The sequence below is a fragment of the Phenylobacterium sp. genome (assembly GCF_035569475.1).
In the GTDB taxonomy this organism is placed as follows: Bacteria; Pseudomonadota; Alphaproteobacteria; order Caulobacterales; family Caulobacteraceae; genus Phenylobacterium.
The window spans coordinates 55643-109843 of record NZ_DATMNA010000107.1 but is presented as its reverse complement, the minus strand read 5'-3'; the positions used below and the strand labels follow the sequence as shown (position 1 = coordinate 109843).

Sequence of the window (54201 nt, the reverse complement as noted above, 5' to 3'; positions counted from 1 at the left end):
CCTGGACGCGCTGTCCAAGCTCTACGTCTCCGTCGATCCCGACCGGCCCCTGCAGCGCGGCTTCGCCCGGGTGACCCGCGCCGACGGCTCCATCGTCCACGCCGGCGCGATCCTGGCGGGCGGCGAGGAGGTGGCGATCAAGTTCGGCGACCTGGTCACCCGCCAGGCGGTGATCGAGGGCGCGGCGGCCGAACCAGCGGCGGCCAAGCCCCTCCGGCCAAGGCCGAAGGCGGCGGGCGCCGCGCAGGGCGAGCTGTTCTGAGCGCCCTCTGTTCCGGAGAGGGGCGGCGCGCTAAATAGACGCTCATGAACGCCTTCGATCCGGATTTCTCGGCCGCCGACCTGGCCAAGCTGCACTACGGCGACGGAGACTTCGCCGTTCTGAAGCCCGGCCGCTATGTGGTCTGCGCGGTCAGCGGCAAGAAGGTGCCGCTGGAGCAGTTGCGCTATTGGTCGGCCCCCCTGCAGGAGGCCTACGCCGGCCCAGCCGAGGCCCTGCAACGCTGGCGCGAGACCAACAGCCCAGGCTGATCCCACCAGAGTGGAGGCTCTAGACCCCCGCCTTCGCCTTTGCCTTGTAGGTCTCGTTCGGCCAGCGCTTGTGCACCCAGAACCACTCGGCGGGGCGGGCGAGAACGCGTTCCTCCATGAAGGCGTTGATCCGGCCCACGGCCGCCATGATGTCGGCGTTGCGGTCGCCGGTGTCCTCCAGCCGGAACGGCTCGTGAACGATCACCTTGAAGCGCGCGCCGCGCAGGCGCTGCACGCTCATCGGCTGGATCGGAACCCCGTAGCGCAGGGCGAAGGTGGAGGGTCCCGGCGCCGTGCGGGCCATCCGGCCGAAGAAGGGGGCGGCCACTCCGCCGTTGAACTTCTGGTCGTTGAGCAGGGCCACGGATTCGCCGCGGGCCAGCGCCCGGAACAGCTCGCGCGCACCGTCCGCGCCCTTCGGCGCGAAGAGCTTCACCCCATAGCGGCGTCGGTTGGCGACGATGCGGGCGTCCACGTAGGGGTTGTTGGTGGCCCGGTAGGTGATCTGGCACTGGACCCCGGCGCGCACGATGGCCAGCGCCATGACGTCGAAGTTGGAGAAGTGGCCGCTGATCAGCACGGCCGGCCCTCCGCCGTTCGCCAGGGCGGTCAGGCGCTCCAGGCCTTCGACCTGGATCCGGTCCGGCTCCTCGGCGATCCGGTCGAGGATCGGGAACTCGGCCATCCATCGGCCGGTCTCTTCCCACTGGGCGCGCAGCATCCTCCGGATGTCGGGCTCGGTGGCGGTTGGGAAGACGATCCGCAGGTTGGTTTCCGCGACGTGGTGGGCGCTGGTTAACGGACCCAGGGTGCGAAATAAACAGGCGCCGAAGTCGGAAACTGCGTCGACCGGGAACAAACGTGCTAAAAAGCGTGCAATATCATACAGCCAAGCTTCGATATGCCACAGCAGGGACTGGCGCCTGGGAGACCGAGATTCTGTCATGCATCTTTACTAAGGCTGGCTTCGTAACCTTAGCAACGCGCGCGTTTGGCGCGGGGCTTGCGGCGGACCCCGCGTGCCGTCCCGGACTGGGACATTGGGGTTTGAGGAGGATGGGCGTCGCGTCATGATGGACTTGATCGATATTCATCTGGGTCGCCGGCTTCGCCGTCGCCGCCGGATCCTGGGTTTGACCCAACAGCAGCTCGCCGGCGCGTGCGGCGTGCGCTTCCAGCAAATCCAGAAGTATGAGTGCGCAGCCAACCGTATGTCTGCGGCCAGACTGTGGCAGCTCGCCGAGGTGCTCGAGGTCCCGGTCAGCTACTTCTACGAGGGGCTCGGCCAGGAAACCCACGTCGACAAGGATCCGGAGCCGCCGGAGCCGCATCAGGGCAAGGAGACCAAGGATCTGATCCAGGCCTTCTACAGCCTTAGCGAGCGGCCGCGCCAGCGCCTGCTGGACCTGGCCAAATCCCTGAACGAGACCGATCCCGAAGTCAGCGTAGGGCATGCGTTTCCCTGAGCCGCATCAGGGGGTAAAGCGGTCGGATGACCTCTCCGTCCCGCCGCTCGCCCGCCTCCGAAAAGATCGCCCCTGAGAAGATCGTTGAGCTCGACGCGTTCCTGGTCGAGCTCAACCGCGCCGCCGGCGCCGCCATCCTGCCCCTGTTCCGCGCCGACCACGGCCTGGTCGACAAGGGCGGGGCCAAGGGCTTCGACCCCGTCACAGAGGCCGACAAGGGCGCCGAGCGCGCCATCCGCGCCCTGATCTCCGAACGCTATCCGGACCACGGCGTCATCGGCGAGGAATATGGCGAGGATCGCCCCGACGCCGAGTTCGTCTGGGTGCTGGATCCGGTGGACGGCACCCGGGCCTTCATCGCGGGCCTGCCGGTGTGGACCATCCTGATCGGCCTGCGCCACAACGGGGCGCCGGTCCTGGGCTCGATCTGCCAGCCCTACATCGGCGAGCTCTTCATCGGCCACGCAGGCGGATCGCGGCTACAAACCCGCGGCGGCAATCGGCCGCTGAAGGTCCGCCCCTGCCCCGGCCTGTCGGGCGCCCTGATCGCCACCACCGACCCGATCATCTTCCAGGGCGCCGAGCGCGAGGCCTGGCGCAGCGTCCGCGCGGCGGCGCGCCTGGCGCGGCTGGGGTGCGACGCCTATGCCTACGCCATGGTCGCGGCCGGCACGATGGACCTGGTGATCGAGACCGGCCTCAAGGCCTGGGACATCGACGCGGCGATCCCGGTGATCGCCGGCGCGGGCGGCGTCACCACCGACTGGAACGGCCAGCCGGTGGGCGCCCATGGCGGGCGCATCGCCATCGCCGGCGACCGCGCCTGCCTGGACGAGGCGCTGGCCGTCCTTGGGGCCGTCGGGCCTTAGGCCTTCGTCGGCGCAGGCTTCGGGGCCGCCGGCTTCCTGGCGGCCGGCTTCCTCGCCGCGGCGGGCTTCTTTGCGGCCGCGGGTTTCCCGGCGGCCGCAGGCTTGGCCGTCTTCGGCGCCTTGGCGGCGGCCGGCTTGGCGGCCGGTTTCTTGGCCGCAGCGGGCTTCTTGGCGGCGGCGGGCTTCTTCGCGGCCGCGGGTTTCCTGGCCGCGGCAGGCTTGGCCCCGGCCTTCGTCGCGGGCTTCTTCACCGCCGGAGCCTTGGCGGCCGCCGGCTTGGCTGCGGCCTTGCCCGGAGCCTTCTTCGCGGGGGCCTTCTTGGCCGTGGCCGGTCTGGCGGCCGCAGTCTTGGCGGTCGCGGACGCCTTGGCGCCGGCCTTGGCCGGAGCCGCAGCCTTGGCGGTCGCCGACTTGGCCGCGGGCTTCTTCGCCGCCGGCTTCCGGGCCGCGGGCTTCTTGGCCGCAACCGGCTTGACGGCGGCGGGCGCGGCGGGCTTGGGCGCAGGCGCGGCGGCGGCCGTCGGGGCCGGAGCCGGCGCAGGCGCGGGGGCCGGAGCCGCGGCGGGCTTCGGCGGCGCGGCGGGCGTCGGGGCGACACGGCCGGTGAGCGCGTCAAGCGCCCTCAGGAAGATGTTACGCATCGGGTCGGTCTCCATCAGGATTTCGTGAAAAGCGCCGGGGACGTTGATGAACTTTCCCTGCGGCAGGTGACGGGCGGCGGCGGCCTGGGCGGCCGTATCGACGAGCTGGTCGTCCTCGGCAGAGACAATGACCACCGGTACGGTGACGTTCCGCAAGGTGTCGGCCCGGGCGAGGTAGGCGGTGGCCCGCAGGCCGAAGTCGATCCACCCCCAGGTCGGCCCGCCCAGCGCCAGTTTCGGCTCGGCGGCGACCAGGCCCCAGGCGCGCGCATAGCGCACCGGGTCATGGGTGAGCGCGTTGCCCTCGAACGGCGCGTCGAAGGGCGCGCCGGGGCCGGCCACGGTGTAGCGCCCGCCGCCGCCGATCATCAGGTTGAAACCGGTCAGCAGCTTCGACACCAGCAACGGGAACGGGGTGCGCAGGCCCAGCATGGGGGCCGACAGGATGGCGCCGGCGAATCGCGTCTCGCCCTGCGCCATCGCCAGGAGCGTCAGGCAGCCGCCCATGGAATGGGCCACCGCCACCCAGGGCTTCGGGAGCTGGTCGTGATAGGCGCCCAGGAGGGCGCGGAAGTCGTCGAGATAGGCCTTGTAGCCGCGTGCGTGGCCCTTCAGCGGATCGGCCAGGTCGCGCTGCGACAGCCCCTGGCCGCGCCAGTCGTGGGCCAGCACCACGAAGCCGCGGTCCAGGCATTCGCCGATGAACTCGTAGTACTTCTCGATGGCCTCGGTGCGCCCGCCCGACAGCACGATGGAGCCGCGCGCCCGACCGCCGCTCCTCACGCTCGGCGGGGTGAACAGCGCCGCCCGCAGCTTCGCCCCGCCCGCGCCGGTGAACCACGAGGCTTCGCCGCCAGGCGGAGCCTTGGCGTCGGCGGTCTCGATCAAGGGCGCCGGGTCGAGCATCTGGACTGGTCTTACGCGGCCTTGGAAAACAGGGATTGAATCTTCGGCTGCAAACGCATGGCGAGCCCCATGTCGGAGAGCCGCAGGCGTCCGGTCATCATCGCCCGCGTCGGGTCGAGTTCGCCCTTGCCGAGGGCGGTCAGGTCCTTGAGGGCGACGGTCACCACCAGGTCGGCCGGCAGGTCGTCATTGGTCACCGCCGCGCCGTCGATGTGGATGACGCCCTCGCCCTTCAGATCGAGCTTGATCGACGAGCCCAGGCCCGCGGCGCCGGCCTCGGACGCCGCGGCGCGGCGGATCCGATCGGTCAGCTCCTCAAGCGTCGCCATTCGCGAACCCCAGCTTCCGCCTATTGCACCCCAGACACTGAGCTTCGCTTCTGACGTGTGCGAAGTAAACCGTCACGCGCGCGCCGAGACCCTTATCGAGAGCCCTTCTCATCCGTTCACGTCGATCCGACGCGAGGGGGAAGGGCCGCAGCCGGCTTGACGAATTTCAGCGTCATCCGGTCGCTCTCGCCGATGGCGTCGTATGGCGCGTGGTCGAAGGCGGGATCCGGCGGCCGGCCGATCGGCGAGGAACGGCGCACCGGCGGAAGCGTCCAGACGCCGAACGGGTGGTCGTGGTGGTCCTTGGGATTGGCGTTGATCTCGCTGGCGGCGGCCAGCTCGAAGCCCGCCTCCGTGGCCAGTTGCACGGCGTAGGCCTGGGGCACGTAGCCGGAGCTCGCCATGACGTCGGGCGTGGCGGCGGGGTCGGCGCGGTGCTCCTCGATCCCCAGCGCGCCCCCGGGCTTGAGCGCGGCGAAGGCGTCGCGGAACGCCTTCTCCGCCAGGCCCGCCGACATCCAGTTGTGCAGGTTGCGCAGGAAGAGGACGAGGTCCGCGGAGCCGGCCGGGGCGACCGGGCCGCTGGCGGCGCCGAAAGCGGTGAAGGTCACCTTGCCGTAGAGGCCGGGGCTCGCCTCCAGGCGTCGACGATAGGCCTGCGCCATGGCCCGGCCGTCCGGCTCGGTCGGAGCCAGGTCGGCGGCGATGAACCGCCCGCCGGTGGCGGCCACGTAGGGCGCGATGATGTCGCTGTACCAGCCGGCGCCCGGCCAGAACTCCACCACCGTCATGTGCGGCTTCAGGCCCCAGAACCGGAGCGACTCCAGCGGATGGCGTGAGGGATCGCGCGCCCGGTCGGCAGGCCCGCGCCAGGCGCCGGCGATCGCGGCCTCCAGGGTTGCGGGCGGCGTGACGCCCTTGGGGCGCGCGGGGGAACAGGCGCCGAGGGCCATCGCGCCCAGCACGACGCCGCGCCTCGAAACGGAAATGCCGAGATAAGCCATCGGACCTCGCCACGCCCCCCAGCGTCAGCTTGGGCTAGGCCTAGCGCGCAGGCGCACCCGGGTCAAAGACGCACAGCCGCGCACGGCCGGTATGCGGGTGACGCGCGCAAGGCCTTGAACCCGAAAATCCGCCGCCTACCTCATGTCCCGGAGGCGCTGGATGTCCGGGCCTTCCGGGTGTCGCGCGAGGCCTGATGGCTCGCAAAGACGCTCTGCTGAAACCGCAACCTTGCTTTGAAAGAAGGATGTGACCGCATGCGTACGATCGATTTTTCCCCCTTGTACCGCTCCGTCGTCGGCTTCGACCGCCTGGCCGACCTGCTGGACAACGCCGCCGCTGACGGCGCCACGGGCTATCCGCCCTACAACATCGAGCGCACCGACGAGAACGCTTACCGCGTCGAGATCGCGGTGGCCGGCTTCCGTCCGGAAGAACTCTCCATCGAGGTGAAGGAGAACCTGCTCACCGTCACCGGCCGCAAGACGGCCAACGACGAGCCGCGCCGCTTCCTGCACCGCGGCCTGGCGGAGCGGAACTTCGAGCGCCGGTTCCAGCTCGCCGACTATGTGGTGGTGACGGACGCGAACCTCGCCGACGGCCTGCTCGCCATCTCGCTCAAGCGCGAACTGCCGGAGGCGCTGAAGCCCCGCCGCGTGGAGATCAGCGTCGGCCAGCCCGGCCTGATCGAAGGCGAAAAGGCGGCGTAAGGGACGATCCTCTCCCGCCGTCGGCGGGAGAGGACTTTCTTCTCCGAGTGGAGTTGGCGATTGGCCGCTCCTTCGCCGCAGGAAAATCTCGCTCGCGCCTGAGGCTGGACAACAATTCGTCAAGCTCTACCTTGACGGTCATGAAATGCGAGTTCTGCAGGGAAGAGATCGCCGACGACGCTCTGGCTTGTCCGCATTGTCAGCGAGACACTTTGGCTGGTCGTTCGGCGAAGGGCACCAAGCTTGGCAAGGTCATCGTGGTGCTGATAGCGGCACCAATCGTGATATTCCTTTTGCTCGCGGCCTTCGGAAGCCAATTGCCGGACAAGTCGCCCAGCGATCGAATTCAGGAATCGTGCGAGCGCGAATATCCGGGCAACTCTGAAGCCGTGACCAGATGCCGACTGGCGCTAACCGCGAAGGCATTGAACGACACACAGACCAATCGGATAAACCAAGCCGCTAAGGACGCTGGCGTTAAGCCGTAGCGACAGCCCTGCCCTCAGGCCTCTCGCCTTCTTCAGCTAGATCGCGTCGTCGAGGCCGCGGGCGCCATGGCGGGCGACGCCGCTGAAGTTGGCCTGCCGCAACAGCGCGCCGGTGAAGTTGGCCCTGGAGACGTCGGCCTCGATGAACATCGCCTGGCGGACGTCGGCGCCGGAAAGGTCCGCGCCCTTCAGCTCGGCCTTGCGCAGGTCGCAGGCCAGCACGCGGTCGGCGCCCAGCAGCAGCGGGCCCATCTGCGCCTCCCGCAAGTCGGAGCCGGAGAGCTTGGCGTTGGCGAGCTTGGCGCCGCGAAGGTCCGCCCGGCGCAGGTTGCAGTTCCTGAGGTCCGCGCCCTCCAGATGGGCGCCCTGAAGTTGCACGCCTTCCATGTCGAGGCCGTAGAACACCGCCCCCTTGGCGGAGAGCGCGGTGAGGTTGTAGCCGCGGATGGTCTCGAGCGCGCGCAGGTCGGCGCCGTCGAACACCGAGGGCGCCCCGTGCAGGCCGCCGGTCTCGCACCAGCGGGCATGGTCCTGGATCATGGTCTTGTAGGGCAGGCTGGAGGCGGCGATGCCCGCCGGCTTGTCGGTGAGGGCCCCGACCATGTTGGCGTTGGAGACGTTCCACTGCACGGTCTTGGCGCCCACCAGCACCGCGTCGCGCAGGTCCGCCCCGCCGAGGTCCGCGCCGGAAAGGTCGGCGCCGGAGAGGTTGCAGCCTTTCATCGTCGCCTGCTTCAGGTTCGCGCGCACCAGGCGGGCGTCCTTGAGGATCGCGTCGGTGAAGTCGGCCTTCACGGCGATCACGCCGGAAAGCTTGGAGCGTTCGAGGTTGGCGCCGATCAGCTTGGCGCCCTGGGCGTCGCCGACGCGGCTCTGCCCGCCGGCCTCGATGCGCCGGAAGCCGTACTTCGGGTCGGCCGCGGCCAGGATGCCTTCGCGCAGGTCGGCCTCGAACATGTCGGCCCCGGTGAGGTCGGCGTTGCGCAGGCACGCGCCGCGCAGGTCGGCGCGGCGCAGCGAGGCGCCGGTCAGATCGGCGTCCTGCAGGTCGGCGCCGAACAGGCTCGCATGGTCGAGCCGCGCGCCTGCCATCCGGCATCCGGCCAACACCGCGCCCGAGAAGTCGGCGTCGCACAAATTCTTGCCCGACAGGTCGATGCCCGACAGGTCCATCCAGGCGAACACGGCGCGCGCGCCGCCGGGCTTGGAACTCCACAGCCGATCGTGCCGGGCGCAGATCTGGTCGGCTTCCGCCTGGGTGATGCGGCGCGCGACGTTGGGGGATTCGGACATGCGGCTCGCGGGGAATGCGGAATGGTTACCCGATCCTAGACACCGAGGATTAACGCCCCATTTCCCGACGCTTAGGCTGAAGGGCGCGGGCGATAGGCCGCATAGAGCGCCGCCGCTTCGTCCGCCGCGACACCCAGGTCGACGGGGATTCCCGCCGCCGCCAGCCGCTGGAGGCCCCGCCCCGCGGCCAGGGCGGAAGGGTCGTCGCAGGCCACGACCACCCGCGCCACGCCGGCGCGCGCCAGCCGCTCGCCGCAAGAGGCGGCGCCGGACGAGCGTTCGCCGCAGGGTTCGAGGGTGACGTAGGTCGCGGCCCCGGCTGCGGCGGGGCCTGCGGCGTCGAGGGCGATCTCCTCGGCGTGCGGCCGGCCGCCGGCTGCGGTGGCGCCCTCGCCGACCACGACGCCGTCCTTGACGAGGACGCAGCCGACGGAAGGGTTGTCGCCCGTCTTGCCGAGGTTCGCCTGCGCGAGGCCGATCGCGCGGCGCATCCAGGCCCGGTCGTCGGCGGCGGCCATGTTCAGTCCTCCGCGCTAGACCTGCGGCAGCGGCTGGGCGCGGGCCGCGTCCAGGTAGCGCGCGGCGGCCGGCTTCAAGGCCCCGTCCAGCTCGATGAGCAGCGGATTGCCCGTCGGGATCTCCACGCCGACGATCTCCTCGCCGCTCAGGCCGAAGAGCAGCTTGACGATGGCGCGCAGGGAATTGCCGTGCGCGGCCACCAGCAGGGTCTCGCCGGCGGCGAGCCTGGGGACGATCTCGGCCTCCCAGTAGGGCTGCACCCGAAAGAGCGTGGTCTCCAGGCTCTCGGTGTCGGGCAGGATGGCGCCGGCGTAGCGGCGGTCCTTGGAGAAGTCGAACTCGCCGCCCGGCGGCAACGGCGGCGGCGGCACGTCATAGGAGCGCCGCCAGACCTTGACCTGGTCCGCGCCATGCCGGGCCGCGGTCTCGGTCTTGTTGAGCCCGGTCAGGCCGCCGTAGTGGCGCTCGTTCAGCCGCCAGTCCTTGATCTCCGGCACGAAGGCCTGCCCGGCGGCGGCGAGCGCCAGCCAGGAGGTGCGGATCGCGCGCGTCAGCACCGAGGTGTAGCAGCGGTCGATGGCGACGCCGGCGGCGGCGATCAGCTCGCCGCCCTTCGTCGCCTGCGCCTCGCCCTCGGCGGTCAGGTCCACATCCACCCAGCCGGTGAAGCGGTCCTCCAGGTTCCACTGGCTCTGGCCGTGTCGCAGCAGGATCAGGGTGGGCAAGGGCTTGGGCTCCGCAATCTACCGGTAGATGGGCTTTCTATCGTTTGGGCGAGGCGACGCAACGATTGGTCCGGCGCGGGCGAAGCGGCTATAGAGCCTGGCATGCTCGACCGTCTCTACCTGCCCGTCCTGGCGCTCGCCGCCATCGCCGCGGTGGCCTTCGCCAGCATCTGGCCGCAGGGCCTCGGCGACCGGTCGCCCGCGCCCTTCGGCTCCACGCCCGTGCAGCGCACGCCTGCGATGCAGGCGGCCATGCAGCGCGAGGCCCTGGCGGCGCAGCGGCGCACCAACCAACAGCGGGCCGCGCTCCACGAGACGCAGTCCCAGGCGCTTGCGCCCTCTCAATGACGGATCAGGCGCAATGACCGGGTTCGACGCCGTCGCCGTCGGCCGCCGCGTGCTGGCGGCCGAGGCCCTCGCCCTGGGCCAGATGGGCGCGGAGCTCGGCGAGGCCTTCGCCAAGGCGGTCGAGACGCTGTTCGACGTCCAGACCGGCGAGACGGGCGGGCGCATCGTGCTCACCGGCATCGGCAAGTCGGGCCACGTGGCGCGCAAGATCGCCGCCACCCTGGCCTCGACCGGCTCGGTGGCCATGTTCGTGCACGCCACCGAGGCCAGCCACGGCGACCTGGGGATGATCGGCGCGGGCGACGTGATCCTGGCCCTGTCGAAGACCGGCGAGACCCGCGAACTGGCCGATGTGATCGCCTATGCGGTACGCTTCCAGATCCCGCTGATCGCCATCACCGCCGTGGCCGACAGCGCCCTCGGCCGCGCCGCCGACATCGTGCTGCGCATCCCCGACGCGCCGGAGGCTGCCGATGAGCTGAACGCGCCGACCACCTCGACCACCCTGCAGATCGCGCTGGGCGACGCCTTGGCGGTGGCCCTGCTGGAGCGGCGCGGGTTCAAGCCGCAGGACTTCCGGGTCTTCCATCCCGGCGGCAAGCTCGGCGCTATGCTGCGCACGGTCGGCGATCTGATGCATGGCGTCGGCGAATTGCCGTTGGTAGGCGCCGAAACGCCGATGCAGGACACCCTGCTGGTGATGACTGAAAAGCGCTGGGGGATCGTCGGCGTGACCGGTCCGGACGGCAAGCTCGCGGGCGCGATCACCGACGGCGACCTGCGCCGCCACATCGACGGCCTGATGGGCCACACCGCGGGCCAGGTGATGACGCCCGGGCCCAAGAAGACCGTGCCGCCGTCCATGCTGGCCTCGGAGGCGCTGGCCCTTATGAGCGACCCGCCGCCCGCCGTCACCGTGCTGTTCGTGGTCGAGGACGGCAAGCCGGTGGGCATACTGCACATCCACGACCTGCTGCGCGCCGGGGTGATGTAGAACCAAGGCTGCGTTGTACACATTCCTGAAGGACCCGCGCGGTATCCCATCCGCCCCGTCCGACGACACAGAGCCATTCCGGAGTCCCGATGCTGCCCGCTCCCCGCGCCGACCTCGTCTCCAACACCTACGATTTCGAGAACCTGCCGCTGGTGAAGGCGACGGGCTTTCGCGAGTACGACGCGCGCTGGCTGTTCGGGCCGGAGATCAACCTCCTGGGCGTCCAGGCGCTGGGCCTCGGCCTCGGGACCTACATCCACGAGCTCGGCCAGAAGCGGATCGTGGTGGGCCACGACTACCGCTCCTATTCGCTCTCCATCAAGCAGGCGCTCACCATCGGCCTGGTGGCCGCCGGCTGCGAGGTGATCGACATCGGCCTGGCCACCTCGCCCATGGCCTATTTCGCCCAGTTCGACCTGGACGCCCCTTGCGTGGCCATGGTCACCGCCAGCCACAACGAGAACGGCTGGACCGGGGTGAAGATGGGCGCCCAGCGGCCCCTGACCTTCGGCCCCGACGAGATGGGCCGGTTGAAGGAGATCGTGCTCTCCGGGACGTGGAAGCAGCGGCCGGAGGGCTCCCTGGCCCACGTGGGCGGCGTGGCCGAGCGCTATATCGCCGACGCCGCCGGCCGCGCCAGCCTGAAGCGTCCGTTGAAGGTGGTCTGCGCCTGCGGCAACGGCACCGCCGGCGCCTTCGCGCCGGAGGCCCTGCGGCGCATGGGCGTGGCCGTGGTGGTCGAGATGGACTGCAAGCTCGACTGGACGTTCCCGAAATACAATCCGAACCCCGAAGACAGCGTCATGCTGCACGCCATGGCCGACGCCGTGCGGCAGTACGACGCCGATCTGGCGCTGGGCTTCGACGGCGACGGCGACCGCTGCGGCGTCGTGGACGACGAGGGCGAGGAGATCTTCGCCGACAAGATCGGCCTGATGCTCGCCCGGGACCTTTCTTCACTGCACCGCGACGCCACCTTCGTCGTCGACGTGAAGTCCACCGGCCTGTTCGCCACCGACGAGGTGCTGAAGGCCAACGGCGCCAGGACCGTCTACTGGAAGACCGGCCACTCCTACATCAAGCGCAAGACCGCCGAGCTGGGCGCGCTGGCCGGCTTCGAGAAGTCCGGCCACTTCTTCTTCAACCCGCCGATCGGCCGGGGCTACGACGACGGCATCGTGGCCGCCGCCGCCATCCTTTCGATGCTGGACCGCAACCCGGACAAGAAGCTCTCGGACCTGAAGCGGGCCCTGCCGGTGGCCTATACGTCCCTGACCATGAGCCCGCACGTGGCCGACGAGGTGAAGTATGGCCTGGTGGACGAGGTGGTCGCCGAATACACCGCCCTGCGCGACGCCGGGGCCAAGATCCTGGGCCGCAAGATCGCCGAGCTGATCACCGTCAACGGGGTGCGCGTGGCGCTGGAGGACGGCTCGTGGGTGCTGGTCCGCGCCTCGTCCAACAAGCCGGAGATCGTCGTGGTGGTGGAGTCGACCCAGAGCGAGGACGACATGCGCCGCCTGTTCCGCGAAGAGGTGAAGCCGCGCCTGGCCAAGCGCCCGCAGGTGGGCGCCTACAACCAGGAAATCTGAACGCTCAGGACAGGGCGGAGGTCACGCCGGCCTTCGGAAAATCAGCGAGGCTCGCCAATTCGCGGAGGTCGCGAGAAGCGGCCGGGTAGCGCACGCCACCCGGCCGCTGGCCGCCCTTAGCCCTGCCCGATCTCGACAGGCACGAAGGTGTGCACGCCGCCACGGGCCACGAACAACAGCACCGACTTCTTGCCGGCCTTCTTGGCGTCGGCGACGGCGGACCTGAGTTCGACGGGCGAGTTGATCGCCCGCTCGCCGGCGCGCAGGATCAGGTCGCCGCGCCGCAGGCCCTTCTGGGCGGCGTCGGACCCGTCATCGACGCCCGCGACGCGGACGCCCTTGCCCTGCGAGTCCGGCGCGACCTGCAGACCGAGCGCGCCCAGCATGCGGCTGTCGTCGGCTCCGCCGCCGCCCGGCCCGGTGCGGTCGTTGGACGCCAGGGATTCCTCCGAGGGCCGCAGGCCGGAGCGCACGGTGATCTCGCGGACCTGGCCGTCGCGGCGCACCTGCAGGCGGATCGGCTCGCCGGCGCGGGCCAGACCCACCGCGCGGGTGAGGTCCGAGGCGCTGGCGACCGGCGTTCCGTTGACTTGCAGCACCACGTCACCGGGCTGCACGCCCGCCGCCGCGGCCGGCCCGCCCTCGGTGATCTCCGCCACCAGCGCACCCTTGCCCTTCAGGCCCAGGCTGTCGGCGATCTCCGGCGTCACGTCCTGCACCGTCGCGCCGATGAAGCCGCGGGTCACCTTGCCGGTGGAGATCAGTTGCTTGGAGACCGACGCCACCACGTCGGCGGGAATGTCGAAGCCGATGCCCACCGAGCCGCCCGTGGGCGAATAGATGGCGGTGTTCACGCCCACCACCCGGCCGGCCAGGTCGAAGGTCGGGCCGCCGGAGTTGCCGCGGTTGATCGGGGCGTCGATCTGCATGAAGTCGACGTAGTTGGAGCCCGAGACGTTCTTGCGGCCCAGCGCCGAGACGATCCCGGCCGTGGCCGTGCCGCCCAGGTTGAACGGATTGCCGACCGCGACCACCCAGTCGCCGACCCGCGGCTTGCCGCGGTCCTCGAAGCTGACGAAGGGCAGGTCCTTCGCATCGACCTTGACCACCGCCAGGTCGGTGGCCGCGTCACGGCCGATGAGGTGGGCCGTGAAGGTGCGGTCGTCGGTGGTGTGGACGGTGATCTTGTCGGCGCCTTCGACCACATGGTTGTTGGTCACCAGATAGCCGTCCGAGGAGATGAAGAAGCCCGAGCCGGCGCCGTGCATCGGCTGTGCGCGCTGCTGCTGCTGAGGCATCTGCTGGAAGAAGCGTCGCAGTTCGGGAGGCAGGCCCTGAGGGGCGGCCCCGCCGTCCTGGCCGTCCTGGCCATCGCCGTCGTCCAGGCCAATGCGCCGCGGGCCGGCCTTGCCCTCCACCTCGATGGAGACCACCGCAGGGGCGACGCGGTCGACGATGTCGGCGAACGACGCCGGGGCGGACCCCGAGGCGTTGGGGATCGGACGCGCATTGACCGCGCCGTCCGGGCCGACGCCGGCGTGCACCGCATAGCCGGCCGTGGCCGCGGCGCACAGAGCCGCAGCGGCGACCCCATAGGCCGTGAGAGATTTGCGAGTAGTCATGCCTTTGATTGAACCTTTCGTGCCCACACCTGCCTTCAGGCCGCGAGCTTGGCCGAACGATGGTTCGGATCGATGTCCGACTCGGGTCAGGTCCAAGGCCTCTTCCGGGCAGGTTTGCGGCGAAGGTTGAGCTCGGCGCGCCGGCGGTGTGGGCCGCGCCGAACAGCGACATAATTTACCTCTGTGACGTAGCTCGGCTGGCGCAAGTTGCGCGGGCGTGCTGAAAGCACCGCCGCACCCCCGGGTTCGAGGAGTCTTGAATGCACGTGGCGATGATCGGGACGGGCTACGTCGGCCTCGTCAGCGGCGCCTGTTTCGCCGACTTCGGGCACACGGTGACCTGCATCGACAAGGACGCGGGCAAGATCGAGCGCCTGCAGGCCGGGGGAATCCCGATCTATGAGCCGGGGCTGGACCTCTTGGTGGCCCAGAACGTCAAGGCCGGACGCCTGTTCTTTTCCACCGATGCGACCGAGGCCGTGCGCAAGGCCGACGCGGTGTTCATCGGCGTGGGGACCCCGTCGCGGCGCGGCGACGGCTACGCGGACCTCTCCTACGTCTACGCCGCGGCCGAGGAGATCGCGGCGCTCGTGCAGGGATTCACCGTGGTGGTCACCAAGTCCACCGTGCCGGTGGGCACCGGCGACGAGATCGAGGCGATCTTCAAGCGCAAGAACCCCACGGCGGACGTGGCCGTGGTTTCCAACCCGGAGTTCCTGCGCGAGGGCGCGGCGATCGAGGACTTCAAACACCCTGACCGGGTGGTGGTCGGCACCCTGGACGAGCGCGCCCAGGCGGTGATGCGCGAACTCTATCGGCCGCTCTATCTGAACGAGACGCCGATCCTGTTCACCAACCGGCGCACCAGCGAGTTGATCAAGTACGCGGCCAACGCCTTCCTGGCCTTGAAGATCACCTACATCAACGAGATGGCCGACCTCTGCGAGGCGGTGGGCGCCGACGTTCAGCAGGTGGCCCGCGGCATCGGCCTGGACGGGCGGATCGGCGGCAAGTTCCTGAACGCCGGCCCCGGCTACGGCGGTTCCTGCTTCCCGAAGGACACGCTGGCCCTGGTGCGCACCGCCCGCGACGCCGGCGCGCCCGTGGAGCTGGTCGAGACCACGGTGAAGGTCAACGACGAGCGTAAGCGGGCCATGGCGCGCAAGGTGATCAAGGCGCTGAACGGCGACCTGAAGGGCAAGACGGTCGGCGTGCTGGGCCTCACCTTCAAGCCCAACACCGACGACATGCGCGACGCGCCCTCGCTGGCCATCATCCCGGCCCTGCAGGACAAGGGCGCCAAGGTGCAGGCCTTCGACCCCGAGGGGCACGAGGCGCGCCAGATGCTCACCGGCGTGGATTTCAAGGACGACCCCTACGGCGTCGCCGAAGGCGCCGACGTCCTGGTGATCATCACCGAGTGGGATCAGTTCAGGGCCCTCGACCTGGACCGCATCAAGCTCCTGATGCGGGCGCCGGTGATGGTCGACCTGCGCAATATCTACAAGCCCGCCGATATGCGCGCGCGGGGCTTCGCCTACAGCAGCGTGGGGCGGCCCGGCGCCTGATCGCGCCGGGGCGGTTCGCTTCGGGCCCTGGGCCTCAGAAGCCTAAGGCGGTCAGCCGCAGCAGGGCCTGGCCGATCCAGACGGCGCCCGCCCAGAAAGCCATCCCGAGAAGGGCGACGAAGGCGAGGCAGGCCAGGGAGCTCAATCCCTTCGCCCGACGCCTTAGCGCACCTCCATAGCTGAGGTGGTAGGCCATGTTCGCTCCCAACAGACTTCTTCACGCCGAACCGGTCGAGCGGCTCGGACATTACGAGAGTGTCACAATCGTTAGGGCTTGGGTAGGGTTGCCGCGCGCCGAGGATAACGCAGTCGATATCTCCTCTCCCCCTCCGGGGGGTGAGGAGTCTGGAGCCGACGCCCCTGTTTGATCCCGGCCGACTTGATTCGAGGCAGCCGGGACAGGGCCTAGGCGGTGACGGCGGCCTTTTTCACCGCCCCGGCGATCTCCTTGACCACCTGGGAAACGAGCTTCTCGTCGTCGCCCTCGGCCATGATGCGGATCAGGGGCTCGGTGCCCGAAGCGCGCACCAGCAGGCGGCCGCAGCCGTTCAGCCGCTGCTCGGCCGCGGCGATGGCCCCCACGACGTCGGCGTGCTCCAGCGGCTTGCCGCCGCCGAACCGCACGTTCTCCAGCTTCTGGGGCACCGGCTCGAACTGGCGGGCGAGCGCGCTCATCGGCTTGTCGCTCTCCTTCAGCACGGACAGAACCTGCAGCGCGGCCAGCAGGCCGTCGCCGGTGGTGGAGAAGTCCGATAGGATGATATGGCCGGACTGTTCGCCGCCCAGGTTGAAGCCGCCCTCGCGCATGCGCGCCATCACCGCCCGGTCGCCCACCGGGGTGCGCTCCAGTGTCAGCTTGCGGGCCTTCAGGAACCGCTCAAGGCCGAGGTTGGACATCACCGTGGCCACCACCCCGCCGCCGCGCAGCTTGTCGCGCTGCGCCCAGTCGGCCGCCATCAGGGCCATGATCTGGTCGCCGTCGACGATCAGGCCCTTCTCGTCGCAGATCACCAGCCGGTCGGCGTCGCCGTCCAGGGCGATGCCGATGTCGGCGCGATACTCCTTGACCAGCTTCTGCATGGCCGCCGGCGAGGTGGAGCCCACCTCGTCGTTGATGTTGAAGCCGTTGGGCGAGATTCCCACCGGGATCACCTCGGCGCCCAGCTCGTAGAGGGCCTCGGGCGCGACCTTGTAGGCTGCGCCGTTGGCGCAATCGATGACGATGCGCATGCCGGACAGGTTCAGCCGCCGCGGGAAGGTCGCCTTGGCGATCTCCACATAGCGCGCCTGGCAATCGTCGATCCGCTGCACGCGGCCGAGCGACGTGGGCGGGGCGAGGTTCTCCTGCAGGCCCTGGTCCATCAGGGACTCGATCTCCAGCTCCTGGCTGTCGGAGAGCTTGTAGCCGTCAGGACCGAACAGCTTGATGCCGTTGTCGGAGAAGGCGTTGTGCGAGGCCGAGATCATCACACCCAGGTCGGCGCGCAGCGAGCGGGTCATCATCGCCACGCCCGGCGTCGGCAGCGGCCCGAACAGGCGCACGTCCATCCCCACCGAGGTGAAGCCCGCCACCAGGGCCGGCTCGATCATGTAGCCGGACAGGCGCGTGTCCTTGCCGATCACCACCAGGTGGCGGCGGTCGTCCTTGGACATGAACAGCTTGCCCGCCGCCATCCCGACGCGCAGAGCCACCTCCGCGGTCATGGGAAAGCGGTTGGCCTCGCCGCGGATGCCGTCGGTGCCGAAGTAGGCGCGTTTGCTCATTGGGTGCTCACGAAACGATCCGAAACCCAGATTTAGTCGACGTGTCGGCGACGGATGATAAAGCCGCATCGGTGCGGCTCAACCTGTGACGCAGTACCACATAAGGACGCCTTACCCCATGTGCGGCATCATCGGCATCGTCGGGCGAAGCTCCGTACAGGAACGTCTGCTCGACAGCCTGAAGCGCCTCGAATACCGCGGCTATGATTCGGCGGGCGTCGCCGGCGTCGTCGACGGCCATGTCCAGCGCCGCCGCGCGGCCGGCAAGATCAAGGCGCTCGAAGACGTCCTGGCCGCCGAACCGCTGAACGCCACGGTCGGCATCGGCCATACCCGCTGGGCGACCCACGGCGGCCCCTCGACCCGCAACGCCCACCCGCACACCCAGGGCCGCGTCACCCTGGTGCACAACGGCATCATCGAGAACTACGCCGAGCTGCGCGAAATGCTGAAGGCCGACGGCCGAACCTTCGACAGCGAGACCGACACCGAGGTGATCGCCGCCCTGATCGACTCGGAGCTCGCGTCGGGCAAGGACCCGGTCGCAGCCCTCAAAGCAGCCCTGGACCAGCTCAGCGGCGCCTACGCCATCGGCGTCCTGATCGACGGCGAGGACGAGCTGGTGATGGGCGCGCGCAAGGGCAGCCCCCTGGTCGTAGGCTACGGCGACGGCGAGATGTTCATCGGCTCCGACGCGCTCGCGGTCGGCCCCTTCACCAACCGGATCGCCTACCTCGAGGAAGGCGACTACGTAGCCATCGACCACCACAAGGCCCGCATCTTCGACGCCGACGGCAAGGCCGTGGAACGCGAGGTGCGCACGGTCGCCGCCTCCGCCGCCCTGGTGGAGAAGGGCAACTACCGCCACTTCATGGAAAAGGAGATCCACGACCAGCCGGAAGGGTGCCAGCACACCATCGCGGCCTATGTGGACACCCTGGCCGACCGCGCGGCCATGCCGGGCGGGATCGACTTCGCCACGCTCGAGCGCATCCAGATCGTCGCCTGCGGCACCTCCTATATCGCCGGCCTGCTGGGCAAGTACCTGATCGAGCAGTTGGCCGACCTGCCGGTGGACGTCGAGATCGCCTCGGAATTCCGCTATCGCGAGCCGGCGCTGAAGGCGGGCACCCTGGCCATCGGCATGTCGCAGTCGGGCGAGACCGCCGATACGCTGGCGGCGCTGCGGCTGTGCCAGGCCAAGGGCATGCAGACCGCCGCCGTGGTCAACGCCCAGGAGTCGACCATGGCGCGCGAGGTCGATGTGGTCTGGCCGATCCACTGCGGGCCGGAGATCGGGGTCGCCTCCACCAAGGCCTTCACCGCCCAGATCAGCGTGCTGACGGCGCTGGCCGTCGCCGCCGCGCGGGCGCGGGGCCGGATCGACGAGACAGAGGAGCAGCGCCTGGTGCGGGTGCTGCTGGGCGCGCCGCGGCTGATCGCGGAATCCATCAACCTGGAAGACGCCGTGAAGGCGGTGGCGGTGGAGATCGCCAAGGCCCGCGACGTGCTCTTCCTGGGCAGAGGGCCGATGTACCCGCTGGCGCTGGAAGGCGCGCTGAAGCTGAAGGAGATCAGCTACATCCACGCCGAGGGCTATGCCGCCGGCGAGCTGAAGCACGGGCCGATCGCCCTGGTCGACGAGAAGACGCCGATCGTCATCCTGGCGCCCTTCGACAGCTATTTCGAGAAGTCGGCCTCGAACATGAGCGAGGTCATGGCCCGCGGCGGCCAGGTCGTGTTCATCACCGATCCGGAGGGCCAGCGTCACGCCCCGGCCGGCGCGCGGGTGGTGGTCACCGCGCCCAAGAGCGACCCGTTGATCGCGCCCATGGTGATGGCCGCGCCGATCCAACTGCTCGCCTACTACGTCGCCGTCCAGAAGGGCGCCGACGTCGATCAGCCCCGGAACCTGGCGAAGTCCGTGACGGTGGAATAGGCCCTCCTCTCCCCCCGCGAAACGGAGAGGGAGAGGGTAGGGAGAGGGCGGCGCGGACCTATCGGCTTCTGCGAGGCTGGAGCAAGGCTCCGCCCTGCATCTGGGCAGGATCGGGAGCGGCGGCGGCCAGCTCGGAGCCGCCCTCTCCCTACCCTCTCCCTCTCTCGCTGCGCTCGGGGGAGAGGAGCCCAAACGACAACGGCCGCCCCCGGTAAGGGGCGGCCGCGCCTAGTCCAGACCCAGAGGGTCGTAAACTTACTTCTTGGTCGTGGTCGTGGTCGACGACATCGAGCCGGTGGCCGGAGCGGCCGGAGGCGTCGTGGTGGTCGTGGTGGTCGCGGCCGGAGCCGAAGCGTCGGCCGGAGCGGCCGGAGCGGTCGCGGAGGCGTCAGCGGCCGGCGGGGTCGCCGCGGCCGGAGCGGCCGCCGAATCCGTGGCGGTCGTGGTGGTGGTGGTCGCGGTGTCGTCGGCCTTCTTCTGGCAAGCAGACAGGCTGAGGGCCAGACCGGCGGCGACGGCGACGGAGGTGATGATACGCAGGTTCATAGGAAAGGCTCCCCTGGAGGACTATGGAGGACGATCCCCCGACAATGGCGCGACTCTTACACGGCTTCGTGAGTTCCCGAAATCGTGATCATGCGTCCGACGCGATTTTTCGTCGCACGAGCGGTGGATTTCAAGCCTTTCCTCCTCTAGCACCACGGGCGTCGGCGGCAGGATCAGCACGCCGGCGCCGCCGCGCGTCGCGGCCTCGAGAGGTCCCGGATGAACAAGCGTGTGCGCAAGGCGGTGCTGCCGGTGGCGGGGCTGGGCACCCGCGTCCTGCCGGGCGCCAAGACCACGCCGAAGAACCTCCTGAATGTCGTCGACCGGCCGATCCTGTCCTATGTGGTCGAGGAGGCCCGCGCGGCGGGCATCGAGCATTTCGTGTTCATCGTCGGCCGCGGCCAGGGCGCCATCGAGGACTATTTCGACTCGATGCCGGAGGTCGAAAATGCGCTCGAGGCCAAGGGCAAGACCGACATCCTGGCCGAGGTGCGCCGCGACCTGGGCAAGCCCGGCGAGATGAGCTTCATCCGCCAGATGGCCCCGCTGGGCCTGGGACATGCCGTCTGGTGCGCCCGCGAGGTGATCGGCGACGAGCCCTTCGCGGTGATGCTGCCCGACATGCTGATGGCCGCCGAGCGCGCCGCCCTCGCCCAGGCGGTCGAGGCCTACGAGCAGGTGGGCGGCAACATCGTCGTCGTCGAACCGGCGCCGGAGGGCGAGACCCACAAGTACGGCATCGTGGCCCTGGACGGTCAGGACGGCCGGCTGAACCGCATGACCGGCATGGTCGAAAAGCCGCCGCTCGGGACCGAGCCCTCGAACCTGTTCATCTCGGGCCGCTACATCCTGCAGCCGCAGATCTTCCAGATCCTGGAGACCCAGCCGCGCGGGGCCGGCGGCGAGATCCAGCTCACCGACGGCATGGCGGGCCTCATGAAGACGCAGGACTTCCACGCCCTGGAGTACGAGGGGACCACCTACGACTGCGGCGACAAGATCGGCCTCCTGCGCGCCAACGTCGCTTTCGCCCTGCGCCGCCCCGACCTGGCCGACGAGGCCCGGGCGGCGATCAAGGCCTTGCTCTAGCGCCGCCGTCACCGGATTGTCGCCTTGGCCGCCTAGCCCAGGGGAACCGGCCTCCACGGAAGATTCGGGTTGGCGAACGCCGCTCTCGCGCGTTAGCGCTGTCGCGGGGGACATCGAACGGAGCGGGGAATGCGCGTTCTGATCCTCGGCGGCGACGGGTTCTGCGGCTGGCCCACCTCGCTGCATCTGTCGGCCCGCGGCCACGAGGTGGCCATCGTCGACAACGGCGCGCGCCGGCGCATCGACCGGGAGCTGGGCGCCGGCTCGCTCACCCCGATCGAGCCCCTGGAGACCCGGCTGGCGGCCTGGCTGGAGGTCTCCGGACGGACCATCGCCGCCCACGGCCTGACCGTCGGCCGTGACTTCGAGGCTCTGGTGGGCCTGCTGAGGAGCTTCCGCCCCGACGCGGTCGTCCATTTCGCCGAGCAGCGCGCGGCTCCCTATTCCATGAAGTCGGCCGCCCACAAGCGCTACACCGTCGCCGGCAACGTCGGCGCAACCCACGACATCCTCGCCGCGATCGTCGAGAGCGGGCTCGACATCCACCTGGCGCATCTGGGCACCATGGGCGTCTACGGCTACGGCACGGCCGGGGTGGCGATTCCCGAGGGCTATCTGACCGTCAAGGTCGAGACCGGCGACGGCTGGGCCGAACGCGAGATCCTCTATCCGGCCAATCCCGGCTCGATCTACCACCTGACCAAGACCCAGGACGCGCTCGCCTTCCAGTTCTACGCCCGCAACGACGCCTTGAGGATCACCGACCTGCACCAGGGCATCGTCTGGGGCGCGCAGACCGAAGAGACGCGGCTCGACCCGCGGCTGATCAACCGTTTCGACTACGACGGCGACTTCGGCACGGTGCTCAACCGGTTCCTGATGCAGGCGGCGGTGGGCTATCCCCTGACCGTGCACGGCTCCGGCGGCCAGACGCGGGCCTTCATCAACATCCAGGACACGGTGCGCTGTGTCGAGCTGGCGCTGAGCGATCCGCCGGCGCGCGGCGAGCGGGTGAAGGTGATGAACCAGATGACCGAATGCTGGCGCATCCGCGACCTGGCCCGGATGGTGGCCGCGCTGACCGGCGCCCAGGTCGCCCACCTGCCCAATCCGCGCCAGGAGGCCGAGGAGAACGACCTGGCTGTCGAAAACGGGCGACTGCTGGGGCTGGGCCTGGAGCCGATCACCCTCGAGGATGGGCTGATGCTGGACATCGCCGAGACCGCCCGCCGCTACGCCCACCGCGCGGACCTGTCGAAGATCCCGTGCGTGTCCTGCTGGAACGCGGCGCGCGCCGAGGCTGCACAGGGCGCGCTGCAGGCGGCGGAATAGCGATTGCGGCTGTTCGTCTTCGGCTACGGCTATTCGGCCCGCGCCCTGGCCCGCCGGCTGAGCGCCGAGGGCTGGGCGGTCGCCGCCAGCGTCCGTGACGCCGCCGACGCCGGGGTGCTGGAAGCGCAGGGCGTCGCCGCCATTCCCCTGACCGAGGCCGCGCGGCTGGCCGAGGTTCTGGCCACGGCCCAGGCCGTCCTGGTGACGGCCCCGCCGGACGCGGAGGGTTGCCCCGGCCTGCGCGCCCTGGTCCCGGCGATGGCGCGCGCGGGCGCCTTTCCCGACTGGATCGGCTACCTCTCCACCACTGGGGTGTATGGCGACCGCCGGGGCGGCTGGGTCACCGAGCAGAGCCGGCTGGCGGCCCAGTCGACGGAGGGCGCGCGCCGGGTGGGCGCCGAGCGCGACTGGCTGGAAGTGGGCCGCGGCATGGGCCTGACGGTGACGGTGTTCCGCCTGCCGGGCATCTACGGCCCCGGCCGCTCGGCGCTTGAGCGGCTGCGCGCCGGCCAGGCGCGCAGGATCGTGAGCGCCGGACAGGTCTTCTCGCGCATCCACGTGGAGGATCTCGCTGCGGGCCTGGCGGCCTCGATCGCCCGGCCGCGGGCCGGCGGGATCTACAACCTCTGCGACGACGAGCCCTGCCCCAACGCCGAGGTCATCGCCTATGCGGCGGGGCTGCTGGCCATGCCGCCGCCGCCCGAGGTCCCGCTCGCCGAAGCCGGCCTGTCGCCGCAGGCGATGCGGTTCTACGCCGAGAGCAAACGGGTCTCCAACGCGCGCGCCAAGGCCGAGCTCGGCTGGCGGCCGGCCTATCCGACCTATCGCGAGGGGCTGAGCGCGATCCTGACGGCGGAGCGCGCGGACTAACTTGGTTTGCGGAAGAGCCCCTGGCCGGTCGGGAGGGTGAGGACGTGAAGGCCGCGCCGGGCGAACCACTCGCTCTCGATCTCGTTCTGCAGGCGCGAGGCGGCCCATCCGAAGTCGTCGAGGATGATGATCCCGCCGGGCGAAATACGGTCGATAAGGGCGTCGAGAGCGGCGATCTCGGCGGTCGAATTGTTGAGGTCCAGGTGGAGGAAGGCGATCTGTTCCGGGCATCCTTCCGCCAGCGCCTCGGGGACCCGACCCTGGTGGACGGTGATGTTCGGAATGTGCTCGAACCGCGCCCTCACCTCCTCATAGGAATAGGTGCCTGCGTACATCACGCTGTTCATGTGGGTCCAGCCTGGATCGAGCTGGTCCGCCGGAATGCCGTCGAAGGTGTCGCACAGCCACCAGCGCTTCGGCCAGGTCTGGAAGTCGACGTACTCCGCCGTGAAAAGGGTCGTGTGGCCGCGGAAGACCCCGAGTTCGACAAAGTCGCCGGGTATCGATTTCGCCTCCTGAACCGCCCAGACGACGGTGTTGAGCGACCAGTGCCAATTGGGCTGCCCCAGCAGGGCGGCGTGCTTGTGGGCCAGACCGATGAATCGCGCGTCGTTGAAGAACGGCAGCGGCTTGTGCCAGGTCGCGAGGCCCGTGCCGACGAAACAGTTGGAGTCCAGCTTCTCCACCTCGAGCAGGATCCGGAAGTTCTTCTCCGTGCTGGGGGTCGGCGAGGCGGCTAACCCATGGCGAGTCAACATCGCGTAGGTCCCGGGGCCTTTTTTCAAGGCCAGCGTGTAGAACTCGAGGGCCCGCGGGTGATCGCCCTGCATCATGAAGGCGTCGCCGATCGTCTGGAGTGACGTGGCCGTGACATCTTCCAGAGTGATACTGGACAAGAGGATTCCTCAGCGGCTCTGCGCCCGATTTGGGTCGGCCGCTGATGCCACGAATTCCTGAACCGCGGCCAGAAGTCTTTCGATATCCCGTGGGCGCGACAGCCGGTGGTCGCCGTCCTTGATCAGGGTGAAGGTCACGTCCTCGCCGTTGAGCGCATTGGCCAGTTCGAGCGCGTGGCGCCAGGGCACGTCGGGATCGGCGCCGCCCTGCAGGATGCGCACGGGCGCCTCGATCGGCACGGGCTCGGAGCCCAGGATCGACCAGCGCGCGCCGTCTTCCAGCAGGATCCGGGTGATCGGATAGGGATCGCCATAGGCCGACGGCCGCAGCCACACCCCGTCCGCCGCCAGAGCCGCCTGGCCCTCCGGCGGGATCTCGGGCGCCATCAGTTTCTCCGTGAAGTCCGGCGCAGGCGCGATCAGCACCAGGGCCGCGACACGCTGCGGCCGCGCCATCGCCGCCAGGCAGGAAATCCAGCCGCCCATGGACGAACCGACCAGGATCGCGGGCCCGTCCACCAGTTCGTCGAGCACCGCGAGCGCGTCCTCGCGCCAGCGGGTGATGGTCCCCTTGGCCTGGAAGTCGCCGCTGGACTGCCCATGGCCCAGGTAGTCGAACCGCACATAGGCCCTGCCGCGCGCCTCGGCCCAGTCGGCCAGGGCCTGCGCCTTGGTCCCCGTCATGTCGGAGCGAAACCCGCCCAGCCAGACCACCGTCGGCCCCTCGCCGTCCACCGCGCGCCAGGCGATGGTTTCGCCATCGGGGCGGGCGAGGAGTCCGGCGCGCTCTGTCATGATCCGACAGATAGCGCGAGGCGGCCTTTACGCCACCCCGTTTCGGGGTATGGGAAGGTGTGGCGCTCCCCTCTGACTTCACGCTCCTGCAGGTCGTCCCCGAACTGGAAACCGGCGGCGCCGAGCAGACCACCATCGATGTCGCCCGCGCGGTGATCGCTGCGGGCGGCCGCGCCTTCGTCGCCACCAGGGGCGGCCGGATGACCGCGCGGCTGGAGGCGGACGGCGGTCGCCTGGCGCAGATGCCGGTGCAATCGAAGAACCCGCTGGTGATGCTGGGCAACGCCGCGCGCCTGGTGGACCTGATCCGGATGGAAAACGTGAGCCTGGTCCACGCCCGCTCGCGTGCGCCGGCCTTCGCAGCGCTGTGGGCCGCGCGCACCACCCGCACGCCGTTCGTGGCCACCTACCACGGGGTCTACAAGGCCCAGAGCAGCCTGAAGCGCTGGTACAACGCCGTCATGACCCGCGGCGACCTGGTGATCGCCAACTCCGAATACACGCGCGACCACATCCTCGGCGAGCACGCGGTCGATCCAGACAAGGTGATCGCCATTCCCCGCGGCGTGGACCTGGACCGCTTCAACCCCGCCTGGGTGACCCCCGACCGCGTCGCGGCGCTTCGCCAGGCCTGGGGAATCGACCCGGACGACGGGCGCACGCGGTTCCTGCTGGCCGGGCGCCTCACCCGCCTGAAGGGTCACTTGACGATCGTCGAGGCGGCGGCCCGGATGAAGGCGCAGGGCCGCGAGGATTTCCTGATCCTCTTCGCCGGCGACGACCAGGGCCGCGTCGACTACCGCCAGGAGCTGGTCGCGGCCATCGCCCAGGCCGGGCTGGAAGACCAGATTCGGTTGGTCGGCCACTGTGATGACATGCCGGCGGCCTTCCTGCTGGCCGATGTCGCCATCCTGCCCACCACCGTGCCGGAAAGCTTCGGCCGCACCGCTGTCGAGCCGCAGGCCATGGGCCGGCCGGTGATCGCCTCCAACCACGGCGGCACGACCGAGACCGTCGTCGACGGGGTCACCGGCTGGCTGGTCCCACCGGAGAGCGCCGCGGCCTGGGCGACCGCCATGACCCGGGCCATCGACCTGGGCCCCGGCCGGCGGGGCGAGATGGGCGAGACGGGCATGAATCGCACCCGCCAGCTCTACCGGGTGGACGTCATGTGCGAGGCGACCCTCGCCGCCTACGAGCGGGTGCTGGCCGCCGCGCGTCCGCCCCACGAGGCCGCCTGATGGCCAGGCGCGAGGTTGAGAAGGTCCTGGTGATCAAGCTCTCGGCGCTGGGCGACTTCGTCCTGGCGCTGGCGGCGATGAAGAAGATTCGCCAGGCGCACCCCAAGGCGCACATCACCTTGCTCACCACCCCGCCCTTCGAGTCCCTGGCCAAGGCCTCGCCCTACTTCAACGCGATCTGGACCGACGGCCGGCCGGAGGGGTTCGCCCAGTGGATGGCCCTGCGCAAGCGCCTGCGCGCGGCCCATTTCAACCGCGTCTACGACCTGCAGACCTCGGGCCACTCCAACCGCATCTTCCAGATCATGCGGCCCAATCCGCCCGCCTGGTCGGGGGTCGCTTTCGGCGCCTCGCTGCCGCACAACAATTCCCTGCGCAACGGCATGCACACCCTGGAGCGTCAGGCCGACCAGTTGATGTACGCGGGCATCTGGCCCGACGCCCCGACCGAGGCCGGGACGGCGCCGCCGCCGGACCTGTCCTGGGTGCTGGGGGGCGCTGCGGGCGCGCGGCCGCCGAGCGCCGGCGTCAAGCCCAAGCCCTACGCCATGTTCGTGCCCGGCGGCTCCGCCCATCGCCCGGAGAAGCGCTGGCCGGTGCAGAAGTACGGCGAGCTGGCGCGCATTCTCTACGCCCGCGGCCTCGACGTGGTGATCATCGGCGGGCCGCAGGAATCCGCCCTGGCACAGGCGATCCAGCGCCAGGTCCCCGGGGCGCGGGACCTGACCGGGCGCACCGACTTCGCCTCCATCGCCGTCCTCGGCGCCAAGGCGGCGCTGGCGGTCGGCAACGACACCGGGCCGCTGCATCTGGCCGCCGCGGCCGGGGCGCCGACGGTGGTGCTGTTCTCCAGCGCCTCGGATCCCGCCCTCTCGGCGCCGCGCGGCAAGGTGGCGGTGCTGCAGGCCGCGCAGTTGGCGGAACTTCCTGTGGCGAAAGTGGCGCAGGCGGCCGCCTCTCTGCTGCCGTCCGGCCGGGGCGCGGCTTGATAGCGCCGGGGCGCTAAATCATATAGGTTGTGTCAGCCGGAGCCCGTCCTCGAGCCCCGGCGTTTGTGTTGAAACAACCCTAGGAGCCTCGCCTATTCGCCGCCCCATGCAGGCGCCCCCCGTCAAGGACGGGCCGCGCATCAATGATGAAATCCGCGTCCCCAAGGTTCTGCTGATCGACCAGCACGGCGAGAAGCAGGGTGTGATGCCCACCTCCTCCGCGCTCGAAGCCGCCGAAGAGGCGGGCCTCGATCTGGTCGAGATCGTCCCCAACGCGGATCCGCCCGTTTGCAAGATCCTGGACTACGGCAAGTTCAAGTTCCAGGAGCAGAAGAAGAAGAACGAGGCGCGAAAGCGGCAGAAGGTCCAGGAAATCAAGGAGATCAAACTCCGCCCCAATATCGATATCCACGACTATGAAGTGAAGCAGCGCTCGATGAACCGCTTCTTCGAGGAGGGCGACAAGGTGAAGGTCACCCTGCGCTTCCGCGGTCGTGAACTGGCCCACCCCGAGCTCGGCATGAAGCTGCTGCAGCGGGTGCGGGCCGACTTCGAGCCCATCGCCAAGTGCGAGTACGAACCGCGCATGGAGGGCCGCCAGATGATCATGATCCTGGCCCCCCGTTGAGCCGGACGCACGGCAAGATCCTGGGAGCGGTCGCCGTCACGGCGGCCGCTTTCGCATTTCCGGCCCTCGGCCAATCCGTCGAGACCGGCCACGAACCTTATCCGCCCTTCAAGATCGGCGAGGGCCTCTATTACGTGGGCGCCTCGGACTATGCGTCCTTCCTGATCGTCACCAAGGCCGGCCTGATCGTCATCGACGGCGGCGACGCCCTGGTGGGCCGCCAGGTGGTGCAGAACATCCGCGCCCTGGGCTTCGATCCCGGGCAGGTGAAGATCCTGTTGAACACCCATGAGCATTTCGACCACGCCGGGGGCCTGGCCGAGATCAGGCGGGCCGCTGCGCCGGACGTGAAGTTCTACGCCAGCGCCGCTGACGGGGCGATCGTCGCCGCCGGCGGCCGTGGCGACCCCTTCCTGAAGGCGGATCGGTTCTACTACGAGCCGGTGAAGCCGGATGCGATCCTGAAGGACGGCCAGAAGGTGAGCCTCGGCGGCTGGACGCTGACGGCCCACATCACGCCCGGACACACGCCGGGCTGCACCACCTGGACCTTCCCGGTGACCGTGGCCGGCAAGGCGCGCCAGGCGCTGGACAATTGCTCGTCCAGCGTCCTGCCCGGCTACCGGCTGGGCAAGGTCGAGACCTATCCCGGCCAGACCGCCGACTACGAGAAGAGCTTCGCGACCTGGAAGTCCCTTCCCTGCGAGGTGTTCCTCGGCTCCCACGGCCAGTTCTTCGCCATGAAGGCCAAGAAGGCGGCGCTCGACGCCGGCAAGGCCGACGCCTTCGTCGACCCGGAGGGATGCCGCAGCTTCGTCGAACGCTCCGACGCCCACTTCCGCGAAGAACTGAAGAAGCAGAACCCTTAGGTTCCATTCCAGGCTCGTCATGGCCCGGCTTGTCCGGGCCACCCATGATCTCCGCATCGGCAGGAGGTCCGCGGCGGCGGCGCCGTCTATGCTCAGGCAACGCGGAGATCATGGGTCGCCCGGACAAGCCGGGCGATGACGGATATTTGGGGGCGGGATTGAACGCGGTCTACATCATGGCCAGCCGCAAACACGGGACGCTCTACGTTGGCGTGACCAGCGATCTGTTGAATCGCGCCGTCCAACACCGCGAGGGCGTGATGGACGGCTTCACCAAGCAATACGGCGTCAAGCGGCTCGTCTGGTACGAATGGCACGACGATATCGAGGCGGCGATCCATCGCGAAAAGAGGCTGAAAAAGTACAAGCGTGAGTGGAAGATCAACCTGATCGAACGCGACAATCCCGATTGGGACGATCTTTTCCCGCAGTTCTTCATCGAAGAAGGTCCTCTCGCGCACCTTCAACCCGGCGAAGCGCCGATGTGAGTGTGGCGCGGCGCCAACGCCGGGCCGCGATCGGGCGAACCGCTGTCGGCCAGCCTTGCCGTCGCGGGACGCCGGGCTTACCAACCCGCCCATGTCCGACACTGCGCCGCGGGAGGCGTCGACGCCGTCCCAGTGGGCCGCGCCGTCGCTGATCGCCGTCATCTTCATCAACATGCTGGGCTTCGGGATTATCGTCCCGTTGCTGCCCTTCTATGCCAAGTCGATGCACGCGGCGCCGTGGCAGATCGCACTGATCTTCTCGGCCTACGCCATGGGCGGTTTCTTCGGCGAGCCGTTCTGGGGGCGGCTGTCGGACCGCTATGGGCGAAAGCCGCTGCTGATCTCGACCATCAGCGGCAACTGCCTCTGCTACCTGGCGCTGGCGTTTGCGCCCAATGTGCTGGCCGCCTTCGTGATCCGCTTCCTGGGCGGGCTGATGAGCGGCAACGGGGCGGTGATCCAGGGCTATATCGCCGACGTCACCCCGCCGGAGCGCCGGGCGCGGATGCTGTCGCGGCAAGGGGCGGCGTGGAACGTCGGCATGATCGTGGGGCCCGCGGTGGGCGGCGCCTTCGCCCACACCGACATGGGCCCGATCGGCTTCCGCATCCCGCTGTTCATCGCCTCGGCGCTATCGGCCGTTGCGGTGACCGGCATCATCCTCTTCATCCGCGAGAGCAAGATCCGCGACCAGTCGATCAGCCATAGGCCCAGCCGCTGGGCGGCGATCGGCGAGGCCGTGCGCAGCCCGGTGATCGGGCGGCTGATGCTGCTGACCTTCCTGGTAGGCTTCGCCTTCACCGGCATCGAGTCCACGTTCGGCCTGTGGGGCCAGGCGCGGTTCGGCTGGGGCCCCCGGCAGATCAGCATCTGCTTCGCCGCCGTCGGCCTGGTGGCCGCGCTCACCCAGTTCTTCGTCACGGGGCCGCTGTCGGAGCGGTTCGGCGAGGGCCGGATGCTGGCCATCGGCATGGGGGTGAACGCCCTGGGCTCGCTGCTGCAGCCGTTCTCCACGGGCCTGGTCATGACCACGGCGTTGATGTGCGTGACCGCCATCGGCCAGTCGGTGGCCTGGCCCAACGTGGGCGCGCTGATCTCGCGCACCGCCGACCCGCATCGGCAGGGGCAGATCCTGGGCCTCAACAACGCCGCCGGCGCCTTCGCGCGGTTCGTGGGACCCCTGTCGGCCGGCCTGACCTTCGCCAACGTCAGCATCCATGCGCCCTTCATCCAGGGGGCGCTGATCGTGGCGCCGGCGATCCTCTTGGCGCTCAGCGCCGCGCGCCGGGCGCCGCCGCGCACCGTCCAGGGCCACGTGGGCGCGGAGGCGGCGTCGTGAGCCGTCTCGCCACGCCGGAAGCGGCCGCCGAGCGCAGGGCGCTGATCGTCCTGCTGGCGGTGATCTATCTGATGATCGCGGGGTTCGGCCTGGTGATCCCGCTGCTGCCGTTCTTCGCCAAGGCCTTCAACGCGCCGGCCTGGCAGGTCACGATGATGTTCTCGGCCTTCTCCTTCGGCCAGTTCCTGGGCGAGCCGTTCTGGGGCCGGCTGTCGGACCGGATCGGCCGCAAGCCGGTGCTGATCGTCACCATCGCCGCGGTGGCGGTCAGCTATGCGGCGCTGGCCTTCGCGCCCAACATCTGGGCCGCCTTCGCCATCCGTTTCGCCACAGGCATTTTCGCCGGCAACATCTCGACCCTGCAGGGCGCGATGGCCGACATCACGCCGCCCGACAAGCGCGCGGCGCGGATGGGGATCATGGGCGCGGCCTTCAGCGCCGGCTTCACCACCGGGCCGGCGATCGGCGGCCTGCTGGCCCAGCCCAGCCGCGGCGCCCTGGGGTTCCAGCTTCCGCTGCTCGTCGCCGCGGGGTTCGCCGTCGCCTCGGCCCTGGCGGTGGTGGTCTTCGTGCGCGAGAGCCGGCCCGAGCCGTCCGCCCTGCGCCCGCACCGCCCGCGCATCGAAGGGCTGAAGGAGGCCTGGGCGCACACCGTCATCGGCCGCATCCTGGCGATCAGCTTCATCGTCGTGGTGGGCTTCGCCGGCATCGAGGCCACCTATGGCCTCTGGACCCAGGCGCGGTTCGGCTGGGGGCCAAGGCAGATCGGCCTGGCCTTCATGGGCATCGGCCTGCTGGGCGCCTTCTGCCAGGGCTACCTGTCCGGCCGCCTGGTCCGCCGCTACGGCGAGCCACGCACGCTGACCGGAGGGCTGGTGCTGATGGGCCTGGGCCTGGTGGTGCAGTGGCTGTCGCCGGTCTGGCCGATTGCGATGGCCGGGTTCGCCCTGGTCTGCATCGGCCAGTCGATCTGCTTCCCGAACCTGACCGCGCTGATCTCCCAGGCCGCCCCGCCCGACCGGCAGGGCGAGATGCTGGGCCTCAACATGAGCGGCATGGCGCTGGCCCGCATCGGCGGCCCGGTGCTGGCGGGCGAGCTGTTCTCAGTGGCGGTGGGCGCGCCGTTTGCGGTGGCGGCGCTGCTGATCCTGCCGGGGCTCTGGTTCGCGGGGCAGGTGCGGCGGCGCGCTCCGCGATTGGCGGCCTAGGCTTTGATGTCGACCAGGTTGCCGACGCCCGGCGGCTTGGCGGCCGACGGCGAGCTGGTGCTTCCGTCCTTGTCGCCATCGCTGTCGGTGGCGGACGTCACGGGGGGCTTGGAATTGCTGACCGGCGCGGCCGGGGTCACCGGGATGGAGGGCGGGGTCTGGCTGAGGGGAGAGATGCTCGACATTCTGTAGGGCTCCAAAGGCCGCGGTCCACGACCTAAGCTGGACCATAGGAGAACGCGCTTAATCGGCCGTTCAGGCGGGCAAAAATTTTCGGAATGGGCCGGAACGCCGGACCCGCGGGTCATCCGCAAGTGCGCGAAGCGGCGTACCGTCGCCAGACAGGCGACCGAGTAAGTTCTTGGGTCCGGTCTTCGCGCGCCGCGAAACCGGGACAACGCGCGGGTTCAGGACAGGAGCATCGTCCGATGCTTCCGGGGCTTAAATCTCACGGTTGATGCGAGCCTTGGCCTCTCGGCAAGTCAAGGAGCGGCCCTTGGCCGCCCGCATGGCGGCGGCGCTCCGCGCCGTCCTTGAGTTGCCGGGAGGCCAAGGCAGACTGGCCGCCATGAGATTTATGGCTAGATGTGGCCGATGGCCTCAATCAGCGCCCACCTAACCGTTTGGACGAGTGCGTTGACGGTCCACGACTTGGCCTCAACGCTCGGTCCCGAAGGCCGCGTGAGCTTCCAGGGAGATTTGCGCACGCCTCCGCGCCCCGTGCCCAAGGCAAACGGCTGGTCCATTCAGGTCTGGGATGACGACAGCACTGACCCCTCAGCCGTGCTTGAGCAGCTTCTGCAACAAATCGCGCCTCTGAAGGCTGTGATCGAAAGGTTGAGAATGGAGGCGCCGGACCTTGACGTTTGGGTCGGCGTGACCATTCGGCCACCCATGCCGATCCTGCCGCTCCATTTCGTCGCAGAGCAAATGGACGCCGTTGCGGCTCTGGGCGCATCGTTCGATATCGACTACTTCGACGAGTAGGCGATTGCGCCTCGGCCCCGCCTTGCATTTCCCGCCTGTTTCCCCTACTAACCCGCCCCTTCGGAGCCGCCTGGCCCATGGCATGCCAGGGCGGCTCATCAATACGCCAGAGGACGGGGCTTCATCGCTCCGCAGTGAAATGCCGAAACTGAAGACGAAGTCGGGCGCTAAAAAGCGCTTCAAACTTACTGCGACCGGGAAGATCAAGGCCGGTGTGGCCGGCAAGCGCCACCGCCTGCTCTCCCACAACGCCAAGTACATCCGTCAGAACCGTGGCACGAAGGTGATGAGCGCCTCCGACGCGAAGATCATCAAGATCTTCCTGCCCTACGGCCTGTCTTAAGGAGCTCTGACAGATGGCTCGCGTCAAAAGGGGCGTCACCGCCCACGCCAAGCACAAGAAGGTTCTCGAGCAGGCCAAGGGCTTCTACGGGCGCCGCAAGAACACCATCCGCACCGCCAAGGCGGCCGTGGACAAGGCCGGCCAGTACGCCTACCGCGACCGCAAGGTCCGCAAGCGTCAGTTCCGCTCCCTGTGGATCCAGCGGATCAACGCCGCGGCCCGCGAAGAGGGCATGACCTACGCCCGATTTATCCACGGCCTTGACCTGGCCGGGATCGAAATGGACCGCAAGGTCCTCGCGGATATCGCGGGCGCCGACCCAGCCGCTTTCAAGGCCATCGCAGAGAAGGTTCGCGCCGCGCTGGCTTGATCGCCCGGAGCATTGGCTCCTGAAGCAATCTCAAAGCCCTTCGGCCTGAACCGCCGGAGGGCTTTTTGCTATGCGCCCTCCTTCCCTTTCGATCGTCATGGCCGGGCTTGTCCCGGCCATCCATAAACCTGTCGTCTGTGATTTAGCCTGGATCGTCAGCGCGTATGGATCCCCGGGACAAGCCCGGGGATGACGGAATGGATGAAAGTGCTCTAGGACACCGCCGACATGACTGACCTTTCGAAACTCGAATCCGCCAACACTGCGATCATCGGCTCAGCGACGACGGTCGCTGATCTTGAGACCGCCCGCATCGAAATCCTCGGCAAATCGGGGAACGTCACACTTCAACTCAAGACGCTCGGCTCGATGAGCGATCAGGAACGCAGAGAACGGGGTCCGCTCGTCAATCAGCTGCGCGATCGAATGATTGAGTACATCGCTCGCAGGAAAGCCGAACTTGAGGCGGCCGAACTCGACACCAAGCTCGCCGCCGAACGGGTGGACCTGACCCTGCCGCCGCCGCCGGAACGCCGCGGCCGCGTGCATCCGACCATGCAGGTGCTGGACGAGATGATCGCCATCTTCGCCGAGATGGGCTTCGGCCTGGCGGAAGGCCCCGACATCGAGGACGACTTCCACAACTTCACCGCGCTCAACTTCCCGCCGAAGCATCCGGCGCGGGAGATGCACGACACCTTCTGGCTGCCGCAGGACGCGCACGGCGAGCGCAAGGTCCTGCGCACCCACACCAGCCCGGTGCAGATCCGCACGATGCAGCGGACCAACGAGAAGCTGCCCGGCTGGATCGCCAACGGTCAGGAGCCGCCGATCCGCGTCATCGTGCCGGGCCGCACCTACCGCTCGGACAGCGACGCGACCCACACGCCCATGTTCCACCAGATGGAGGGCCTGGTGATCGACAAGGCCATCCACATGGGCCACCTGAAGTGGACGCTCGATACCTTCATCGGGCGCTTCTTCGAGACGCCCCTGGTGGAGACCCGCTTCCGGCCGCACCACTTCCCGTTCACCGAGCCGAGCGCCGAGATGGACGTGCGCTGCGACCGCTCGGGCGGCGACGTCAAGATCGGCCAGGGTGACGACTGGATGGAGATCGTCGGCTGCGGGATGGTGCATCCCAATGTGCTGCGCAACTGCGGCCTCGACCCCGACGTCTGGCAGGGCTTTGCCTTCGGCTTCGGCATCGACCGGCTGGGGATGCTGAAGTACGGCATGCCCGATCTGCGCGACATGTTCGCGTCCGACGTGCGCTGGCTGGAGCACTACGGCTTCTCGGCCTTCGCCGCGCCCAATCCCGCCACCGGCCTGAGCTGAGGAGAGCGACATGAAGTTCACGCTTTCCTGGCTCAAGGAGCATCTCGAAACCGACGCCACGGTCGATCAGGTCGTGGACGCCATGACCATGGCCGGCCTGGAGGTCGAGCATGTGGAGAACCCGGCGGCCAAGCTGGCGGCCTTCTCCGTGGCCAAGGTCGTCGAGGCCGTGCAGCACCCCAACGCCGACCGCCTGCGGGTCTGTCAGGTGGATACCGTGGACGGGCGCAAGGAGATCGTCTGCGGCGCGCCCAACGCGCGGGCGGGGCTCACCACCATCTACGCCCCGATCGGCGCCTATGTGCCGGGCAGCGGCATCACCCTGGAGGCGCGGCCGGTGCGCGGCGTGGTCTCCAACGGCATGCTCTGCTCGGGACGCGAGCTGGAGGTGGACGCCGAGGCCGACGGCATCGTCGAATTGCCGGACAGCCTGGCGGTGGGCCTCAGCGCGGCCGAGGCCTTCGGCCTGGAGGCGGTGATCGACTTCGAGGTCACGCCCAACCGGCCCGACTGGCTGGGCGTAGTCGGCATCGCCCGCGACCTGGCCGCGGCCGGTTTGGGCAAGCTGAAGGATACGTCCGTCGCGGCGGTCCCCGGCCACGGGCCGACCACGCTGGAAATCCGTGTCGACGGCGACGCCTGCCCGGTGTTCGCCGGGCGGCTGATCAAGGGCGTCAGGAACGGCCCCTCGCCCGCCTGGCTGCAGCGCAAGCTGACCGCCGTGGGTCTGCGCCCCATCAGCGCCCTGGTCGATATCACCAACCTGATGTCCTACGACCGCTGCCGGCCCTTGCACGTCTATGATGCGGCCAAGCTCACCGGGGGCTTCATCGAGGCGCGGCTAGGCAAGCCCGGCGAAAAGCTCGAGGCCCTGGACGGCAAGACCTATGAGGCCGGGCCCGAGGTCTGCGTGATCGCCGACGGCTCCGGCGCCATCGGCCTGGGCGGCGTGATGGGCGGCGAGAGCACAAAGGTCAGCGAGACCACCACCGACGTCTTCGTGGAGAGCGCCTACTTCGACCCGATCCGCACGGCGCAGACGGGGCGGACGCTCGGCATCACCTCCGACGCCCAGTACCGCTTCGCCCGCGGCGTCGACACCGGCTTCGTGGTCCCCGGCCTGGAGCTGGCCACGCGGCTGATCCTCGACCTCTGCGGCGGCGAGCCCTGCGAGGTCCGCGTCGCCGGCCACGCGCCCGCGCCGCCGGCCGCCATCGCCTTCGACCATGCCTATGTGAAGAAGCTGTCCGGCCTCGACGTCGGCAGCGCGCGGATCGACCAGATCCTCGTCGACCTCGGCTTCGAGGTGCGTGGCGAGATGGTGACGCCGCCCACCTGGCGCCGCGATGTGGACGGCAAGGCCGACCTGGTCGAGGAGGTGGCCCGCATCGAGGGCTTCGCCGCCCTGCCCGCCGAGCCCCTGCCCGAGATGGCCCGGCAGGCCGGCGGCGTGCTGACCGTGCGCCAGACCCGGATGCGCAATGCCCGCCGCGCGCTCGCCGCCCGCGGCTACGCCGAGGCCGTCACCTGGAGCTTCATGCGCACCGAGTGGGCGAAGCAGTTCGGCGGCGGCGACGAGACGCTGCGGCTGACCAATCCGATCGCCTCGGACCTCGATTGCATGCGCCCCTCGATCCTGCCGAACCTGATCGAGGCCGCCGCCCGCAACGCCCGCCAGGGATTCGCCGACGCGGCGCTGTTCGAGGTGGGCCCGACCTTCAAGGGCGACCAGCCCGCCGACCAGTTGACCGTCGTGACCGCCTTGGTGGCTCCGCACCCGCCGCGGAGCTGGGCGGGCGCGCAAGCCGATCCGCTGTTCCGGCTGAAAGCCGACCTGATGGCCCTGCTGGAGGAGATGGGGGCGCCCAACCTGCAGATCGTCCAGGGCCAGGCCTCGCCCTGGTGGCATCCCGGCCGCTCGGCCCGCCTGCAGCTGGGCCCAAAGAATGTGGTCGCCGAGTTCGGAGAGCTGCACCCCGCCATCCTGAAGGCGCTGGACGCTGAAGGGCCGATGCTGGCCTTCGAACTGGACCTGGGCGCGATCCCGGAGCCCAAGAAGAAGGCCACCAAGACCAAGCCGGCGCTCTCGCTGTCGCCGCTGATGCCGCTCGGCCGCGACTTCGCCTTTCTGGTGGATCAGGCGACGCCGGCCGGCGAACTGGTCCGGCCGATCCTGGGTGTGGACAAATCGCTCATCGCCGACGCCCGCGTCTTCGACGTCTACCAGGGCAAGGGCGTGCCGGAGGGGCAGAAATCGGTCGCCGTCGAGGTCACCGTCCAGCCGACGGAGAAGACCCTGACCGACGCCGAGATCGAGGCCCTGTCGGCCCGCATCGTCACCGCGGCGGAGAAGGCGGTGGGGGCGAAGCTCAGAAGCTAGGCGAGGCCCGCGAGCACCCGCTCCAGGGCGCCGACGAGGTGCGCCCAACCGCCCTTCATGGACTCGAAGATGCCGTCGTCCACTCCGGCGCGGAAGCCGGAGTGCTCCAGGCGCAGCCGCGTTCCGCCCGCCTCCGGCGTCAGGGTCCAGGCGACAAGCGTGTCAATGCCGCCCGGCTTTTCGTCGCCCGACAGGGTCTGGCGCCAGGCCAGGCGGACCCCGGGCTCCAGCTCGACCACCTCGCAGTCGAAGACCCCGTTCCAGCGCCCCGGGACGGGCGAGGCGCGCAGGTTGAAGCGATGCCCGATGCGCGGCTCGAAGTCGTTGCGCATCAGCCACTCGGCGATCAGGTCCGACTGGGTCAGCGCCCGCCAGACCTTTTCCGGCGGATGCGGCAGCAGCCGGTCGACGACGATAGCCTGGGTCTCGGTCACGCTCATGGCTGTTCACCCGCCACCCGCTCCAGGCCGGCGACCATCTTGCGCCAGCCGAAACCTGCGCCCTGGAAGAAGGGCTCGTCCTGCGGACGAAAGCCCGCCTGCTCCATGGAAACGTGGGTCCCGCCGTCGGTTGGCGTGAGGATCCAGGTGACGACGGTCCTGACCCCGCCGGCCGCCTGTTCGCCCGAGGCGCTCCAGCTATAGACCAGCCGGGTCATGGGCTCGACCGCCAGCACCTCGCAATCGGTCACGCCGTTCCAGCCGCCCTGGGGCGTGGCGCGGAAGTTGAACCTGTGGCCGACGATCGGCTGTAGGTCCGTCTCCATCAGCCACTCGCTGACGAGGGCGGGGTTTGTGAGGGCGCGCCAGACCTTCTCCGGCGGGTGCGGCATCAGGCGCTCGACGATGACCGAGCGGCTGGCGGGGATATCGTTCATCGGGCGGTCCTTTCAGGCGAATTCGAGATGATGGGCATCCTATTGATCCATCCTCTTCAGCAGGTCTTCCAGGCGGTCGAAGCGCTCGCGCCAGAAGACGGCGTAGAGGGCCATCCAGTCGATCAGCGGCTTCAGGCCCTGCGGCGCGGCGGCGTAGCGGATGAACCGCCCGTCCCGCCGCTCGGTGACCAGCCCCGCCTGTCGCAGCACCGCCAGGTGCTGCGACACCGCCGGCTGGGACACGCCCGAGCCCGCCACCAGGTCGCTGACCGCCAGTTCGCCCTCGCCCGCCAGCCGCTCGAACACCGCCCGCCGCGTGGGATCAGCCAGGGTGCGGAACAGGTCGGGGGCTTGCGGCGTCATGCCGCCATATAAGTTCATACTTATGCAATGAGTCAAGCTTCAATCCCACCCGTCGGCGCGACGTCGGGCGCAAATGGACCCACCGCGGCGATCAAGCGCCGTGGTCTGGTCAGGCTCAGCTCATGCCCCGGCCTGCGCCGGGACGAGCGGATCGGAGATCAGAACGGGATGATGCTTCGCCGGCGCGAATAGGCGAGGTAGCCGATGTTGGCGCCCAGGCGGAAGCCGACGCCGGCGCGGATCGGCGCCAGGATGATGTCGTTGGCCCGCTGGTAGTTCACGCCCAGACCGCCGATGAAATAGGCCGACCCTTCCACGCCGGGGAACCGCTGGAAGATGTCGCGGGGATCGTCCAGCATGTAGCAGAGGGTGAACACCCGGCTGGCGTTGCCGCCGAAGTCCCAGCCCACCGACGGGCCCTGCCAGAAGACCTCCATCGGCTGGCGGCCCTTCATATAGAGCAGGCCGCGGCCGTAGCGCGCGCCGACGCCGATGGCGCCGGAGCCTTCTTCGCCGGCGATGTAGGCGGTCGGCCGGCCGTTGTTCTTGAAGACCCGCTCCACCGCGCCGCCGGCCGATTCCGCCGTGACGCCCATGAAGTCCGAGACCGAGTGGACGATCTCGTCCTCGGAGTAGGTCTGCGGCTGGTCGGGCCGGCCGGACGTGTCGGTGGGGCCTGCGGTCGGATAGCTGGGCGTGGAGTTCGGCGGCGGCGGCGCCTGGGGGGCGGGCTGGGCCTGGGCCACCTCGGTCTGGGCGGGCTGGGCCGCGGGCGCGGCGGCGTCGCGCTTGCGCGCCGGGGGCAGCAGGATCGGCTCGGCGTGCGCAAGACGCGCGGCGCCCAGGGTCATGAGCCCCGAAGCGATAAGGGTTCGACGGTCCATCGGGCGCAAAGTCCTCCTCAGGCCAAAGATTTCAGCTCCGCCCAGATGCCTGATGCACTGTATCGCCTTAACGCCCGATTAACCGTGTTTCGCCGCCGTCACGTTCGCGTGCGCGGGCGTCGCTCTCGCGGACGCGAAGGAATGTGCTAGACGCGGGCGCAACATGACGACCCCGCTTTCCCACATCCGCAATTTCTCCATCGTGGCGCACATCGACCACGGCAAGTCGACGCTCAGCGACCGGCTGATCCAGGAGACCGGCGCGCTGACCCAGCGCGAGATGACCGAGCAGGTGCTCGACAACATGGAGATCGAGCGCGAGCGCGGGATCACCATCAAGGCCCAGACCGTGCGCCTCTCCTACAAGGCCGACGACGGCGAGACCTATGTCCTCAACCTGATGGACACCCCCGGCCACGTGGACTTCGCCTACGAGGTCTCCCGCAGCCTGGCCGCCTGCGAGGGCTCGATCCTGGTGGTGGACGCCTCCCAGGGCGTGGAGGCCCAGACGCTGGCCAACGTCTACCAGGCCATCGACAACAACCACGAGATCGTGCCGGTCCTGAACAAGATCGACCTGCCGGCCGCCGAGCCTGAGCGGATCCGCCAGCAGATCGAGGACGTCATCGGCCTGGACGCCTCGGACGCCGTCCTGACCTCGGCCAAGACCGGCGCCGGCATCCACGAGCTGCTGGAGGCCATCGTCCACCGCCTGCCGGCCCCCAAGGGCGACGTGAACGCGCCGCTCAAGGCGCTGCTGGTCGACGCCTGGTACGACGCCTACCTGGGCGTGGTGGTGCTGGTCCGCGTCATCGACGGCACGCTGAAATCCGGCCAGCGCGTGAAGATGATGCAGCAGGGCTCGACGCACCTGATCGACCGCATCGGCGTCTTCAACCCCAAGCGCACCGAGGTCGAAGCGCTCGGCCCCGGCGAGATCGGCTTCATCACCGCCCAGATCAAGGAAGTCGCCCAGGCCGCGGTCGGCGACACCATCACCGACGAGAAGCGCCCCGCCGAGGCGGCCCTGCCCGGCTTCCGCGACGTGCAGCCGGTGGTGTTCTGCGGCCTCTTCCCGGTGGACGCCGCCGACTTCGAGGACCTGCGCGCCGCCATCGGTCGCCTGCGCCTGAACGACGCCTCGTTCAGCTACGAGATGGAGACCAGCGCGGCGCTGGGCTTCGGCTTCCGCTGCGGGTTCTTGGGGTTGCTGCACCTGGAGATCATCCAGGAGCGCCTCTCCCGCGAGTTCGACCTCGACCTGATCGCGACGGCGCCCAGCGTGATCTACAAGATCACCCTCAACGACGGCTCCGTGGTCGAGCTGCACAACCCGGCCGACATGCCCGATCCGGTGAAGATCGCCACCATCGCCGAGCCCTGGATCAAGGCCACCATCCTGACCCCGGACGAGTACCTGGGCAGCGTCATCAAGCTCTGCCAGGACCGCCGCGGCTCGCAGCGCGAGCTGAGCTACGTCGGCTCCCGCGCCCTCGTGGTCTACGACCTGCCGCTCAACGAGGTGGTGTTCGACTTCTACGACCGGCTGAAGAGCGTCTCCAAGGGCTACGCCTCCTTCGACTACCAGATCGAGGACTACCGGGTGGGCAACCTGGTGAAGATGTCGATCCTGGTGAATTCCGAGCCGGTGGACGCGCTCTCCATGCTGGTCCACGCTGATCGCGCCGAAGCGCGCGGCCGCGGCATGGTCGAGAAGATGAAGGACCTGATCAGCCCGCACATGTTCCAGATTCCGATCCAGGCGGCGATCGGCGGGCGGATCATCGCGCGCGAGACGGTCCGCGCCCTGCGCAAGGACGTCACCGCCAAGTGCTACGGCGGCGACATGAGCCGCAAGCGCAAGCTGCTCGACAAGCAGAAGGCCGGCAAGAAACGCATGCGCCAGTTCGGCAAGGTGGAGATCCCGCAGGAAGCCTTCATCGCCGCGCTGAAGATGGACGCCGACTAGGATGAGCGCCGCCCGCCGCCTGCCGCCCCTGGCCGCCGCCTTCGTCGCGGTGAGCGTGTTGGCGGCGACGGCGGCCGCGGCGCAGCCGGCGCCCGGCGTGATCACGCCCCTGCACCCGGTGGTCTACGACATGGAGACCCTGCGCACCGGCCCCCTGCCGCAGGAGTTCGTCAAGCAGATGGAGCCGCTGCACACCTTGCAGGCGGTCGAGGACCTCTTGAAGCAGAACCGCGTCGCCTTCGCCTGGTCCCGCGGCCCGATGAGTTCGGCGACCATGCCGCCGGACCTTGTCCGGGCGATCGACGCCCTGCCCCCGCACGAGGTCTTCGTGGCGCCCCAGAGCAACGGCGGCTGGGTCATGGGCGTGGTGCTGGCGAGGCGCTGAGGCGGCGCGGCGGAACGGCGAACCACAGCGCCACCACGGCCGCGAACAGCGCCAGGTAGATCGCCGCGAATCCCCAGATCGGCAGCGGCCAGTAGATCGCCCGCTCGACCCACCGCTGGACCAGCGGCGGGGCGGCGGCGGCGCCGGTGAGCCGGTCCTGCCAGACGGTCAGGAAACAGGCGCGGCCCAGCGCAGCCTGAACGGCCACCAGCGCCCAGGAAGCGATGTGCAGCGCCCGCCACCAGCCGATCCGCACCCAGCGCCAGTTCAGCGCCACGCCGACCGGGATCACGATCAGGCCCGCGACATTGAAGACGATCACCCCCAGATGCAGCGCCAGAATGGCCTGGGCCAGGAGTGCGGCGGCGGACGGCGTCATGGCGCCAGTCTGCGCCGCCAGCGGGCGACACCAAAGCTTGACTGCCGGCTTTCCAGCGGCGAAATGCCTGGAAAGTCGAAGGGGAATTTCCATGCGTAAACTGATCGTCCTTGGCGCAGCGGCCATGGCCCTGCTGGTGGCAAGCTGCAACACCGTCGCCGGCGTCGGCAAGGACGTCGCGGCTGCCGGCCACGCCGTCACCCAGACCGCGGACGACGCCAAGAAGTAGCCGCCGGCCTTCGCGGCCCAAAGCGCACGGACAGGGCGAAAATAAATCGCACCCGCGGGTGCGGCCGATCGCGCGCGCGCCTTTTCTTCCGCGGGCCAAGCGCCCATATGACGGGCCATGGCAGAGATCGTTTATCCGCTGCGGCGATCGGTGTTTCGCGGCTTGGCCGGCCACTGCCCGGCCTGCGGCAAGGGCCCGCTCTTCTGGAAGTACCTGAAGGTCAACGGCCGTTGCGAGGTCTGCGACACCGACCTCGCGCGCTATCCGGCCGACGACGGCCCGGCCTATGTGACCATCCTGCTGATCGGCCACCTGGTCGTGGCGCCGATGCTGTTCTTCTCGGTCGTCTGGAAGTCGAACCCGCTCTATTCCTTGCCGATCATCCTGGCCGCGCTCGCCGCCCTGACCCTGACCGTGCTGCCACGGGTGAAGGGCGGCTGGATCGGGTTGATGTACTCGCTGGGGGTCAAGGACACCGACGCCCACCTGCATACCGCCGATCTCGCAGACTAGGTTTCCGCCGGAACCTCCACCATAGCCGTCCGTTGCTCTGGCCTCGGATGTCACACGGAGGAGAGACGCGTGGGCCTAATCCTGATCATCATCCTGATCCTGCTGCTGGTCGGCGCCCTGCCGACCTGGGGCCATTCCCGCAACTGGGGCTATTTTCCCAGCGGCGGCCTCGGCCTGATCCTGGTCATCATCGTCGTTCTGGTGCTGCTCGGACGCATCTAGCTCCGCCGGCCCTGACGTAGCGATCAAACTCGCCTAGCATCCCGCCGAGCAATCGGGGGGATGCATGGCTGAAGGCGCAGCGACGGCGGGGGTGACGGAGCGGATGCCGCCGCTGAAGCGGATCAAGGCGATCCTCGGCGGCTCGGCCGGAAACCTCGTCGAGTGGTACGACTGGTTCGCCTATTCCTCGACCAGCCTCTACTTCGCCGCCCACTTCTTCCCCAAGGGCGACGCGGTCGCCCAGCAACTGCAGACCGCGGCGATCTTCGCGGCGGGCTTCGTGGCCAGGCCGGCGGGCGCCTGGCTGATGGGGGTCTACGCCGACCGCCGGGGCCGGCGCGCGGCGCTGACCCTTTCGGTGGCGCTGATGAGCCTGGGCTCCTTCGCCATCGCCGTCCTGCCGACCTACGCCACCATCGGCGTGCTGGCCCAGCTCGGCCTGCTGGCCGCGCGCCTGGTCCAGGGCCTGTCGCTGGGCGGCGAGTACGGGGCGAGCGCCACCTACATGTCGGAGATGGCCGGCCGCAGGCATCGCGGCTTCTGGTCGTCGTTCCAGTACCTCAGCCTGATCGGCGGCCAGGTCGCGGCGCTGTTCGTGCTGGTCATCCTGCAGCACGTGCTGTCGAAGGCCGACCTCGCGGCCTGGGGCTGGCGCATCCCCTTCGCCATCGGCGGCCTGCTGGCCATCGTGGTGTTCTGGATCCGCACCGGCCTGGACGAGACCCGCGCCTACCTGCGCGAGACGGCCGCGACGTCGGAGCGCGGGCGCACCATGACCCTGATCCGCCAGCACCCGCGCGAGTTCGCCATCGTGCTGGTGCTGACCGCCGCCGGCTCCTTGGCCTTCTACGCCTACACGACCTACATGCAGAAGTTCCTGGTCAACACCGCGGGCTTCTCCAAGGACACCGGCACGGCGATCATGGCCGGCGTGCTGGTGCTCTACATGCCGATCCAGCCGCTGGTCGGGTGGCTCTCGGACATCGTCGGCCGCCGGACCACCATCGCCGTCGGGCTGGGCCTCGGCGCGCTCGCCACCTATCCGGTGATGACCGCCATCTCGCATTCCACCTCGGCGCTCGCGGCGTTCGGCCTGATCATGATCCTGATCCTCTGCCACTCCGGCTATTCGGCGGTGAACGCGGTGGTGAAGGCCGAGCTGTTCCCGGCTCACGTCCGGGCGCTGGGGGTTTCGCTGCCCTATGCCCTGGCCAACGCCCTGTTCGGGGGCACGGCGGAATATGTCGCGGAGTGGCTGAAGCAGGCGAAGATCGAGAGCGGCTTCTACATCTACATCGCCGCGGTCATGATGGCCGGGGCCATCGCCGCTGCCCGCCTGCGCAACACCAACGTCACCAGCCTGATCGCCGATGATTGACCTCGACACCCTGAACCTGGCCGCGGTCGTCCTGTTCGCGATCTGCTGGCTGTTCTACCAGCCGATGCTGACCCTGCTCGGCCGCCGCGGCGGGGCGGTGATCAACACCGACCTGGCCGTCGTGCGCGCCGCCTGGATGCACAACATGGCCCGGCGCAACGGACGGTTCATGGACGGCCAGCTCATGGCCCAGGCGCTCAGCTCGTCCTCCTTCTTCGCCTCCTCCAACCTGATCCTGATCGCGGCCACCGCGGGCGTGCTGTTCGGCGGCCAGTCGAGCTTCCGCAACGTCTCCAGCCTGGTGGTGATCAAGACCTCCTCGCGCCTGTTGTTCGAGTTCCAGTTGTCGCTGGTGCTGCTGACCCTGGCCCGCGGACTGCTCGACTTTATCTGGGGCATCCGCCAGCTCAACTATGTGCTGGCCGCCATCGGGGCGACGCCGGAGCACGCCGACGACGAGATCCACCACGCGTTCGGCGACGCGGCCGGACGGCTGCTGAACCCGGCGCTGCATTCGGTGAACTCCGGGGTGCGCGGCTATTATTTCGCGCTGGCCGCCGCCGCCTGGCTGTTCGGGCCGATCCCCTTCATCGTCGCCACCCTGGGTGCCATCACCCTGCTGGTCTGGCGCCAGCGCCGCTCGCCGGCCGCCTACGCCATCGCCGACCTGCGCAAGCTGATCGAGAGCTATTCGCCGCCCCGGCAGAACCCCGCGGGCCAGGCGGCTGTCGAATCCGATCCGGAACGCGCGTCTCTCCCGTGACGCGGCGGTTCGCGTCGGCCAAGCTGGCCGCAACCGGAGAGGACGAGACCATGCAATATCTGCTGATCATCTACGGCGATGAGGCCCTGCGCGACCAGGCGGTGATGCAGGAGATCATCGCGGCCCACATGCGCCTGGGCGCCGAACTGCAGGAGGCCGGCGCCATGGTCGGCGGCAACCGCCTGCGCTCGTCCGACACCGCCACCACCGTGCGCACCACCGGCGGCGTCCAGAGCCTGCACGACGGCCCCTACGCGGAGACCCGCGAACAGCTAGGCGGGTACTACCTGGTCGAGGCGCCGGACCTGGACGCGGCGGTCGCCTGGGCCAAGAAGATCCCCGGCGGCCCGAACTACGCCGTCGAGGTCCGGCCGATCTGGCCGGTGGGCTGAACGCGCCGCCGGATGGAGGCGGAGCGTATCCTGGAGGAAGCCGTGCGCGAGGCGGGCGACCGCATCCGCGCGGCGCTCGCCATGCGCTTCCGCGACCTGGACATGGCCGAGGAGGCCTTCGCCTTCGCCAGCCTGCGGGCCGTGGAGACCTGGTCGCGCGACGGCCCGCCGCGCGACCCGGCCGCTTGGCTCTATGCGGTGGGCCGAAGGCGGGCCTTCGACCTTGGCCGTCGGGCCAAGGTGCGCGCGGACGCGGTCCACGACACGCCGGAGCCGGAGCCCGACCCGGAGACCATCCTGATGGCGGCCTTCGAGCCGATCCCGGACGAGCGGTTGCGGCTGATCTTCGTCTGCTGCCACCCGGCGCTGGCGCCGGAGGCGCGGATCGCGCTGACCCTGCGCACGCTCTATGGCCTCTCGGCGGAGCGGATCGCGCGCGCGTGGCTGACCACCGAGGTCGCCATGCTTCAGCGCCTGACGCGGGCCAAGCGCAAGATCCGCGACTCCGGCATCCGCTTCGAGATCCCCAGCCCCGAGGCCTGGGGCGAACGGCTGGAGGCGGTGCTGGCCACCCTCGAGATCGCCTACGCCCAGGCCTATGAGGACGCCGCCGGCGCGGGCGACGCGGCGGACCTCGCGTCCGAGACCCTTCGCCTTTCCGGCCTGCTCGTGGAGCTCGCCCCGGAGGAGCCGGAGGTCCTGGGCCTGGCCGCCCTGATCCGCCTGACTGAGGCGCGCCGCCCGGCCCGACTGGACGAGACCGGAGCCATGACGCCGCTGTCCGAGCAGGACGTCGGCCTGTGGGACCGGCGGCTGATCGGCGAGGCGATGGCGCTGCTGCGCCGCGCCGCCGAGCTGGGCCGCAGCGGGCCCTATCAGTTGATGGCGGCGATCCATGCCGTCCACGCCACGCGCCTGGAGACCGGCTTCACGGCCTGGGCCAATGTGGTGGCGCTCTACGACGCCCTGCTGACGGTGCGGCCCTCGCCCATCGCGGCGGTCAACCGCGCCGTGGCGCTCGCCGAGGCGCAAGGGGCGGACGCGGGCCTGGCCGCGCTGAACGCCGTCGAGGGCCCCGGGCGGCTGGCGGCCTGGCTTCCCTACCAGGCCGCCCGGGCCGGACTGTTCGCCAAGGCCGGCCGCGACGCCGAGGCGGCCGAGGCCCTGCGCGCGGCCCTCGCGCTCCACCCCGCGCCGGCCGAGCGCCTGTTCCTGGAGCGGAGACTGGCCTCTCTGGGCTAGAGGTCGCGACTTCCAAACCTCCGCCGCTTGCGGGGGAGGTGTTTGAACGACGCGCCGAAGCGCTTCCCTTCGCGCCCGCCGCTTGGAATAAGGCTGCGATGGACGGCGAACTCAGAGCCACGACCGCGCCCTTCCGCGACCCGCGCTATGCGCCGCGGCGGCTGGAGGTGGAGGACCGCGGCGGCGGGGAATTGGTGCTGACCAACCCCACGCCCTATTCGACCCGCTTTGCGACCATGACCGCGCCCCTGGCCCATTGGGCGCAAGCCGCGCCGGGCCGGGTGTGGCTGGCGGAGCGCTCGGGCGCGGGCTGGCGCACGGTGACCTTCGGCGAGGCGCACGCGCAGGTCATGGCGCTGGCGGGCGGCCTGCGGTCCCTGGGCGTCGAGGGGCCGGGGCCGTTGCTGATCCTGGCGCACAACGGCGTCGACCATGCGCTGATCGCCTACGCCGCCATGAGCCAGGGCGTGCCCGTCGCGCCGGTCTCGCCGCAATACGGGCTGAAGGGGGCCAACCCCGAACGCCTGGCGCGGGCCTGCGAAGTGCTGAGGCCCTGCGCGGTCTACACCGACGACGCGGCCCTCTTCGCCGAGGGCCTGGCTTCGCCCCTGCTGGCCGGCCTGCCGGTGATCGCCTCGAAGAACGCCCGGCCCGGCGACATCGCCTTCGCCGAGCTTGTGCGCGGGCCCATCGCGGCGGCCGTCGCCAAGCCCTCCGACACCGCCAAATACCTGCTCACCTCCGGCTCGACCGGCCACCCCAAGGCGGTGATCTGCAGCCACGCCAATGTGACGCTGAACTCCGCCCAGATCACCGCCTGCTTCGACGACCCCGACCCGCCGGTGATGGTCAATTCCGCGCCCTGGAGCCACAGCCTGGGCGCCAATTCGATCCTGCACATGTCGGCCTATCGCGGCGGGACGCTGCACATCGACCACGGCCAGCCGACCGCCGCGCGCTTCGCCGAGACGGTGCGGAACCTCCGCGAGGTCTCGCCCACCTACCAGAACATGGTCCCCGCCGGCTGGATGCTGTTCGTCGACGAACTGGAGAAGGACGAGGCGCTGGCGCGGCGGTTCTTCGAGCGCGTGCGGGTGCTGCAGTACGGCGGCGCGGCGCTGGGCCAGGCGGTCGCCGACCGCATCCAGGCCGTGGCGGCGCGCACCGTCGGCGAGAAGATCAGCTTCGCCTCCGGCTACGGCGCCACCGAGACCGGCCCCACCGCCTGCAACGTCCACTGGCCCAACGAGGTCATGGGCCTGATCGGCCTGCCGGTCCCGGGGACCTCGGTGCGGCTCGTCCCGCAGGCCGGCAAGCTCGACTTCCGCGTGAAGGGGCCGCAGATCACCGCCGGCTACCTTGGCCTGCCGGAACGCTCGGCCGAGGCCTTCGACGACGAGGGCTTCTACATCCTGGGCGACGCGGCGCGGCTGGTCGACGCCGCCGACCCGGCCCGCGGCATGGTCTTCGACGGGCGGCTATCGGAGAATTTCAAGCTGGCCAGCGGGACCTTCGTCACGGTCGGCGACCTGCGGATCGGGGCGATCGGGGCGATCGGCGGGGCGGTGACCGACGCGGTGGTCTGCGGCGAGGGCCAGGAGGCCGTGGGCCTGCTGCTCTATCCCGACCCGCGGCTGGCGCCGGACGAGATCGCCGCGGCCGTCCGCAAGGGGCTCAACGCCTTCAACGCCCGGGCCCGCGGCTCCGGCGGACGGGTGGCCCGCGCGCTCGTGCTGCCCGACGCGCCCGACCCGGTCTCCGGCGAGATCACCGACAAGGGCTACATCGCCCAGGCCCTGGCCCGCCAAAGGCGCGGCGAGGCGGTCGCCCGGCTGTTCGCCGATCCTCCCACCCCTGACGTGATGGTGTTCTGATGAACGGCGCCGACGCCCTGCTCTCGACCCTGGTGGCCAACGAGGTCACCGCCTGTTTCGCCAATCCGGGCACCAGCGAGATGCAGTTCGTCGCCGCCCTGGATCGCAAGCCCCAGATGCGCCCGGTGCTCTGCCTGTTCGAAGGCGTGGCGACCGGGGCGGCGGACGGCTACGGCCGCATCGCCGGCAAGCCGGCCTGCACCCTGCTGCACCTGGGCCCCGGCTACGGCAACGGGGTCGCCAACCTGCACAATGCGCGGCGCGCCTTCACCCCGATCGTCAATGTGATCGGCGACCACGCCACCTATCACCGCCAGTACGACGCGCCGCTGAACTCCGACATCGCCACCCTGGTGAAGCCCAATTCGCTGTGGGCCAAGTCCGCCGACAGCCCGGACGCCGTCGCCGGGCTCGCCGCCGAGGCGGTGGCCGCCAGCTACGGCCCTCCGGGCGGCCCGGTGAGCCTGATCCTGCCCGCCGACTCCGCCTGGCTCCCGGCCCAGGGCGACCCGGTCATCGCCCAGAGGCCGGTGCGCCCGGCGCCGCCCGCCTCGGCGGTCGAGGCCGCCGCACGCGCCCTCAAGGCGGCCAAGAAGCCCGTCGTCCTGATCGGCGGCCAGGCCTGCCTCGCGGCCGGGGTCAGGGAGGCCGCCCGCCTGCAGGCCGCGGGCGTCACCGTCTACAGCGACACCTTCATCGCCCGGACCCCGCGCGGCGCCGGGGCCTTCGCGCCCAAGCGCATGCCGTACTTCGGCGAGATGGCCCTGGCCGAGCTCGATGGCGTCGACCTGATGGTCTACGCCGGGACCACCATGCCGGTGGCGTTCTTCGCCTATCCGAACCGCCCCAGCGTCCTGGTCCCCGAGGGCTGCGAGACCCGCACCCTTGCCGAGCGCGGCGAGGACGCCGTCGCCGGCCTCGCCGCCCTGGCCGACGCCCTCGGCGCGCCGAAGGAGGGGCCCAGCCAGCCCCTGAAGCTGCCGGACGCCGCCCCTGCCGGCGGGCTCAACGCCTACACGGTCGGAGCCTCCATCGCCCGCCACATGCCCGAAGGCGCCATCGTTTGCGACGACAGCGTCACCTCCGGGGCCGGCGTCGCGGCCGCGGCCGCCACCGCGCGGCCGCATGAGGTGCTGGCGCTGACCGGCGGGGCGATCGGCATCGGCCTGCCGCTGGCCATCGGCGCCGCGGTCGCCGCCCCGGACCGCAAGGTGCTGTCGCTCAACGGCGACGGCGCGGCCATGTACACGGTCCAGGCGCTGTGGACGATGGCGCGGGAGAACCTCGACATCGCCGTCGTGGTGTTCGCCAACAACAGCTATCGCATCCTCAACATCGAGATGACCCGCACCGGCGCGGGCGACGCCGGGCCGCAGGCCGCCAAGCTGCTGGGCCTGGGTGATCCCGCCATCGACTGGGTGTCCCTGGCCAAGGGCCTGGGTTTGCCCGCCGCGCGCTGCACGACCGCCGAGGAATTCGAAAAGGCCTTCGCCGGCGCCATGGCCCAGCGTGGCCCGATGTTCATCGAGGCTGCGATCTAGCTACCTCCCCATCGCGGCAGCGACGGCGGCATGGGAAGGCATGAAAAAGGCCCGCGGCGCGAACCGCGGGCCTTGATCTCGGCGAAGAGGAAGGGCCTCAGCCCTTCTTCTTGTTGGTCGGCAGGGTGCAGTTGCCGGCGAAGGAGCAGGCGACCGCCTCCTTAGGCGTGGCCGGGTCGGTGTACTCCACCATGTAGCCCGGCAGGCCGTCGGCGCAGGCGACTTCCAGACGCATGGAGCCGGTCGCCGACTTCAGCGGCTGGCCGACGCTGGAGACCGTGCAATCCTTCTTGTCGAACTTCTTCAGGTCGGCGGTCAGGCCGGCGTAGTCGACCTTGCCCAGGGTGCAGCGGAAGCCGGCGAGCAAGGCGTGGCCGCAGTCGTAGACGACGCCCTTGCCGCTCGCCGGGAAGATGCCGATGGAGCCGGCGCCGTCGGCGCAGACCAGTTCCACGACTTCCTTGTCGCCCTGAGCCGGGAAGATGGCGTAGCGGGTCACGGCGCAGTTGGAGCCGGCGTTCTTGGCCAGCTTGGTGTAGAGGCTCGCCTGCTCGGCGGTCGCCGCGCGGGTGTCGGTGAGCGTGCAGGTGCCGGGCGGCACCTTGGCGCAGTCGAGGCTCTGGGTGACCTGGCCGGTCGTGCTGGCCTTGACGATCCAGCCCTTGCCGTCAGCGCAGGCGAACTCGTAGCCCTCGGTGCCGTCGGTGAGCAGGCCGATGAACCGGCGGTCCTTCACGGTGCAGCCGACGTTGGCGGCGCCCGCGAACTTGTCGGCGATCGCCAGGCGCGCGGCAGGCTCGCCCAGCGCGCATTTCACATTGGCGTTGGCCGCGTCATAGGCCAGGCAATTCAGCGCGCTGGCGTCCTTGGACACCAGCAGCGGCGCGCTGGCGGTGACCATGTAGCCGGCGCCGCCGGGGCACAGCACCTCGAAGATGGTGTTGGTGGCGGTCTGGCCGATGCCGCGCACCTTTTCCGGCGTGCAGGGCACCTTGGCCTTGGTGGTCAGGGTGGTCACCGCGGGCATCAGGTCGAGGTTGGTCGGCAGGATGCAGGGGTTGCCGGGCTTGGTCATGTCGGCGGGATAGTTGGCCACCAGGCAACTGAAGACGTTGGGCGCCGCTGTGCCGTTGGTCTGGAGCAGGAAGCCGATCGAGCCCGGGCCGCAGGCCACTTCGTAGACGCTGGGGGTGACCCCGGTCTTGGGGTCCTTGGCGCCCTTGCCCGCCAGGCGGGCGTCGGACACCGGGCACTCGATGCCGGCCGCCTGCAGGATCGCCGGCGCGTCGGCCATGCCCTGCTTGCGCGAGGCGGCGTCGACAGTGGGCGCCTTGACCGCTGGCGCAGCCATCGCGGCGGCCGGCGCCACCATGGCGACGATAAGGGCGACGAGGAGCCCCAATCCGATTGGCCTCATGACTTCAGTCTCTCCTGGACGTTTGTTACGGGCGCTCGACCCGTTCGGCGCACATAAGCGCCATGAACCCCATGGGGGTCAAGACGAGGGCGCCCGACTGCGAAACTTCAGCGCGCTTCCAACGGCTTAGCGAACCGGGTTGGGCGCAGGGCGGGCGCCGCGGGCCTAGGCGGCGCGCACCCGAAGCTGGGCGCCGGCCACACCGGTGACCTCGACTCGTGCGCCCGCGGCCAGGGTCTCGCCGCCCTCGAGTTCGGCCGCCCATTCCTTGCCGTCGACGAACACCCGGCCCGTGCGCCCCACGAAGGCGACGACCGCGCGACCCTGGCGGCCGACGATGCGCCCGGCGCTGTCGTTGATGTCGCCGCCCGGCGGGCGGAACAGGGACTTCGGCAGATAGCGCCGCGCCAGCAGGATCGAGGAGATGGTCAGCAGCGCGAAGACCAGGGCCGCGTCGAAGGGGCCGAGGCCCGCATAGGTCGCCAGGAAGGCCACCAGCACCGCCACGCCCGCCGGCCACAGCAGCCAGGTCGAACCGGTCATCACCTCGACGGCCAGGAACAGGGCCGCGACCGCCGCCCAGCTCCAGAACGGGTGGGCCAGATAGAGGCTCATCGGGTCGGGCATGGTTCAGTTCCCTGCCGGCGGGACCGCCGTGCCGCCGCGCGTGGCCGGCCGCGCCGCCGGATTGGCCGGCCGCGGCCCCACAGGCGGCTGCTCGGACTGCGCGATCTTCACCATCTCGCCGATGCCGGCGATGGAGCCGACCAGCGAAGCCATGTCGGCCGGCACGATCACCGTACGCTGCTGCGGGCTCTCGGCAAGCTTGCCGAAGGCCTCCACGTACTTCTGGGCGATGAAGTAGTTGATCGCGTTCACGTCGCCCTTGGCGATGGCGTTGGAGACCAGCTCCGTCGCCTTGGCCTCGGCGCCGGCCGACCGCTCGCGCGCCTCGGCGTCCCGGAACGCCGCCTCCTTGCGGCCCTCGGCCTGCAGGATCGCCGATTGCTTCTGGCCCTCGGCCACGGTGATCGCCGCCTGCTTCTCGCCGTCGGCCTCGGTGATCACCGCGCGCCGCTCGCGCTCGGCCTTCATCTGGCGGGCCATGGCGTTGGTTATGTCCGGCGGCGGCTGCAGGTCCTTGATCTCGATCCGCGCCACCTTGACGCCCCAGGGATTGGTCGCCGCGTCGATCACCTCCAGAAGGCGCGAGTTGATGTGGTCGCGTTGCGACAGCACCTCGTCGAGCTCCATGTTGCCGACCACGGTGCGCAGGTTGGTCATGGTCAACTGGGTGATGGCGAAGTCGAGGTTGGTGACCCGGTAGGCGGCGGCTGCGGCGTCCATCACCTGGATGAAGACGATGGCGTCCACCTGGACGGTGACATTGTCCTTGGTGATCACCTCCTGCTGCGGCACCTGCAGCACCTGCTCCATCATGTTGATGCGCCGCCCGATGCCCTCGACGAAAGGGGTAAGGAAGCTGATCCCGGGCTTGAGCGTGCGGGTGTAGCGGCCGAACCGCTCGACCGTGACCTCGCGGCCCTGCGGCACGATCTTGATGGCTCCGATCGCGACGACCAGGGCCAGGATCACGAAGATCGCCGCGACGATGGTGATGACCATGGGCCTCCCCTCAACCTTTCGGCGAGCTTAGCCACGGCCGCGGGCCGGCGCCACGGAAACCCGCCGCGCGTGGCGCGCCCAACCGGCGGGCAAAGGCCGCGCTCGCGCCGGGCGGCCAGGTCTGGTAGCGACGCGGCATGTTCCGGAAGACCATCGCCCTCGTCGCCGTCGCGCTTCTGGCGACGGGCGCCGCGCGCAAGCCGGCGGCGCCCAAGCCCGCAGCCGCGGCCGCCGCCCCCGCGCCGACCAAGCCCGCCGCCCAGGCCGAGGCGCCGTTCGACGCGCGCGACCCGGCCAGCCTGATCGCCCTGCTGGTTTCCGTCGGCGCCAAGGCGACGCTCGCCCACAAGGACGAGGACTCGGTGCTGGTGACGGTCACCTCGACCGCGACCGGGGACTTCTCCGCCCAGTACGCCGGCTGCAACGCCCAGGGGCGCGCCTGCAAGGCGGTGCTGTTCGACAACATGACCGACCAGCCCGGCCCGACCTTCGCCCAGCTCAACGCCTTCAACCAGACCTCGGCCATGTGCCGCGGCTACGAGGACCGGGCCGCCAAGCCGCACGTGATCTATTCGACCCTGCTGTTCGACGACGACAGCCGAGACCGGATGAAGGTCCAGGTCGCCGCCTGGACCGGCTGCCTGGCCGAGTTCCGCAATTTCCTGAAGGACCCGAACGGCTATCTGGCGGCGGCGCCTTAGGGCGATCAGCGGAGCCTCCTCTCCCCCGAGACGACGTCCGAGGGGAGAGGGTAGGGAGAGGGGCGGCTGGGCCTGCCAGTCTCTCCCGCGGGTCAATCGAGGATCCGTCGCCTCGCCACTCATGGGTCATCGCTGGACCATCGGCGGATCACCGCTTCACGAGCCGCCCCTCTCCCTACCCTCTCCCCTCGCGCTGCGCGTCGGGGGAGAGGAGCGGATAGGCGGCTCAGGCGCCCGTTGCGGGAGCGCCTTCGGCGTTTCTCCGCTTTAAATCTCACGGCAGATGCGAGACCGGAAAGCAGACTGGCCGCCATGAGATCTATGGCTCAGTCCGTCCTGGGGGACGGTCGAGTAGTCCCACTATTTAGGCCCATTTCGACGGTCTGGAGTTTCCGCATCCATAGATGCTCAAGGCGTACGATGTCGTCTGGA

The 54201-nt window shown here is 69.6% G+C and carries 60 protein-coding genes (2 of these 60 only partly in view); 38 read left to right on the top strand and 22 right to left on the bottom strand.

What is annotated here, in order from left to right:
* Window positions 1–262, top strand: partial view of an exodeoxyribonuclease VII large subunit gene (gene xseA, locus VNW53_RS17615; RefSeq protein ID WP_325557171.1) — the final stretch only. Its footprint begins 1196 nt before the window's first position; only the last 262 of its 1458 coding nucleotides appear in the window; its start codon lies beyond the left edge, outside the window; it ends in the stop codon at window positions 260–262.
* 44 nt (window positions 263–306) lie between these two features.
* Window positions 307–531 (top strand): DUF2093 domain-containing protein, encoded by a 225-nt coding sequence (locus tag VNW53_RS17610; RefSeq protein ID WP_325557170.1) that lies wholly within the window; start codon window positions 307–309, stop codon window positions 529–531.
* 19 nt (window positions 532–550) lie between these two features.
* Here the strand turns inward: VNW53_RS17610 and VNW53_RS17605 are convergent, their stop codons facing one another.
* Window positions 551–1477 carry a lysophospholipid acyltransferase family protein gene (locus VNW53_RS17605; RefSeq protein WP_325557168.1) on the bottom strand — a complete coding sequence of 309 codons (927 nt, stop codon included), beginning with the start codon at window positions 1475–1477 and terminating at the stop codon, window positions 551–553.
* A gap of 127 nt (window positions 1478–1604) precedes the next feature.
* On the opposite strand from VNW53_RS17605, the gene VNW53_RS17600 reads away from it, so the two are divergent.
* Together VNW53_RS17600 and hisN are read left to right on the top strand one after the other, a co-directional pair.
* Window positions 1605–1997 (top strand): helix-turn-helix domain-containing protein, encoded by a 393-nt coding sequence (locus VNW53_RS17600; protein WP_414693295.1) that lies wholly within the window; start codon window positions 1605–1607, stop codon window positions 1995–1997.
* A 26-nt stretch (window positions 1998–2023) separates the two neighbouring features.
* Window positions 2024–2866, top strand: a complete 843-nt coding sequence (gene hisN, locus VNW53_RS17595; protein WP_325557164.1) for a histidinol-phosphatase — start codon at window positions 2024–2026, stop codon at window positions 2864–2866.
* Here the strand turns inward: hisN and VNW53_RS17590 are convergent.
* The 3 genes from VNW53_RS17590 to VNW53_RS17580 all read right to left on the bottom strand — a co-directional run bounded on the left by VNW53_RS17590 (window position 2863) and on the right by VNW53_RS17580 (window position 5746).
* On the bottom strand, window positions 2863–4413 hold the full coding sequence (locus tag VNW53_RS17590; RefSeq protein WP_325557163.1) for an alpha/beta hydrolase: 1551 nt from the start codon (window positions 4411–4413) through the stop codon (window positions 2863–2865). The two genes, hisN and VNW53_RS17590, sit on opposite strands and share 4 nt — an antisense overlap.
* A gap of 11 nt (window positions 4414–4424) precedes the next feature.
* The gene (locus tag VNW53_RS17585) at window positions 4425–4742 is read right to left on the bottom strand and encodes an SCP2 sterol-binding domain-containing protein (RefSeq protein ID WP_325557162.1); all 318 of its coding nucleotides are present in this window, start codon (window positions 4740–4742) and stop codon (window positions 4425–4427) included.
* A gap of 116 nt (window positions 4743–4858) precedes the next feature.
* Window positions 4859–5746: a methyltransferase gene (locus VNW53_RS17580; protein ID WP_325557160.1), complete on the bottom strand. Its 888-nt coding sequence runs from the start codon at window positions 5744–5746 to the stop codon at window positions 4859–4861.
* A gap of 255 nt (window positions 5747–6001) precedes the next feature.
* On the opposite strand from VNW53_RS17580, the gene VNW53_RS17575 reads away from it, so the two are divergent.
* A complete protein-coding gene (locus VNW53_RS17575) occupies window positions 6002–6454 on the top strand; it encodes an Hsp20 family protein (RefSeq protein WP_325557159.1) in 453 nt (150 codons plus the stop codon).
* Window positions 6455–6501: 47 nt separating this feature from the next.
* On the top strand, window positions 6502–6942 hold the full coding sequence (locus VNW53_RS17570; protein ID WP_325557158.1) for a hypothetical protein: 441 nt from the start codon (window positions 6502–6504) through the stop codon (window positions 6940–6942).
* 36 nt (window positions 6943–6978) lie between these two features.
* On the opposite strand, the gene VNW53_RS17565 is transcribed toward VNW53_RS17570, so the two are convergent.
* The 3 genes from VNW53_RS17565 to VNW53_RS17555 all read right to left on the bottom strand — a co-directional run bounded on the left by VNW53_RS17565 (window position 6979) and on the right by VNW53_RS17555 (window position 9479).
* Window positions 6979–8235 (bottom strand): pentapeptide repeat-containing protein, encoded by a 1257-nt coding sequence (locus tag VNW53_RS17565; protein ID WP_325557156.1) that lies wholly within the window; start codon window positions 8233–8235, stop codon window positions 6979–6981.
* A gap of 71 nt (window positions 8236–8306) precedes the next feature.
* The gene (locus tag VNW53_RS17560; protein ID WP_325557154.1) at window positions 8307–8753 is read right to left on the bottom strand and encodes a bifunctional diaminohydroxyphosphoribosylaminopyrimidine deaminase/5-amino-6-(5-phosphoribosylamino)uracil reductase RibD; all 447 of its coding nucleotides are present in this window, start codon (window positions 8751–8753) and stop codon (window positions 8307–8309) included.
* A gap of 15 nt (window positions 8754–8768) precedes the next feature.
* Window positions 8769–9479: a 2,3-diphosphoglycerate-dependent phosphoglycerate mutase gene (locus VNW53_RS17555; protein ID WP_325557153.1), complete on the bottom strand. Its 711-nt coding sequence runs from the start codon at window positions 9477–9479 to the stop codon at window positions 8769–8771.
* Between the two features lie 102 nt (window positions 9480–9581).
* On the opposite strand from VNW53_RS17555, the gene VNW53_RS17550 reads away from it, so the two are divergent.
* The 3 genes from VNW53_RS17550 (at window position 9582) to VNW53_RS17540 (ending at window position 12413) form a co-directional block, all read left to right on the top strand.
* On the top strand, window positions 9582–9827 hold the full coding sequence (locus tag VNW53_RS17550; protein ID WP_325557151.1) for a hypothetical protein: 246 nt from the start codon (window positions 9582–9584) through the stop codon (window positions 9825–9827).
* Between the two features lie 13 nt (window positions 9828–9840).
* Window positions 9841–10821 (top strand): KpsF/GutQ family sugar-phosphate isomerase, encoded by a 981-nt coding sequence (locus VNW53_RS17545; RefSeq protein ID WP_325557149.1) that lies wholly within the window; start codon window positions 9841–9843, stop codon window positions 10819–10821.
* Window positions 10822–10910: 89 nt separating this feature from the next.
* Window positions 10911–12413: a phosphomannomutase/phosphoglucomutase gene (locus tag VNW53_RS17540; protein WP_325557148.1), complete on the top strand. Its 1503-nt coding sequence runs from the start codon at window positions 10911–10913 to the stop codon at window positions 12411–12413.
* Between the two features lie 116 nt (window positions 12414–12529).
* Here VNW53_RS17540 and VNW53_RS17535 read toward each other — a convergent pair whose 3' ends face one another.
* Complete coding sequence (locus VNW53_RS17535; protein WP_325557146.1) at window positions 12530–14035, bottom strand: Do family serine endopeptidase; 1506 nt, start codon at window positions 14033–14035, stop codon at window positions 12530–12532.
* 260 nt (window positions 14036–14295) lie between these two features.
* Here VNW53_RS17535 and VNW53_RS17530 point away from each other — a divergent pair, with 260 nt between their 5' ends.
* A complete protein-coding gene (locus VNW53_RS17530) occupies window positions 14296–15603 on the top strand; it encodes a UDP-glucose/GDP-mannose dehydrogenase family protein (RefSeq protein WP_325557145.1) in 1308 nt (435 codons plus the stop codon).
* 405 nt (window positions 15604–16008) lie between these two features.
* Here VNW53_RS17530 and glmM read toward each other — a convergent pair whose 3' ends face one another.
* A complete protein-coding gene (gene glmM / locus VNW53_RS17525) occupies window positions 16009–17367 on the bottom strand; it encodes a phosphoglucosamine mutase (protein ID WP_325557144.1) in 1359 nt (452 codons plus the stop codon).
* A 118-nt stretch (window positions 17368–17485) separates the two neighbouring features.
* On the opposite strand from glmM, the gene glmS reads away from it, so the two are divergent.
* Window positions 17486–19306 carry a glutamine--fructose-6-phosphate transaminase (isomerizing) gene (gene glmS, locus VNW53_RS17520; RefSeq protein WP_325557142.1) on the top strand — a complete coding sequence of 607 codons (1821 nt, stop codon included), beginning with the start codon at window positions 17486–17488 and terminating at the stop codon, window positions 19304–19306.
* Window positions 19307–19561: 255 nt separating this feature from the next.
* Here the strand turns inward: glmS and VNW53_RS17515 are convergent, their stop codons facing one another.
* Window positions 19562–19852: a hypothetical protein gene (locus VNW53_RS17515; RefSeq protein WP_325557141.1), complete on the bottom strand. Its 291-nt coding sequence runs from the start codon at window positions 19850–19852 to the stop codon at window positions 19562–19564.
* Window positions 19853–20071: 219 nt separating this feature from the next.
* Here VNW53_RS17515 and VNW53_RS17510 point away from each other — a divergent pair, with 219 nt between their 5' ends.
* The 3 genes from VNW53_RS17510 to VNW53_RS17500 all read left to right on the top strand — a co-directional run bounded on the left by VNW53_RS17510 (window position 20072) and on the right by VNW53_RS17500 (window position 23143).
* Complete coding sequence (locus tag VNW53_RS17510; protein ID WP_325557140.1) at window positions 20072–20941, top strand: UTP--glucose-1-phosphate uridylyltransferase; 870 nt, start codon at window positions 20072–20074, stop codon at window positions 20939–20941.
* Between the two features lie 129 nt (window positions 20942–21070).
* Window positions 21071–22273 carry an NAD-dependent epimerase/dehydratase family protein gene (locus VNW53_RS17505; RefSeq protein ID WP_325557138.1) on the top strand — a complete coding sequence of 401 codons (1203 nt, stop codon included), beginning with the start codon at window positions 21071–21073 and terminating at the stop codon, window positions 22271–22273.
* Window positions 22274–22276: 3 nt separating this feature from the next.
* Complete coding sequence (locus tag VNW53_RS17500; RefSeq protein ID WP_325557137.1) at window positions 22277–23143, top strand: SDR family oxidoreductase; 867 nt, start codon at window positions 22277–22279, stop codon at window positions 23141–23143.
* Here the strand turns inward: VNW53_RS17500 and VNW53_RS17495 are convergent.
* Both VNW53_RS17495 and VNW53_RS17490 read right to left on the bottom strand, forming a co-directional pair.
* The gene (locus tag VNW53_RS17495; RefSeq protein WP_325557135.1) at window positions 23140–24039 is read right to left on the bottom strand and encodes a TylF/MycF/NovP-related O-methyltransferase; all 900 of its coding nucleotides are present in this window, start codon (window positions 24037–24039) and stop codon (window positions 23140–23142) included. The two genes, VNW53_RS17500 and VNW53_RS17495, sit on opposite strands and share 4 nt — an antisense overlap.
* Window positions 24040–24048: 9 nt before the next feature.
* Window positions 24049–24834 (bottom strand): alpha/beta hydrolase, encoded by a 786-nt coding sequence (locus tag VNW53_RS17490; RefSeq protein WP_325557134.1) that lies wholly within the window; start codon window positions 24832–24834, stop codon window positions 24049–24051.
* A 59-nt stretch (window positions 24835–24893) separates the two neighbouring features.
* On the opposite strand from VNW53_RS17490, the gene VNW53_RS17485 reads away from it, so the two are divergent.
* The 7 genes from VNW53_RS17485 to VNW53_RS17455 all read left to right on the top strand — a co-directional run bounded on the left by VNW53_RS17485 (window position 24894) and on the right by VNW53_RS17455 (window position 31596).
* Complete coding sequence (locus VNW53_RS17485; RefSeq protein ID WP_325557133.1) at window positions 24894–26075, top strand: glycosyltransferase family 4 protein; 1182 nt, start codon at window positions 24894–24896, stop codon at window positions 26073–26075.
* The gene (locus VNW53_RS17480; protein WP_325557131.1) at window positions 26075–27064 is read left to right on the top strand and encodes a glycosyltransferase family 9 protein; all 990 of its coding nucleotides are present in this window, start codon (window positions 26075–26077) and stop codon (window positions 27062–27064) included. The genes VNW53_RS17485 and VNW53_RS17480 overlap by 1 nt, the downstream gene beginning before the upstream one ends.
* A gap of 106 nt (window positions 27065–27170) precedes the next feature.
* A complete protein-coding gene (gene infC, locus VNW53_RS17475; RefSeq protein ID WP_293368662.1) occupies window positions 27171–27692 on the top strand; it encodes a translation initiation factor IF-3 in 522 nt (173 codons plus the stop codon).
* Window positions 27689–28561 (top strand): subclass B3 metallo-beta-lactamase, encoded by an 873-nt coding sequence (gene bla / locus VNW53_RS17470; protein ID WP_325557129.1) that lies wholly within the window; start codon window positions 27689–27691, stop codon window positions 28559–28561. The genes infC and bla overlap by 4 nt, the downstream gene beginning before the upstream one ends.
* Before the next feature lie 110 nt (window positions 28562–28671).
* Window positions 28672–29049, top strand: coding sequence for a GIY-YIG nuclease family protein (locus VNW53_RS17465; RefSeq protein ID WP_325557127.1), 378 nt, complete (start codon window positions 28672–28674; stop codon window positions 29047–29049).
* Between the two features lie 91 nt (window positions 29050–29140).
* A complete protein-coding gene (locus VNW53_RS17460) occupies window positions 29141–30388 on the top strand; it encodes an MFS transporter (protein ID WP_325557126.1) in 1248 nt (415 codons plus the stop codon).
* On the top strand, window positions 30385–31596 hold the full coding sequence (locus tag VNW53_RS17455; protein ID WP_325557125.1) for an MFS transporter: 1212 nt from the start codon (window positions 30385–30387) through the stop codon (window positions 31594–31596). The genes VNW53_RS17460 and VNW53_RS17455 overlap by 4 nt, the downstream gene beginning before the upstream one ends.
* Here the strand turns inward: VNW53_RS17455 and VNW53_RS17450 are convergent.
* Window positions 31593–31781, bottom strand: a complete 189-nt coding sequence (locus tag VNW53_RS17450; RefSeq protein WP_325557123.1) for a hypothetical protein — start codon at window positions 31779–31781, stop codon at window positions 31593–31595. The two genes, VNW53_RS17455 and VNW53_RS17450, sit on opposite strands and share 4 nt — an antisense overlap.
* 451 nt (window positions 31782–32232) lie before the next feature.
* On the opposite strand from VNW53_RS17450, the gene VNW53_RS17445 reads away from it, so the two are divergent.
* From VNW53_RS17445 to pheT, 5 genes are all read left to right on the top strand, one after another.
* On the top strand, window positions 32233–32583 hold the full coding sequence (locus tag VNW53_RS17445; protein WP_325557121.1) for a DUF4279 domain-containing protein: 351 nt from the start codon (window positions 32233–32235) through the stop codon (window positions 32581–32583).
* 139 nt (window positions 32584–32722) lie between these two features.
* Complete coding sequence (rpmI, locus tag VNW53_RS17440; protein WP_293375785.1) at window positions 32723–32926, top strand: 50S ribosomal protein L35; 204 nt, start codon at window positions 32723–32725, stop codon at window positions 32924–32926.
* A 13-nt stretch (window positions 32927–32939) separates the two neighbouring features.
* A complete protein-coding gene (gene rplT / locus VNW53_RS17435; RefSeq protein WP_293368646.1) occupies window positions 32940–33296 on the top strand; it encodes a 50S ribosomal protein L20 in 357 nt (118 codons plus the stop codon).
* A gap of 228 nt (window positions 33297–33524) precedes the next feature.
* On the top strand, window positions 33525–34634 hold the full coding sequence (gene pheS / locus VNW53_RS17430) for a phenylalanine--tRNA ligase subunit alpha (RefSeq protein ID WP_325557119.1): 1110 nt from the start codon (window positions 33525–33527) through the stop codon (window positions 34632–34634).
* A gap of 10 nt (window positions 34635–34644) precedes the next feature.
* Complete coding sequence (gene pheT / locus VNW53_RS17425) at window positions 34645–37014, top strand: phenylalanine--tRNA ligase subunit beta (protein WP_325557117.1); 2370 nt, start codon at window positions 34645–34647, stop codon at window positions 37012–37014.
* Here pheT and VNW53_RS17420 read toward each other — a convergent pair.
* The 4 genes from VNW53_RS17420 to VNW53_RS17405 all read right to left on the bottom strand — a co-directional run bounded on the left by VNW53_RS17420 (window position 37011) and on the right by VNW53_RS17405 (window position 39138).
* Window positions 37011–37454, bottom strand: a complete 444-nt coding sequence (locus VNW53_RS17420) for an SRPBCC domain-containing protein (protein WP_325557115.1) — start codon at window positions 37452–37454, stop codon at window positions 37011–37013. The genes pheT and VNW53_RS17420 overlap by 4 nt on opposite strands.
* Complete coding sequence (locus VNW53_RS17415) at window positions 37451–37891, bottom strand: SRPBCC domain-containing protein (RefSeq protein ID WP_325557114.1); 441 nt, start codon at window positions 37889–37891, stop codon at window positions 37451–37453. The genes VNW53_RS17420 and VNW53_RS17415 overlap by 4 nt, the downstream gene beginning before the upstream one ends.
* A gap of 39 nt (window positions 37892–37930) precedes the next feature.
* Window positions 37931–38254, bottom strand: coding sequence for a metalloregulator ArsR/SmtB family transcription factor (locus VNW53_RS17410; RefSeq protein WP_325557113.1), 324 nt, complete (start codon window positions 38252–38254; stop codon window positions 37931–37933).
* Between the two features lie 158 nt (window positions 38255–38412).
* A complete protein-coding gene (locus VNW53_RS17405; RefSeq protein WP_325557112.1) occupies window positions 38413–39138 on the bottom strand; it encodes a DUF1134 domain-containing protein in 726 nt (241 codons plus the stop codon).
* A 163-nt stretch (window positions 39139–39301) separates the two neighbouring features.
* Between VNW53_RS17405 and lepA the strand changes: the two genes are divergently transcribed.
* Both lepA and VNW53_RS17395 read left to right on the top strand, forming a co-directional pair.
* Entirely contained in the window at window positions 39302–41107 is a 1806-nt protein-coding gene (lepA, locus tag VNW53_RS17400; RefSeq protein ID WP_325557111.1) for a translation elongation factor 4, read from the top strand.
* A gap of 1 nt (window position 41108) precedes the next feature.
* On the top strand, window positions 41109–41492 hold the full coding sequence (locus VNW53_RS17395) for a hypothetical protein (RefSeq protein ID WP_325557110.1): 384 nt from the start codon (window positions 41109–41111) through the stop codon (window positions 41490–41492).
* On the opposite strand, the gene VNW53_RS17390 is transcribed toward VNW53_RS17395, so the two are convergent.
* Entirely contained in the window at window positions 41464–41871 is a 408-nt protein-coding gene (locus VNW53_RS17390) for a DUF2784 domain-containing protein (RefSeq protein ID WP_325557109.1), read from the bottom strand. The genes VNW53_RS17395 and VNW53_RS17390 overlap by 29 nt on opposite strands.
* A 91-nt stretch (window positions 41872–41962) precedes the next feature.
* Here VNW53_RS17390 and VNW53_RS17385 point away from each other — a divergent pair, with 91 nt between their 5' ends.
* From VNW53_RS17385 to VNW53_RS17345, 9 genes are all read left to right on the top strand, one after another.
* Entirely contained in the window at window positions 41963–42100 is a 138-nt protein-coding gene (locus VNW53_RS17385) for an entericidin A/B family lipoprotein (protein WP_325557108.1), read from the top strand.
* Between the two features lie 117 nt (window positions 42101–42217).
* A complete protein-coding gene (locus VNW53_RS17380) occupies window positions 42218–42613 on the top strand; it encodes a DUF983 domain-containing protein (protein WP_325557107.1) in 396 nt (131 codons plus the stop codon).
* A gap of 69 nt (window positions 42614–42682) precedes the next feature.
* Complete coding sequence (locus VNW53_RS17375) at window positions 42683–42835, top strand: DUF3309 family protein (protein ID WP_325557106.1); 153 nt, start codon at window positions 42683–42685, stop codon at window positions 42833–42835.
* A 64-nt stretch (window positions 42836–42899) separates the two neighbouring features.
* Window positions 42900–44213 carry an MFS transporter gene (locus tag VNW53_RS17370; protein WP_325557105.1) on the top strand — a complete coding sequence of 438 codons (1314 nt, stop codon included), beginning with the start codon at window positions 42900–42902 and terminating at the stop codon, window positions 44211–44213.
* A complete protein-coding gene (locus VNW53_RS17365) occupies window positions 44206–44976 on the top strand; it encodes a DUF599 family protein (protein ID WP_325557104.1) in 771 nt (256 codons plus the stop codon). The genes VNW53_RS17370 and VNW53_RS17365 overlap by 8 nt, the downstream gene beginning before the upstream one ends.
* A gap of 50 nt (window positions 44977–45026) precedes the next feature.
* Entirely contained in the window at window positions 45027–45368 is a 342-nt protein-coding gene (locus tag VNW53_RS17360; protein WP_325557103.1) for a YciI family protein, read from the top strand.
* Between the two features lie 12 nt (window positions 45369–45380).
* Window positions 45381–46610 (top strand): RNA polymerase sigma factor, encoded by a 1230-nt coding sequence (locus tag VNW53_RS17355; RefSeq protein ID WP_325557102.1) that lies wholly within the window; start codon window positions 45381–45383, stop codon window positions 46608–46610.
* Window positions 46611–46708: 98 nt separating this feature from the next.
* Entirely contained in the window at window positions 46709–48484 is a 1776-nt protein-coding gene (locus tag VNW53_RS17350; protein ID WP_325557101.1) for a feruloyl-CoA synthase, read from the top strand.
* On the top strand, window positions 48484–50025 hold the full coding sequence (locus VNW53_RS17345; RefSeq protein ID WP_325557100.1) for an acetolactate synthase large subunit: 1542 nt from the start codon (window positions 48484–48486) through the stop codon (window positions 50023–50025). Before VNW53_RS17350 ends, VNW53_RS17345 begins: the two co-directional genes overlap by 1 nt.
* 97 nt (window positions 50026–50122) lie before the next feature.
* On the opposite strand, the gene VNW53_RS17340 is transcribed toward VNW53_RS17345, so the two are convergent.
* The 3 genes from VNW53_RS17340 to VNW53_RS17330 all read right to left on the bottom strand — a co-directional run bounded on the left by VNW53_RS17340 (window position 50123) and on the right by VNW53_RS17330 (window position 53068).
* Window positions 50123–51442 carry a hypothetical protein gene (locus VNW53_RS17340; RefSeq protein WP_325557099.1) on the bottom strand — a complete coding sequence of 440 codons (1320 nt, stop codon included), beginning with the start codon at window positions 51440–51442 and terminating at the stop codon, window positions 50123–50125.
* Window positions 51443–51607: 165 nt separating this feature from the next.
* On the bottom strand, window positions 51608–52069 hold the full coding sequence (locus VNW53_RS17335) for an NfeD family protein (protein WP_325557098.1): 462 nt from the start codon (window positions 52067–52069) through the stop codon (window positions 51608–51610).
* A gap of 3 nt (window positions 52070–52072) precedes the next feature.
* Complete coding sequence (locus VNW53_RS17330) at window positions 52073–53068, bottom strand: SPFH domain-containing protein (protein WP_325557097.1); 996 nt, start codon at window positions 53066–53068, stop codon at window positions 52073–52075.
* 137 nt (window positions 53069–53205) lie between these two features.
* On the opposite strand from VNW53_RS17330, the gene VNW53_RS17325 reads away from it, so the two are divergent.
* Window positions 53206–53769 carry a hypothetical protein gene (locus VNW53_RS17325; RefSeq protein WP_325557096.1) on the top strand — a complete coding sequence of 188 codons (564 nt, stop codon included), beginning with the start codon at window positions 53206–53208 and terminating at the stop codon, window positions 53767–53769.
* Window positions 53770–54095: 326 nt separating this feature from the next.
* Here VNW53_RS17325 and VNW53_RS17320 read toward each other — a convergent pair whose 3' ends face one another.
* A protein-coding gene (locus tag VNW53_RS17320; RefSeq protein ID WP_325557095.1) for a hypothetical protein crosses the window boundary here: on the bottom strand, window positions 54096–54201 show its 3' portion. 752 nt of this gene lie beyond the right edge of the window; only the last 106 of its 858 coding nucleotides appear in the window; its start codon lies off the right edge, out of view; it ends in the stop codon at window positions 54096–54098.

Coding starts and splice junctions, on each gene's coding strand:
- VNW53_RS17355 (WP_325557102.1), top strand. CDS start 45,381: ATGGAGGCGGAGCGTATCCTGGAGGAAGCCGTGCGCGAGGCGGGCGAC.
- VNW53_RS17540 (WP_325557148.1), top strand. CDS start 10,911: ATGCTGCCCGCTCCCCGCGCCGACCTCGTCTCCAACACCTACGATTTC.
- VNW53_RS17370 (WP_325557105.1), top strand. CDS start 42,900: ATGGCTGAAGGCGCAGCGACGGCGGGGGTGACGGAGCGGATGCCGCCG.
- VNW53_RS17415 (WP_325557114.1), bottom strand. CDS start 37,891: ATGAACGATATCCCCGCCAGCCGCTCGGTCATCGTCGAGCGCCTGATG.
- VNW53_RS17330 (WP_325557097.1), bottom strand. CDS start 53,068: ATGGTCATCACCATCGTCGCGGCGATCTTCGTGATCCTGGCCCTGGTC.
- VNW53_RS17350 (WP_325557101.1), top strand. CDS start 46,709: ATGGACGGCGAACTCAGAGCCACGACCGCGCCCTTCCGCGACCCGCGC.
- VNW53_RS17325 (WP_325557096.1), top strand. CDS start 53,206: ATGTTCCGGAAGACCATCGCCCTCGTCGCCGTCGCGCTTCTGGCGACG.
- VNW53_RS17395 (WP_325557110.1), top strand. CDS start 41,109: ATGAGCGCCGCCCGCCGCCTGCCGCCCCTGGCCGCCGCCTTCGTCGCG.
- VNW53_RS17585 (WP_325557162.1), bottom strand. CDS start 4,742: ATGGCGACGCTTGAGGAGCTGACCGATCGGATCCGCCGCGCCGCGGCG.
- glmM (WP_325557144.1), bottom strand. CDS start 17,367: ATGAGCAAACGCGCCTACTTCGGCACCGACGGCATCCGCGGCGAGGCC.
- VNW53_RS17560 (WP_325557154.1), bottom strand. CDS start 8,753: ATGGCCGCCGCCGACGACCGGGCCTGGATGCGCCGCGCGATCGGCCTC.
- VNW53_RS17340 (WP_325557099.1), bottom strand. CDS start 51,442: ATGAGGCCAATCGGATTGGGGCTCCTCGTCGCCCTTATCGTCGCCATG.
- VNW53_RS17480 (WP_325557131.1), top strand. CDS start 26,075: ATGGCCAGGCGCGAGGTTGAGAAGGTCCTGGTGATCAAGCTCTCGGCG.
- VNW53_RS17590 (WP_325557163.1), bottom strand. CDS start 4,413: ATGCTCGACCCGGCGCCCTTGATCGAGACCGCCGACGCCAAGGCTCCG.
- pheS (WP_325557119.1), top strand. CDS start 33,525: ATGACTGACCTTTCGAAACTCGAATCCGCCAACACTGCGATCATCGGC.
- VNW53_RS17575 (WP_325557159.1), top strand. CDS start 6,002: ATGCGTACGATCGATTTTTCCCCCTTGTACCGCTCCGTCGTCGGCTTC.
- VNW53_RS17530 (WP_325557145.1), top strand. CDS start 14,296: ATGCACGTGGCGATGATCGGGACGGGCTACGTCGGCCTCGTCAGCGGC.
- glmS (WP_325557142.1), top strand. CDS start 17,486: ATGTGCGGCATCATCGGCATCGTCGGGCGAAGCTCCGTACAGGAACGT.
- VNW53_RS17510 (WP_325557140.1), top strand. CDS start 20,072: ATGAACAAGCGTGTGCGCAAGGCGGTGCTGCCGGTGGCGGGGCTGGGC.
- VNW53_RS17535 (WP_325557146.1), bottom strand. CDS start 14,035: ATGACTACTCGCAAATCTCTCACGGCCTATGGGGTCGCCGCTGCGGCT.
- hisN (WP_325557164.1), top strand. CDS start 2,024: ATGACCTCTCCGTCCCGCCGCTCGCCCGCCTCCGAAAAGATCGCCCCT.
- VNW53_RS17385 (WP_325557108.1), top strand. CDS start 41,963: ATGCGTAAACTGATCGTCCTTGGCGCAGCGGCCATGGCCCTGCTGGTG.
- VNW53_RS17380 (WP_325557107.1), top strand. CDS start 42,218: ATGGCAGAGATCGTTTATCCGCTGCGGCGATCGGTGTTTCGCGGCTTG.
- pheT (WP_325557117.1), top strand. CDS start 34,645: ATGAAGTTCACGCTTTCCTGGCTCAAGGAGCATCTCGAAACCGACGCC.
- VNW53_RS17565 (WP_325557156.1), bottom strand. CDS start 8,235: ATGTCCGAATCCCCCAACGTCGCGCGCCGCATCACCCAGGCGGAAGCC.
- VNW53_RS17610 (WP_325557170.1), top strand. CDS start 307: ATGAACGCCTTCGATCCGGATTTCTCGGCCGCCGACCTGGCCAAGCTG.
- VNW53_RS17605 (WP_325557168.1), bottom strand. CDS start 1,477: ATGACAGAATCTCGGTCTCCCAGGCGCCAGTCCCTGCTGTGGCATATC.
- VNW53_RS17420 (WP_325557115.1), bottom strand. CDS start 37,454: ATGAGCGTGACCGAGACCCAGGCTATCGTCGTCGACCGGCTGCTGCCG.
- VNW53_RS17460 (WP_325557126.1), top strand. CDS start 29,141: ATGTCCGACACTGCGCCGCGGGAGGCGTCGACGCCGTCCCAGTGGGCC.
- lepA (WP_325557111.1), top strand. CDS start 39,302: ATGACGACCCCGCTTTCCCACATCCGCAATTTCTCCATCGTGGCGCAC.
- VNW53_RS17345 (WP_325557100.1), top strand. CDS start 48,484: ATGAACGGCGCCGACGCCCTGCTCTCGACCCTGGTGGCCAACGAGGTC.
- VNW53_RS17505 (WP_325557138.1), top strand. CDS start 21,071: ATGCGCGTTCTGATCCTCGGCGGCGACGGGTTCTGCGGCTGGCCCACC.
- VNW53_RS17515 (WP_325557141.1), bottom strand. CDS start 19,852: ATGAACCTGCGTATCATCACCTCCGTCGCCGTCGCCGCCGGTCTGGCC.
- infC (WP_293368662.1), top strand. CDS start 27,171: ATGCAGGCGCCCCCCGTCAAGGACGGGCCGCGCATCAATGATGAAATC.
- VNW53_RS17360 (WP_325557103.1), top strand. CDS start 45,027: ATGCAATATCTGCTGATCATCTACGGCGATGAGGCCCTGCGCGACCAG.
- VNW53_RS17405 (WP_325557112.1), bottom strand. CDS start 39,138: ATGGACCGTCGAACCCTTATCGCTTCGGGGCTCATGACCCTGGGCGCC.
- VNW53_RS17335 (WP_325557098.1), bottom strand. CDS start 52,069: ATGCCCGACCCGATGAGCCTCTATCTGGCCCACCCGTTCTGGAGCTGG.
- VNW53_RS17390 (WP_325557109.1), bottom strand. CDS start 41,871: ATGACGCCGTCCGCCGCCGCACTCCTGGCCCAGGCCATTCTGGCGCTG.
- VNW53_RS17465 (WP_325557127.1), top strand. CDS start 28,672: ATGGGTCGCCCGGACAAGCCGGGCGATGACGGATATTTGGGGGCGGGA.
- VNW53_RS17365 (WP_325557104.1), top strand. CDS start 44,206: ATGATTGACCTCGACACCCTGAACCTGGCCGCGGTCGTCCTGTTCGCG.
- VNW53_RS17600 (WP_414693295.1), top strand. CDS start 1,605: ATGGACTTGATCGATATTCATCTGGGTCGCCGGCTTCGCCGTCGCCGC.
- rpmI (WP_293375785.1), top strand. CDS start 32,723: ATGCCGAAACTGAAGACGAAGTCGGGCGCTAAAAAGCGCTTCAAACTT.
- rplT (WP_293368646.1), top strand. CDS start 32,940: ATGGCTCGCGTCAAAAGGGGCGTCACCGCCCACGCCAAGCACAAGAAG.
- VNW53_RS17545 (WP_325557149.1), top strand. CDS start 9,841: ATGACCGGGTTCGACGCCGTCGCCGTCGGCCGCCGCGTGCTGGCGGCC.
- VNW53_RS17490 (WP_325557134.1), bottom strand. CDS start 24,834: ATGACAGAGCGCGCCGGACTCCTCGCCCGCCCCGATGGCGAAACCATC.
- VNW53_RS17580 (WP_325557160.1), bottom strand. CDS start 5,746: ATGGCTTATCTCGGCATTTCCGTTTCGAGGCGCGGCGTCGTGCTGGGC.
- VNW53_RS17450 (WP_325557123.1), bottom strand. CDS start 31,781: ATGTCGAGCATCTCTCCCCTCAGCCAGACCCCGCCCTCCATCCCGGTG.
- VNW53_RS17410 (WP_325557113.1), bottom strand. CDS start 38,254: ATGACGCCGCAAGCCCCCGACCTGTTCCGCACCCTGGCTGATCCCACG.
- VNW53_RS17550 (WP_325557151.1), top strand. CDS start 9,582: ATGCTCGACCGTCTCTACCTGCCCGTCCTGGCGCTCGCCGCCATCGCC.